Here is a 57,671-nt window from a genome sequence, read left to right as displayed (position 1 = left end):
GGTCGCGTGCTGCATCAGGAAGGTGAGCTGCTGGTCGCTGTAGGGGTAATCCAGTTTCACCGGCGCGGAGAACTGGCGCAGCAGCGACGGCACCGGCGGCAGGGTAATACCGTCAAACACAAAGGTCTGCTCGGCTTCTGTCACGTTCAGCACCGAATGCACCGGGTTGCCGTCACGTACCAGCGGGATGACATTGCCCTCCTGATCGTAGAGCTCAATATCCAGCGGAATGTGCAGCGGCAACTTCTCCTGCTTGTCCGCCGTCGGCGGTGTGGTCTGGCTGACATGCAGGCGATATTGCTGAAGCTCGGTGCTGAACTCATCACGCACCGTCAGCACCGGCGTGCCGGACTGGCTGTACCAGCGGCGGAACAGCGACAGGTCAACGTTAGAGGCATCTTCCATCGCCTGCACGAAATCATCGCAGGTGGCGGCGCTGCCGTCATGGCGTTCGAAGTAGAGCTGCATCCCGGCCTGGAACTGCGCCTCACCCAGCAGGGTGTGCATCATCCGGATCACTTCCGCGCCCTTCTCATACACCGTCAGGGTGTAGAAGTTGTTCATCTCGATCACCTTGTCCGGGCGGATCGGGTGCGCCATCGGGCTGGCGTCTTCTGCAAACTGCGCGCTGCGCATCAGGCGCACGTTGGCGATGCGGTTGACCGGGCGGGAGCCGAGATCGGCGCTGAACTCCTGGTCACGGAATACCGTCAGCCCCTCTTTAAGGCTGAGCTGGAACCAGTCACGGCAGGTGACGCGGTTGCCGGTCCAGTTATGGAAATATTCGTGGCCGATGACCCGCTCAATGTTCAGGTAGTCGGTGTCGGTAGCGGTTTCCGCCTTCGCCAGCACATATTTGGAGTTAAAGACGTTAAGGCCTTTGTTCTCCATCGCGCCCATGTTGAAGAAATCCACCGCCACAATCATATAGATGTCGAGGTCATACTCCAGGCCAAAGCGGGTTTCGTCCCATTTCATCGACTGCTTCAGCGAGGTCATCGCCCAGTCGGCGCGGTCCAGGTTGCCGCGGTCCACGTACAGCTCCAGCGCGACCTCGCGGCCGGAGCGGGTGGTGAAGGTGTCACGCAGCACATCAAATTCACCCGCCACCAGCGCAAACAGGTAGCAGGGTTTCGGGAAGGGATCTTCCCAGCGGACCCAGTGGCGGCCGTCACCGAGGTCACCCTGCTCCAGCCGGTTACCGTTGGAGAGCAGGAACGGGTAACGCGTTTTGTCGGCCACGATACGGGTGGTGAAACGTGCCAGCACGTCCGGGCGGTCAAGATAATAGGTGATATGGCGGAAACCTTCGGCCTCGCACTGTGTGCAGAGCGCCTCACCGGAGAGATATAACCCTTCCAGCGCGCTGTTTTTGGCCGGGTGGATCTGGTTGATGATGGTCAGGGTAAAGCTATCCGGCAGTTGATCCAGCACCAGCGTATGGGATTGCTGGTGATAATGCGGCCACGGCTGCCCGTCTACGGTGACGCTAAGGAGCGTCAGGTCTTCCCCATTCAGCACCAGCGGCGCACCTGCCGCGCCCAGGCGTTTTACCTGGCTGATGGCGGTCACGGTGGTGGTGTCGGCGTCGAGCTCAAAATTCAGGTCGATATCGGTAATGGTGTAGTCCGAGGCACGGTAGTCGTGCCGGTATTTAGCCTGCGGCTGTGTTGTGGTAGAGACCTGTGTCATAGAAGCCCTTTGACGTCCGGATGATGGAGGTTAACTAAGTGTATTAGGCTTGCGCGCCGCTGCCACCCTTCTTGCTTTTCCTGCAGGGCGGGTGGCCGGAAATGCCTTTTGTCCGACTTTATCACAGCCGATATAAAATCCTAGTTTGTAAGCGGCTTGTGAGCCTTTTGTGCGCAGTTCTTCTGCGCCTGTGTTTTTTCGGGAGCAAGCAGGTGCACAGGGTGAGAACCTGAGGCGCGGAAAGGGGCTGCATTCCCAATAAGTAAGCGGCTGTGACGGCAAAACCGGACGGGTTGCCGGTTTGTAATCACAATTTAATTTCATTGTCATCTCATTTTATTAACATTTAAAACACATTAACAGGGTTGACGGCACGTTTACCTCTCGACCTCCCCGCGCCTTTTATGGTGTGATGAGACTTCAATAACCGGATAATCAAGGTATACTTCACGCTCTTTGCTGATTATTCCGACTGTGGAAATGCTCCTAACGAGGATGCTGTAACGCGCTATGACTCACTACGCTTCCCCGATTTTGACGTCAATACTGGACACTGATGCCTATAAATTGCATATGCAGCAGGCTGTCTACCACCGGTATCATGACATTACCGTCGCAGCGGAATTCCGCTGCCGCGGCGATGAGCTGCTCGGTGAATACCGTGACGAGATCCAGGCGCAAATCACCCTGATGAGCGAACTGGCCCTGACCGACGAGGAGTACCGTTTCCTCGCCGCGCTGCCGTTTTTCCGCAAGGATTATCTGGACTGGCTGAAAGCATTCCGCTTCAACCCGCAACAGGTGCAGGTCACCAACCGCCGGGGCATGCTGGAGATCCGCATCAGCGGGCCTTGGCGGGAAGTGGTGATGTGGGAAGTCCCGCTGCTGGCGGTGATAAGCGAAGTGGTGCACCGCCACCGCTCGCCGGATGCCACGCCGGAACAGGCTGTCAGCCAGTTGCGCGGCAAGCTGGAACGGTTCAGGGCGCTGGCCGGCGAAACAGACCTGTCCCGCTTCCGGCTGATGGATTTCGGCACCCGCCGCCGTTTCTCGCAGGCGGTGCAGCAAGCGATTGTCACCACCCTGAAAAGCGATTTTCCTTATCTGGTCGGTACCAGTAACTACGATCTGGCGCGCCGGCTCGATCTGGCTCCGGTCGGCACCCAGGCCCATGAGTGGTTCCAGGCACACCAGCAGATCTCACCGGTGCTGGCCAACAGCCAGCGTGCCGCTTTGCAGGCGTGGCTGGATGAGTACCCGGCTCAGTTGGGCATCGCCCTGACGGATTGCATCACCATGGATGCCTTCCTGCGTGACTTTGGGCCGGGCTTTGCCGGGCGTTATCAGGGGCTGCGCCATGACTCCGGCGATCCGCTGGAATGGGGTGAGAAAGCCATTGCCCATTATGAAAAGCTCGATATTGACCCAATGAGCAAAACGCTGGTCTTCTCCGATAACCTGGACCTGGATAAAGCGCTGGCGCTCTACCGCCATTTTGACCGCCGCATCAATCTGGTGTTCGGCATCGGCACCCGGCTGACCTGTGATATTCCCGGCGTCAAGCCGCTGAATATTGTGATCAAACTGGTGGAATGTAACGGCAAGCCGGTCGCGAAACTCTCTGACAGCCCCGGTAAAACCATTTGTGAAGACCCGGCGTTTGTTAAAGCGCTGCGTAAAGCATTCGATTTACCCCTGGTGAAAAAAGCCAGTTAACGGCGGCCTTATTGCACCGGCTTTGCGGCCGGTGCAAATTCCCCTCCTTTATATACCTTCCCTGCCCTATTCATTGTCTCTATGAATTCCCCTGACACCGTTGAGAAATGTTGCCCTGCGCCCGTGATTTCTGCTTGTGTCCTGCGACGCGGTAAGTAACATAGCAAAACCCGCCTGTGGGTGGGTTCCGCAATTCTGAATTAACCCTTATTAAAGAGAGAAATCTATGAGCGTTGTGCCTGTAGTCGACGTACTGCAAGGCCGTGCTGCGGTTGACAGTGAAGTCACCGTACGCGGTTGGGTGCGTACCCGGAGAGATTCTAAAGCCGGCATCTCCTTCCTCGCCGTTTATGACGGCTCCTGCTTTAATCCATTACAGGCCGTCGTAAATAATTCTCTGTCCAATTACCAGACTGATGTGCTGCGCCTGACGACCGGTTGCTCGGTGGAGATTACCGGCACCGTGGTGGCCTCACCAGGTGAAGGGCAGAGCTTTGAATTGCAGGCTACGGCAGTAAACGTGGTGGGCTGGGTCGATGATCCGGATACCTATCCGATGGCGGCCAAACGCCACAGCATCGAATACCTGCGTGAAGTGGCACACCTGCGCCCGCGTACCAACCTGATTGGCGCGGTGGCCCGCGTACGCCACACTCTGGCACAGGCGATTCACCGTTTCTTCCATGAAAATGGCTATTTCTGGGTCTCTACGCCGTTGATCACTGCGTCTGATACGGAAGGTGCCGGGGAGATGTTCCGCGTCTCCACGCTGGACCTGGAAAACTTGCCGCGTGACGATCAGGGCCAGGTTGATTTCAGTGAAGATTTCTTTGGGAAAGAGGCCTTTTTGACCGTTTCGGGCCAGTTGAACGGTGAAACCTACGCATGCGCCCTGTCCAAAGTCTATACCTTTGGCCCGACCTTCCGGGCAGAGAACTCCAACACCAGCCGCCACCTGGCAGAATTCTGGATGATTGAACCTGAAGTGGCGTTTGCCACCCTGGACGACGTAGCAGGTCTGGCTGAAAAAATGCTGAAATATGTGTTTCAGGCCGTGTTGGATGAACGCGCAGATGATCTGGCGTTTTTCGCCGAGCGTGTGGATAAAGATGCCATTGCCCGGCTTGAACGTTTTGTCAGCTCTGATTTTGCCCAGGTAGATTACACTGATGCGATTGAGATTCTGATCAAATCGGGTCAGACGTTTGAGAATGCCGTGAGTTGGGGTATCGATCTCTCTTCAGAACATGAGCGCTATCTGGCAGAAAAACACTTTAAAGCGCCGGTGGTCGTGAAAAACTACCCGAAAGACATCAAAGCTTTCTATATGCGCATGAATGAAGACGGAAAAACTGTGGCGGCGATGGACGTCCTCGCGCCGGGTATTGGTGAGATCATTGGCGGCTCCCAGCGTGAAGAGCGCCTGGACGTGCTGGATCAGCGTCTGGAAGAGATGGGCCTGAACAAAGAAGATTATTGGTGGTACCGCGATCTGCGCCGTTACGGCACCGTGCCGCACTCTGGTTTTGGTCTCGGATTCGAACGGTTAATCGCCTATGTGACTGGCGTACAGAACGTCCGTGACGTCATCCCCTTCCCGCGTACCCCTCGCAATGCCAGCTTCTGACTATCAGAATCTGTACAATTAAGACAATTTTGTTACAAATCAGAGGCCAGCAATGCTGGCCTTTTACATTTTTACAAACTTAGATCCCGGTCACAAAGTTCCCTAATTTTTACATTTTGTAATAATTAGTTTCCTTCTGAAACCTCATTAGGCCTTTGGTAGCATTTTCGCGGTAGATTAACCGCATCGCCAATGGAACACTGCGTGCAGACACAGGAAGACACCATACTCTCAACAATAGTTCCCTGAATTATTGGCGGCAGTGGCAAGGTGTCCGAATAACACCAATGAGGGTAATATAATGATGAAGCGCAACATTCTTGCAGTGGTTATCCCGGCTCTGTTGGCTGCTGGTGCAGCAAACGCCGCCGAAATCTACAACAAAGATGGCAACAAGCTGGATCTGTACGGCAAAGCAGTTGGCCTGCATTACTTCTCTGATGACGACGGTTCTGATGGCGATCAGACTTATGTTCGTTTCGGCTTCAAAGGTGAAACTCAGATTACTGACCAACTGACCGGTTTCGGCCAGTGGGAATACAACGTTCAGGCGAACAACTCTGAAGGTTCTGACGCACAAGACGGCAACAAAACCCGCCTGGGCTTTGCCGGTCTGAAATTTGGTGACTACGGCTCCTTCGACTACGGCCGTAACTATGGCCTGATTTACGATGCACTGGCCTGGACCGACATGCTGCCGGAATTCGGCGGTGACTCTGGTTATTCCGATGGCTTCCTGAGCGGCCGTTCTACCGGCGTGGCTACCTACCGTAACCATAACTTCTTCGGCCTGGTTGATGGCTGGGACTTCGCTGTGCAGTACCAGGGCAAAAACGACCGTGATGACATCCGTCGTGCCAACGGTGACGGCTGGGCCGTTTCTACCTCTTACACCAGCGAAATCGGTGTAGGCATTGTAGGAACTTACGGTGAATCAGACCGTACTAACGCACAAAACTCAGCAACTTATGATAACCCAGATCCGACCCATACCGTTCCGGACACTGTTATTGGTAGTGGTGACAAAGCACAGAGCTGGGCGACCGCGCTGAAATATGATGCTAATAACGTTTACCTGGCAGCAATGTATGGTGAAACTCGTAACGCAACCCCAGTTAGTGGCGCTATTGATGGCATCAACGTTTATGGCTTCGCTAACAAAGCGCAAAACTTTGAACTGGTTGCACAATACCAGTTCGACTTCGGTCTGCGTCCGTCCCTGGCGTACGTACAGTCCAAAGGTAAAGACATCGAAGGCATCGGCGACGTTGACCTGATCAAATACTTCGATGTGGGCGCGACCTACTACTTCAACAAAAATATGTCCACCTACGTTGATTACAAAATCAACCAGCTGGATGACGATAACGCACTGGGCATCAACAACGACGACACCGTGGCTGTTGGTCTGGTTTACCAGTTCTAATCGTACTGTCGCCTGACTTGCGTCAGGTGTGCTGAAGGCAGGGCTCCGGCCCTGCCTTTTCTTTTTCCATTCCCCGTTATCCCTGCTGTTTTTCCGCCCTTCCCGGCACTTGTCTCACCGCCTTCACAAATCGCGTTCTTTTTGCCGCAAACGGTTGGCAAAGCGGAAACATGGCGTTAACCTGAAGCTTCTGCCCGCTTATCACCAAGCCATGGATATTTCTGACATGTTTGAGAAAATCACCGCTGCCCCGGCCGACCCGATTTTGGGACTGGGCGATCTGTTTCGTGCTGATGACCGTCTGACCAAAATTAACCTGGGGATCGGCGTCTATAAAGATGAAACCGGCCAAACCCCGGTGCTGACCAGTGTGAAAAAGGCCGAGCACTATCTGCTGGAAAATGAGACCACCAAAAATTACCTGAGCATTGAGGGCATCCCGGCGTTTGCCAGTTGCACTCAGGCCCTGCTGTTCGGCAGCGACAGCGCGATTATCACCGATCGCCGCGCCCGTACGGCGCAGACGCCGGGCGGCACCGGTGCCCTGCGCGTGGCGGCTGATTTTCTGGCAACCCAGACCACGGCGAAACGGGTCTGGATCAGTAACCCGACCTGGCCAAATCACAACAATGTGTTTGGTTCTGCCGGGCTGGAGGTGGTGAATTACGATTACTACGACGCAGAAAACCATACGCTGAACTTTGACGGCATGCTGGCCAGCCTTGAGGCAGCGCAAGCCGGTGATGTGGTGTTGTTCCACGGCTGCTGCCACAACCCGACCGGGATTGACCCCACGACGGAACAGTGGCAACAACTGGCTGACCTTTCCCGTGAAAAAGGCTGGCTGCCGCTGTTTGACTTTGCCTATCAGGGCTTTGCCAACGGGCTGGAAGAAGATGCCCAGGGCCTGCGGATTTTTGCGGCTCAACACGCTGAACTGATTGTTGCCAGCTCCTACTCGAAAAACTTTGGCCTGTACAATGAGCGCGTCGGTGCCTTTACGCTGGTGGCGGCAGATGCAGAGAATGCCGACCGGGCGTTCAGCCAGATCAAAGCCACGGTGCGTGCCAACTACTCCAACCCGCCGGCCCATGGCGCAGCCGTGGTTGCGACGATTCTCGGCAACGATGCCCTGCGTGCACTTTGGGAGCAGGAGTTGACTGATATGCGTCAGCGCATTCAGCGTATGCGCCAGCTGTTTGTGAATACGTTGCAGGAAAAAGGTGCCCAACAGGATTTCAGCTTTATCATCAAGCAGAACGGTATGTTCTCCTTCAGCGGCCTGACCAAAGATCAGGTGCTGCGCCTGCGTGATGAATTTGGTGTTTATGCGGTGAACTCCGGCCGGGTCAACGTTGCCGGCATGACGCCGGACAACATGGCGCCGCTGTGTGAGGCGATTGTCGCGGTACTCTGAGCCACAAACCCTCTGAACCCCAGGCACAAAAAAGCCAGCTGCAATGCTGGCTTTTTTTATGGCCGGGGTTTTACCACTCTTACCACACGGGCGGCTCATCCTGCAGGAAAGGGTTGGTCAGGCGCTCATGGCCCAGCGTTGAGCGTGGCCCATGCCCCGGCAGGAAGGTGACGTCATCCCCTAACGGCAGCAATTTGCTGCGGATGGCGTGGATCAACGCCTGATGATCGCCGCGTGGGAAGTCAGTACGCCCCACGCCGCCTTTGAAGATCACATCCCCGGATACCAGCATCTTCGCAGCCTGGTTCACAAACACAATGTGCCCCGGTGTATGGCCCGGGCAGTGCAGTACATCCAGCTGCATATTGCCCACGATCACGCTTTCCCCTTCCTCCAGCCAGCGATCCGGCGTCAGCGGCGCGCACTCAGCCAACCCGAACATCTGACTCTGTGCCGGCAGCGCCTCCAGCCAGAAACGGTCATCAGGGTGCGGCCCCACTACCGGCACACCATAATGCTGCGCCAGTTCCGCTGCCGCCCCGACATGATCAAGATGGCCGTGTGTCAGCAGGATCTGGGTGACATGGACATTTTTCGCCGCCACCTGGGCCATGATCGTTTCAGCGTCACCACCCGGATCAACAATAGCCGCCTCAAGGGTGGCATCACACCAAATCAGGGAACAGTTTTGCGCAAAGGCAGTGACAGGAATCGTGAGAGTATTCATAAGGCTCCATGGCCGGTGCAGGACGCCTCCCGCACCGGTTAAAAGGCACAGTAATACTTAAGACCAGTTACGTACCGGCCCGGTATCAATATGCACAAAGTTGCTTCGTGGGTAATATCCTACACCACCGGCGCGCATTTTTAATGCCGCCTTACGGATATTACTCAGTTGCACGCCTTCAATATGGAAATCCATGGCACGTCCCAGCGTATGGTAGCTATGTTTGGCCACCCCGCTGCTGTGTTTGCGTAAATCATCATTGGTGGCAACAGAACGATAACCAGAAATTAACTGAACCGGTTTGTTATTTCCCAACAATACCTGCAGGCGGTAAAGCTGATCAAACAACGCGGTATCAATGGTTTTCATTTTATTAGCGCGAAAATCGCGGAACAAATGATTCAGCCTGGACAACTCATCCGTGTTGTAAGCCTTTCCATCAAAGAACTCGGCTTTGAGAGATTCCCCGGTATGCAGATTATTCAGCGTTAATACACGAGGACGAGGAGTTGAGAGCGTTGCGAACGCCTGCCCTGGAAGCAGTGCGATCCCCATAGCGGCGCCACCGAGCGCCAGCCACTTTCGGCGTTGTTTATCGATTTGATCCATGAACTGTCTGATTACCCGGCAAGAGAGTCAAAAAATAAGCACATTATTTGTGCTGTCCCGAACCATAACTGCCATTAAAGAGCGAGTCAACCCACTCTCTATCAGGCTGATTGTCCGCCCCGGCAGGGGCGAACAAAAATCAACCCGTTAATCAGACCGTTAATTCAGTGGAATTACTGCAGTTATTGCAGCAGGCGTTCAGCCTGAGGCAAGATTTGTGCGCCCGATCGCACCGTATTATCGTAATTGTAAATATCTGTGCGGAATTGTGGTTTGCCGTCATCCGCTACCCAGGCGGTCAGGTAATAAAGCTGCACGGGAATATGGTGGCGAATCGGCACATAAGTCGTATTTCCGGCTTCCAGCGTCGAATTAACCCGCGCATCGTTCCAGCCGGCATCCTGCAATAACATACCGGCCAGCACAGACGCCTTATTAACCCGCACACAACCGGAGCTCAGCGCGCGAATATCTTTCTGGAACAGCGCGTGGTTCGGCGTGTCATGCAGGTAAATCGCATCGGAACTCGGCATATTGAACTTATAACGCCCCAGCGAGTTCGTCGCCCCCGGTGCCTGACGCAGGCGATACGGGAAGTTCTGCGGTGACACCATGCTCCAGTCAATCATCGACGGGTCGATCACTTCCGCATCATTGCTCCATCCGCTCAGCACGGTATAGCCGTGGGCTTGCAGATAACTGGCGTCATGCATCGCTTTGGGAATAATGTCCTGCCGGATAAGCGTGGTCGGCACATTCCAGGGCGGGTTGACCACCACGTTATTCAGCGCGCTGCTCATCAGCGGCGTTTTGCGGCTGGGGCGCCCGACAATCACGCGTGACGACAGCACTTCGTTACCATCGCGGTAGTAAACCAGCGAATAGTTAGGAATGTTTACCATAATGCCGGTATTAACGTTCCCCGGCAGGATGCGCAGCCGCTGGATGTTCAGCGCCAGCAGGGTCGCCCGGGTATGGGGCGAGACATTCAGCCATTCGCGGGTGCGTTTACCAATCACCCCGTCTTCCGCCAGCCCTTGCCATTTCTGGAAGCGCTTAACGCCCTCCACCAGATCCGGCGTGTACTGGTTATCTTTGACTTCGGTGGCGGTATCCGGTGTGGCGGCCGGCGGGCTTTGCGGCGTTGGCGGCACATCATTCACCGGTGCTGCCGCCGGGCTGACCGCTACCGGCGGGCTGTCTTCGTGCGAGGCGGTCTCATCGACATACAGATCATCTTCGGCAGACGGCTTGCTGGCAGCAATCTGCTCAGCCGGGATCGGATCGGGGTCTGCCGTGGACTGGGCGTCGGCGCTCAGCATGCCGGAACGGGCCAGAATTTCACGCAGCGCCGGAATATCGTCGCTCAGTTGCCCTGGGCGCAGGCTGGGGCCGTTGACCAACTGAGGCCATGGGCGGCTGTCAGCCAGCATATCTTTCAGCGCCTGGTGCATGCGGGCATATTGCGGATGCTGCGGTGCCAGGGAAGCCAGATAGTGTTGCAGGCTGGCCGGGCTATGGGCCTGATGGGCAATCGCCATCTGCCATTGGTTGATCACCGTGGCTGCCGGTAATGTCATTTTGTAAGGCGCGCTGCTGTAGAGCCAGTTACTGCCGTTGGCATTCACCCCCGAGACAAACTGCAAATAACCGAGCATGGCATCAGACAGCACAATGTCCCGTGCCATTCCGGTCAAATCAGGGTTACTCAGCTGGCGTACCCATTGGGTAAATTGCGGTTGCACGCCGGAGATAGCCAGCTCCGCCAGTTGCTGCTGGAACAGCTGCACCGCTTGCGCATCCTGCCACATCGGCTGCATATGGCGTGCCGCGTAGAGCGAAGAGAGCGTAGTCAGATAAAAAGGCGTTATCTTTTGCGGCAGCGCAGCCCGGATTTGATTCCCGGCCTCATGCGCGCTCATGCTGCCCGACGCATGGGGTAATGCCGGCATCGCGGCATCAGCAAGCTGCAGGGACGTAGTGCCCCAGGCCAGTGCACAGGCAATGGCCAGACTCTTCAATGTAGTAGGACGTATAAGCATCATCCCTTGCCCCCTGATTAAATACAAATAGATATCAATCATCTACTTGTGCTGAAACGTTCTATAAGTATAAGACAGAACTGGTTTTTTGCGCTTCTCCTGCCGCAATCAGCGAAAGCGGTGAAGCGCAACCGGCCAGCTGCCGTGATAAACAGCGTGGCAGAAAGGCACCCAAATGAAAAGCCGCCCGGAGGCGGCTGGAAAGATTTATTTTACTCAACTATCAGGCGACGATCAGGCCTCTTCCGCCAGGCTGCGGTCTGCTTCCGGTTCAATCGCGGCAAAACCACGCAGCCCCACCACATGCACGTGCTCATGGTTCTGCACCACTTTACGCACCAGCTTGTAGGTGGTGCCCTTTTCAGGGCTGATATTTTCCGGCGCAGCGATAATCAGCTGCATCTCAAGGCGATCGCACAATTCAAACAGCGTGGCGATCGATTTGGCATCCAGGCGTGCGGCCTCATCCAGGAACAGCAGGCGGCATGGGGAGATATCTTTGCCGCGCAAGCGACGTGACTCCTCCTCCCAACTCTGCACCACCATCACCAGAATCGACATCCCGGTACCGATCGCCTCGCCGGTAGAGAGCGCCCCGCTCTCTGCCCGCAGCCAGCCATCCGATCCGCGATAAACTTCCACTTCCATTTCCAGGTAGTTACGGTAGTCGAGCAGCTCTTCACCGATGGTCTGCGGGGTACGCTGGCCCATGTCGATCTGCGGATTCAGGCGCTGATAGAGTTTCGCCAGTGCTTCCGAGAAAGTCAGGCGATTGCTGTTGAACAGATCCTGATGCTGCTCCTGCTGTTCGGAGAGCACATCCAGCAGCGTGGCGTGGGCTTCACGCACATTGACGTTGAGGCGCACACTTTTCACCTGGCCGAAGGCCACCGCCTGCAAGCCCTGGTTCAGCATACGGATGCGGTTCTGCTCGCGCTGGATGGTTTTGCGGATGATGTTCGCCACACTTTTCGAACTGATAGCCAGCTTCTGCTCGCGCGCGGTCAGCTCTTCCGTCAGCCGGCCCAGCTCAATCTCCATCTGTTCAATCGCTTCTACCGGGTCATCGGTGCGGATAATATCCTGACGGATACGTTCGCGCAGATGCTGGTAGACCGCGATATAGAACTGGATTTTGCGTTCCGGGCGTTTTGGGTCTTCAGAGAGGCGCAGTATATCCCGCAGGTGTTCATTGTCAGACACCGCCAGACGCAGGGCACCCAGCGCTTTATCCGACATGGAGCGCAGTTCGTCAGCATTCATGTAAGCCAGTTCGCGGCGGTGCAGGCGGCGTTCGACGCCGTTATCTTTCACCAGACGCATCACGGCGCACCAGCCGGCTTTCGCGGAGACCACCTGCTCACGCAGCTGATGGTAGTCACGTTCCACCTTACGCAGGCGTTTTTGCAGCCCGTCCATCTCGGCTTCACAGAACGTGAGCTGTTTCTCAAGCTGATTGCGGCGCGCGCGGTTGTGGCTGAGGGCTGCATGCAGCTCATCCCGGCGCGTCCGCGCACGGGCCTCTGCGTCGGGATCGGCCTGTACGCCGATGTCCAGCAACTCCTGGCCCAGCTCTTTCAGCATGTCGCGCTTGGCGTCATAAGAACTTTTCAGCGAGGCCAGCACCTGGCTGTACTGGGTCAGCTGCGCCTGATGCTGGCGCAGCAGGTCACGCGCCCGGCTGCGTTCCGCTTCGGCATGTTCCAGCTGCTGGCGCAATTTGTCATTCAGGTCAGCATTGTCGTTCAGCATCCCGGCCGATTGGGTGTAGCTGAAATGCGCCCGGCGCTGGACCACTTCCGTCAGGGCGAACGCCTGCTGCTTGGCCAGACGCTGGGTATGCTGCGCATCGGCGTAGTCCGCTTTCAGTTGCTCGTGCTGTTCCGGGTCGCTTTGCAGCACCGGCACCAGCGGCTCCAGGCGGGCCAGCGCGGCACCGTGCTGTTGCAGGAAACGGGCGGCTTCCTGCGCCTCTTCCAGCTCCTCGCGGATTTCGTCTGCCCGGTCGGCCAGGGTTTCATCACACAGCAAGGCCACCCGCGGCAATAAACGGTTCAACAGGGCAATGCCCTCTTTCGCCTGATCAAACTGCTGGCGCTGTTGCTGATGCTGGCCCTCAAAGGCGGCCAGCGCCCGCTCCAGCTCACCACGGCGGGTGGTTAGCGCACGGATTTCCGCTTCCGGGTCGTCCTCAAAGGCCACGGCCAGGTGGGTACCGATAAAGCGGCTGAAGGCCTGATGGGCGCGCTGGATTTTCTGCACGTCAAACGAGAGCGTGGCGTAACGTTCCGCCAGCTTTTCGCGTTCCTGATTCAGGGTTTCCAGGCGGCTTTCACGGGCGGCACGGCCAAACAGCGGCACCGACGGGAAGCGGGAGTAACGCCACTGGCGATCGGCGACTTTGACCAGCACGGCGCGTTCCATCTCTTCCACGCCAAAGACGCTGTCATCAAAGGATTGCGGATCCCCTTCGATCAGGTAGAGATCTTCCGGGCAATCCTCCAGACCATTAATCTGATCGCGGATCAGGGCGAGATCCGGCACCACGATGGCGTGGCGCGACGGGCCATACAGCGCGGAGAAGTACGGCGCGTCGTCCAGCGTGACGTCATCATAAATTTCAGAGAGCAGCACGCCGCCAAACCGCTCGGCCAGCGCCACCAGGCGCGGATCTTCCGCCCCGCCCGGCTGGCTGAGGCGCTCAATCTGCCCCTCAATCCGGCGTTTGCGCGTGGCGACCTCATCACGTTCAACCGTGGTTTCGCGCTCGCTCTCCAGCAACTGCTGCATGTACTCGGTGACCTGGGTGCTGCTCTCCAGTGATTCACCGCTCTGCGTGGCGAGCTGGTCGAGCGCTTCCTGCGCGGCCAGCCAGACCGGGGCGCGCGCCGTCAGCGCTTTGATGCGCTGTTGCAGCTGCTCAGACTCCTGACGCATCTCCATGCGGTGCTCGCCGGCTTCCGCCACCGTGGCGGAGAGCGTTTCAATGCGCTCTTCCAGCTCGTCCTGCACGCCTTCCAGCTCTTCCGGCTGATAGTCGCGCCCGGTACGTTTGCAGAACTCCTGCAACTGGCGCTCTGCATCCTGCTGTTCACGCAGGCGCTGCTCCAGTTCACTCAGGCGCATACGCAGGGGCTGAACCCGTTCCGCCTGGTGCTGCTGGTTGCCCCAGTCACGTAACAGTTCGCGCGCCGTCTGCCAGGCATCGCCACGGCTGACCTCGCCGGCAATTTTCACCACCAGCTGGTAGGCGGTTTCGAACTGGCTGTGGGCCGCCTCGGCCACGCTCATTTTCTGCTCAAGCTGCAACAGGGTTTCGGTACTTTCCTGTTCTTTTGCGCGGAACGTTTCCAGCCAGGATTCTGCGTTACTGATGTCCAGATCCGGCAGCTCACAGAGTTCGCGCGCGCGGGTCAGCGCATGCAAAGCCTGCTGGTACTGGATGGCACGGGTCTGCTGCACATCCAGCGCCTGCTGGTAATCGGCCAGCTGGCTTTTCAGCTCATCCACTTCCGCTTCGGCCGCCTCGGCGCGCGCCTCATGCTCTGCATGCAGCTCACCCGCTTCAGCCACGACCTCATTTTGCTCTTCCAGCCGGTAGGTCAGTTCGTCGAGATCGCCCTGATAGCGCTCGATTTTTTCCTGCTGGCGCATGGCGGTCTGCACCAGATTAAGGTGATCGCTCGCGGCCTGATAATCGGTTTCGAGATCGGACTCGGCGCCGCTGTGCTCGCTCAGCTCGCGGGCCATCTCCACATGGCGGTACTGCTCGTGCGCCAGTTGTTTGCGGCCCGACAGCAGCTCCTGCCGCAGCGCCAGCGCGCCGTCCAGATGCACCCGGCGCTCATTGGCGTGACGCATATAGTCAGCGGCCACATACGAGGTCGCTTCGGTAATCAGGTGCTTGAAGAGATCGCGGTCCGACTGGGTCACGCGGATCGCTTCCAGCGTCATGCGGTTTTCACGCAGCGCCGCTTCCATGTCTTGGAACGCCTTACGTACCCCGCTGTTCTCCGGCAACAGGTAGTCGCGCAGGGAACGGGTAATGGTGCTGGAGATGCCGCCATACAGCGACGCCTCAATCAGGCGGTAGAATTTGCTGCGATCGGACGAGGAGCGCAGGCGGCGCGGAATAATCCCCAGATCAAACATCAGGGAGTGATAATCGGTAATGGAGTTGAACTGCTTGAACTGCACCCCTTCAATCGACTCAACCCGATCTTTCAGCTCTTGCAGGGAGAGCACCCGCGCCTGGCGTTCACCCACGGTTTCCGTGAGGATTTGCGTGGGTTGCAGGGCGGTCGGCAGCCCCTGAATCGTAAAGGGTTTGATGTCCACTTTACGATCGCGGCCGGCGACCTGTTGCAGCCGCACGCCGACAATCACCCGCTGGTGGCGGGAGTTCACCGTGTCCAGCGCCGAGTAGCAGACCCCGGCGCGCAACTTGCCGTGCAAGCCCTTGTCACGCGAACCGCTGGTGGCCCCGGCCTCGGTGGTGTTACGGAAGTGCAGCAGCGTCAGGTCCGGGATCAGGGCGGTGACAAACGCCGCCATGGTGGTGGATTTACCGGCCCCGTTACCGCCAGACAGCGTGGTGACCAGCTCATCAAGATCAAAGGTTCTGGCAAAAAAACCGTTCCAGTTAACCAGTGTCAGTGAGCGAAATTTACCGCGTTCAATCATTCCTGTTCATCCTCTGCACGCACCGGCGCACTGTTGCCGGTCAGTTCGCCTTCGCTGTCGTCAGTATCATCCTGCAGTGACAGGCTGCTCTCCACCGGCATTGCTTCGCCGTCCCGGATCATACGCAGTTGTGCCTCGCGCGGGTCATCGCCGCTGCGCACATCGGCACCAAAGCGGAACACCGCCTCTGTGATGCGGAATTTACTGTTGTCGCCGCCCATGAAATAGACCATGCCGAGGCGGCGCAGGCGGTTCAGCGACGTCCGCACCTTATCCTGCAACTTCTGGCGGTCGAGATCGGAGCCGGTTGAGCGCTGGTTAACAAATTTCAGCAGCTTGTTCTCGTCCGCCAGGCTTAGCAGTTCGTCATACAGCTCCTGCTGGCTGAAAATGCCCTCATGCGCCAGCCGCTCAGGGCTGAGGTAGAGGTAACAGAGAATTTTGCCGACCATCATATCCAGCTCAGAGAGTACCGAACGCGGGATCAGGGTGGTCGAGCGCGGGCGCAGGTAGAAGAACCCTTCCGGCGCGCGAATCAGTTCGACGTTATAACGCAGGTAAAACTGCTCAATCTCTTCCTGATAGTCCATCAGGAAGGCATGGTTATCCAGCTCTTCAATGCCGATATGGCGGCCGCTGCGCAACTGGCTGTCGAGCGACGGAAACAGGGGATTTGCCAATGCCTGTGCCAGCTTAACCGGCATAACTGCTTCAATATTTATCGATGACATGGGCCTGCACCTTGGCTCCGTAATCATTGATTGCCTGCCATTCGGCCGGCAATCCGGTGAAATCTGCTTCGGCCACACCAAGGCGTACTGCCTGGTCGACCACGATGCGTGCCACATCAAAATGACGCGCACGCGGGTACTGTGCCAGGTAGTCACGCATGACACTACCCAGGTTAAGCGGGGTGTTCTCGTCACGGTAGACCGCCAGCGCCTGCTCAATCATGGCGGCCAGCTGCTCCCGGATTTCATTAAATTCTTCAAACTCCAGGTCCGGCGGCAGTTCACCGGTGACCTCTTCATTACGTAGCGCCAGCTCCTCGTCACGCATGTCGAGCAGCCGCTCCGCGTTGGCGTAGGTGAGCGTCCAGGGCGCTTCAAAATAGTTCTGCACCGACTGGCGCAGGCGCTGCGCGAAGACCCGGTTCTTATCCATATCGATGGCGGTACGGATGAACTTATGGACATGCCGGTCGTAACCGATCCAGAGGTCAATCGCCTGCTGGCCCCAGCTGATGATGCGGTCCAGCTTGTTTTGCAGGTCAAACACCTGTTTGTCGATAAAGCTCAGGTCCCTCTCCATCGGCATCGCCGCCTGGATGCGCAGCAGGTTGGCCTGCAGTTTGTCACCGGCCGCCTCAAGCGTATCCTGCAATTCCCGCAGTGTGCCGGAGGTTTCCGACAGCAGCAGCTCACAGCTGGAGATGGCCGCACGCCAGTCTTTGTTCAGCAGGGCGGCGATATCCTCTTTCACCCCCTGCTGCTGCTCATCCATCACCCGCTGGCTGAGATCGATGCTGTCAAAAATTTCTGCGACCGAATACTTCAGCGGCGCAAACACGTCGCGGTGCCAGTGAAGTTCATCCCCACCCTCTTCCGCGGCATCGGCAGCGCGCTTCAGCTCCTGGGCGACCATCGACAGCTGCATCGAGAGCCGCAGGGTGGAAAACTCACGCTGACGGATGTAGTAATCGGTGATGCCGATGCCAAGCGGCGTCAGGCGGTAAATGGCGTGGCCATCCGCCTGCTCACTGGTGAAACGGTTAATTAACCGCTGTTTGACCATGTCGTTGATGGCGTTGTTGGCACGTACACTGATGGTTTCACTGGTCTGCTCAAAACCATCACTGACATGGCGAAAGGCATCGATCAATTCGCCTTCACTCATTTCACCGTCAAGGCGTTCACCGTTGAGGGTGGCGATGGCCAGTAAAAAGGCCAGCCGCTCCGTGGGAAGCGAAATAGCGAAGTCATTTTTCCGTGCCCAGGCGACCAGTTCGGGTACAGTCTGGGAAAATTCACTCATGATTCGTCCTTCACATTCGGTTTGTGCGCCATCACATGGATGTAGCGCCCCAAACTCACAAAAGGTTCCTGCCGGCAGTAACGCTGCTCCAGCGCCAGCAGGTCAGCGAACGCTTCTGTCTGCTGCTGTTTATTTTTCAGGTAGTCATGGAATACCCGGACCCCGGTTTTGCCGCGGATCGTCATGCCCATCTCTTCCAGCCAGCGGTAAACCTCAGCCGGGATTAACGGGTAGTCCGGTGCCAGTGAACGCTTGTTCTTGACCGGCATCCCTTCATTCACATACTCAAAATTGCCGACCACCATATGGCGCATCAGCAGGCCGTGATGGTTAAAAAACATCAGTGACAGCGCGCCGCCCGGGGCAAGGCAGGCATTGAGCGCGGCCAGGGCCTGCTGTGGTTTTGCGACCCACTCCAGCACCGCATGAAACAGGATCAGATCCACCGGCTGCGTAAGGTGTTGCGCGATATCCTGAACGGCGCTTTGCACAAACTGCATGTTGTGGCTGACCCCTTTGGCCTGCGCCGCCTCTCTGGCGCGCTGGATCATCTCACCGGAGAGATCGCACAACAAGACCTGATGTCCTAAAGCGGCCAGTTCGCAGGCCATTTTTCCCTCACCGCCGCCCGCATCCAGAATGCGCAGGGGCCGCTGCGGTAACGCAGCCAGCAGCCCGGTCAGATCCTGCCACAGGACTGCTTCGCGGATTTTGCCTTTGGTTGTGCCGTAGATATTGCGTGCAAACTTTTCAGCAATATCATCAAAATTGCGGCCGGGTATCGACATTGAGGTGGCTGGCTCCATAACGGCTGGGGTAATTCGAACCTGCTATTTTGGCACAGGCTGACGTAGAATAAATCTTATTGCCGCGCAAACTTGCCTGGATGTCGTTTTTTCACCCAAAAGGATCGGTTTTTCATGCTTTTTGACCTGAAAAAGTTGCTGGGCGGCCTGATGATGCCGCTCTCTTTTTTGTTGCTGATGATGGGCGTGGCGCTGATTCTGCTGTGGTTTACCCGCTGGCAGCGAAGTGGGAAAGTGCTGTTTTCAGTAGCCTGGCTGGTTTTACTGCTGTTAAGCCTGCAACCGGTGGCTGACCGCCTGCTGCAGCCGCTGGAGAATGCCTACCCGACCTATCAGGGTCAGCAGCCGGTTTCCTATATCGTGGTGCTGGGCGGCGGCTATACGTTCAACCCGGCCTGGGCGCCCAGTTCCAATCTGATTGGCAACAGTTTGCCGCGCGTCAATGAAGGGGTGCGCCAGTACCGGCGGCACCCGGGCGCGAAGCTGGTATTTACCGGGGCGGCGGCCCCCACCAACCCGGTGAGCAGCGCCAGAACAGCCGCGCAAGTGGCCGAAAGCCTGGGGGTGCCGGCAGCGGATATTGTGCTGCTGGACACCCCACGGGATACCGAACAGGAAGCGGAACAGGTCGCCGGGTTGGTAGGCCAACAGCCTTTCCTGCTGGTGACCTCCGCCAACCATCTGCCGCGGGCGCTGGTTTTTTTCCGCGCCAGGGGGTTGCAGCCGATTCCGGTTCCGGCCAACCAGCTTGCAATTACGTCACCGCTTAACTGGTGGGAGCAGGCAATTCCGCAGGCGATGTACCTGTCCCACAGTGAGCGGGTCTGGTATGAGGGGCTGGGCCGCCTGTGGCAGTGGCTGAAAGGCTGAAGGCGCTTCGCCTGTCAGCTCAGCCAGGGCAATAACTGGCGGGCAGCGTGGGAAAAATGGGCGTGATCCAGCCGGCCGGTATGCAGCAGGCGCGCCACCGCTTCCCACAACACATAAAGCCAGCGGCGCGCGACAAAGGCCTCTGAGACCGGCGCCCGTTGCAGGTAGGCAAACAGCAGTTCGCCGGACATGCCCTCTTCACAAAGACGAAACAGGTCATATTCCCGTGGTGCCCAGAGCATGATGCCGGGGTTCACCATTGCCAGCAGCTGATCGCTGCGCGGGTCTTTCATCATGCTGCGCAAGGTCAGGTTGCCGTGTACCAGCACCGCATTATCATCAAAACCGTGGAACAGATGCGGCAGGCTGGCGCGCGACCGGTAGAGCAATTCACGATCCTCATGCCCTAACACCGGTGCCTGCAGGTGGCTGAGGGTCGACCACAAGACTTCAACCCGTTGCTGATACCAGTTACGCCAGCTGTTTTCCTGAGTGCTGTCCACCGTCCCGACGCAACGGTGGCTGTCCACCCGGTGCCAGGCCAGTATTCCCTCCACAATCTGCTCTTTCAGCGTTTCCCAGCGTTGGGGATTACGCGCCGGGACTTCAACCGGTACGCCACGCAGGCGCTCTATCAGCAAGACTTCTTTATAAGGCGGCATCTGGGTAGGCATCAGCCCATAGACCGTCGGCATCCTGACGTCTCCTTCGTGGGTCAGGATCGAGAGTTTATACGCTTCCTGCCGGGCAATGCCGGCGGTCAGAAACCCCTTCGCCAGCAACGGCACGGCGTGGCCCTGCGCATCGTAAAGGCTGAACAGGTGGGCGTAAGGCTGCTCACTGATACGCTCAATGCGTGATAACGGCTCACCCAGCACCAGGCTGAGTTCGGTTTTAAGCTGATCCATGGGACAGTGACCTCCATTGGTTGAATCAATCCATGATGGAAGTATCACCAGGCTAATGCTTCAATGTAGATCAATATTGGCGGGATTAACCACCATGCAGCAGGAAGCGGCAAAAAGAGAGCAGAGACAAAGGGAAAAGCAGCAAGGTGTGACAGGCCGGGCAAGATACCCGGCCGCATAGGGTTCAGCCGGTAAAGGCTGCGCGTACCCGCGCCAAATCTTCGGCAGTATCCACGCCCACGGTCGGCACCGCATGGGCCACGTCGACATGGATTTTCTCGCCATACCACAACACCCGCAGTTGCTCGAGCAGTTCGATACTCTCCAGCGTGCTGGGAGCCCAGGTCACGTAACGACGGATAAAACCGGCACGGTAGGCGTAGATGCCGATATGGCGCAGATAGTGCTCGCCAATCTGCTCACGCGATTGGGCAAACTTATCGCGATCCCAGGGGATCGTTGCCCGTGAGAAATAGAGCGCAAAACCTTGAGCGTCGCGCACGACTTTCACCGCATTAGGGTTAAACGCCTCTTCTGCCGATTCAATCGGCACTGCCAGGGTGGCCATACCCGCTGCGCACCCGGCCAGGTTATCCGCAACCTGGCGGATAATCACCGGTGGGATCATCGGCTCATCACCCTGAACATTCACAATGATATCGTCGTCAGCAAAGCCATAACGATCAATCACCTCTGCCAGGCGCTCAGTGCCTGACTGGTGGTCGGCCCGGGTCAGGCAGACTTCGCCGCCTGCGGCTTCCACCGCAGCGACAACATCCGGGTGATCGGTCGCGACAATGACCCGGTCAGCACCGGACTCACGCGCACGCTCCATAACACGGACGACCATCGGTTTACCGTGAATATCCGCCAGCGGTTTGCCGGGCAACCGGCTGGAGCCGAAACGCGCGGGAATGATGGCAATAAAACTCATGGATGTGTCTCGTCAGCTGACAGCGCACGCGCTTCATTTTCCAGCAATACCGGAATGCCGTCCCGCACCGGGTAGGCCAGCCTATCCGCTTTGCACACCAGTTCTTGTTTTTCTTTGTTGAAATAGAGTTTGCCGTTGCAGACCGGGCACGCCACGATTTCCAATAAACGATGATCCATAATCCCTCCACGCTGGAGATGTGGTTAAAAGCTCAGGGGGCAGAGAATAGCATAACCGGCACAGAGGGTTAATGCTCGTCCTGTAAGAATGCGTGCGGCGTTCCACATCCCCACCCCTGCTGCCAATGTGGCTGCAACGCATCCGGAATGACGCCAATACGCACCTGTTCTGCACCATGCCATTGCGCACAGCGGGTAATAGCCTGGGTCAGATCGCGGATTCGCTGCGGCCCCGGCCGCACACCCGGTTCCAGATAGAAGCGTTTAATCTCGAACACTTTCTCTTTACGGTGCATTTTGGCGTCGGTGCGGCCAATCAGCTCACCCCGTTGCAAAACCGGCAAGACAAAGTAGCCGTACTGTCGCTTTTCCTGCGGTGTATAGCACTCGAGACGGTAATCAAACCCAAACAGTTCCAGGGCGCGCTTACGATGCCAGACCACCGGATCAAACGGCGAAAGCAATGTGGTCACCGTGGATCGCAAATGCGTATCGCCCAGGCAAAGCGGTTGCAGGCTATGATGAAGATAGAATGGCTCACTGAACCCCGCCACGCTGACCGGCACAATTTCCCCCTCATCCAGCAGCGACGTGATGGTCTCTTTAAGCGGCACGCGCTTTAGACGGTAATAATCCGGCAGCCAGTCCGGCTTAAAAATCCCCAGGCTGCGGGCACTGCGGCGCAACATCTCCCGGCGGGCATCCGCTTCACTCAGGGTGCTGGTTTCATCACACCAGCCGGGCTTAACCCGTGAGGTCAGATCATAAACCCGATGAAAATTTCGCCGCTCTGCCACCATCACCTGCCCCAGGGTAAAAAGGGTCTCCAGATGGCGCTTTTCCGGCTTCCAGTCCCACCAGCCGCTGCCGCTGCCCTGTAGCCGGGTGAAATCTGCCGAACGAACCGGGCCATGCTGTTCAATATGCTGCAGCAGTTGCGTCATGGCTGCCTGGTGCTGCTGATGCCAGGCCGCATTATACTTCCACCCCATCTTATCGGGGGCCAGCATCCGGTGTCGCAATAGGCTGAAATCTTCGGCAGGAATAAAACAGGCTTCATGCGCCCAGTATTCAAACAGCTCACGCCGGGCCAGCGCATCATCCAGCCAGGTGCTGGGATAAGCGCCTAAGCGGCTGAAAAGCACCAGATAGGGGCTGCGGGCCACCACACTGATGGTGTCGATTTGCAGAAGCCCCATGGACCGGATAGTGTCCAGCAGATGATGCCGCTGTGGCGGTGAAGCAAGGGGGTGTAATAATTGCTGGGCAGCGAGGTGCAGCGTGCGGGCGGCGGACAGAGAGAGTGTAAGACCTGGCATAACGATATCCATTCTTCGTGTAATGACACGGTATTAAGGATATCGATAGCACATTTTACGCAGCAGGTAAAATCAGGGGCAGAAGCCTTAATTAATGGAAGGCAATAACATCCGCGGCGGATAAACCATGATACACGCTGTGGTAACAGGTAAATTCAACCTGCTGCCCTTCCAGAAGGGATTTATTTTTTGTATTGGCAATGGACATACGGCTTACATAAAGATCGCTGCCGCCGTCATTCGGAGAAATAAAGCCATAACCTTTTGCCTGGTTGTACCATTTCACACGGCCTGTTTTTAACATCATATTTTATTTTCCTTAATTTTTTGAGCATCCTCAGCACGCCTTAGTGGCACCGGATGCTGTTGCTCAAGCGTGTCTTCAATAAACAAAACCTTTTTTGAGCTTTTAAAAACCCGCAGTAGTGCGGGTCTAGAATTGATCAGTTTATGATGAAGGGGAATCAGCACTAATCTGAATTTTTCCTGTTATTCATCATAACTGGGTGTTGCACGCTTAAAGCGCGACAACGTTGGCAGCGGCCGGACCACGCGGGCTGTCCTGAATGGTGTATTCAACGCGCTGGCCTTCAGCCAGAGTTTTGAAACCTTCAGAAGCAATAGCAGAAAAGTGAACAAACACATCTTTGCCGCCATCCTGCTGCTCAATAAAACCAAAACCTTTGCTTTCATTGAACCACTTAACTTGACCCATTTTCTTAGACATCAGTATTACCTTTTAATTTTAAATAATTTGCCATACGGCATAGATTGACTGTTTGACAGAAATATTACTGATGGGGGACAACAAGAGGGTTCATCTTTGAAAGCGGAATCGGATGACAACGTTTTGGGAGGAACTGCTTAACTTAGCTTAACTCTATAGTAGGTCACACATACTCATAAATAGGTCTGCATCACAGGCAGGCGGCTATTTACTCATAAAGCCCGACTGATAGCAAGCTTTTCCACACTAACAATCGGGGATTTCTGTAAAGATATGTCTTTTACTGCTTAAGTGGCTATTATCAATCGATAAATTACCTTGTTTATTTTTCTTCTTACGATTTTCTGGCTAATTTCACTAACATGTTTAAAAGCTTCTCAGCCTCAATCACGTTGATTTGGGCATTAACCGGCAGATACCACCAGTTGGCCTGAGCAAAAGCCCGGCATTTAACAGCATCTTTTTCGGTCATTAATAAAAGGTCATTACCCGTTGTCAGGGCGGCCAGTTGATCAGGCTGATAGCTTTGATGGTCGGCAAACGCCACACACTGATAAGGCCGGACGCCCAACGCCTCAAGCGTAGCAAAAAAGCGCGGCGGATGGCCGATGCCCGCCATGGCGATCACGTTCTTTAACTGCTCAGGCGAACGGCGCTCCCCCGTCAGCAAATTGACAGCCTGCCCGGCCTGCAACGTCATGGCAATTTCGCCTGGCGCAGGCTGGCCACCATTGGTTATGACGGCGTCCACCTGCTTCAGACGACCGGCACGTTCACGCATAGGCCCGGCCGGCAGCCACCAGCCATTGCCGAAGCGGCGCACGCCATCTACCACGACAATTTCCGCATCACGCTGCAAGGCATAGTGTTGCAGACCATCGTCAGTGACAATAATATCCACCTGTTCAGAAAGCAGTGCCTGAACCGCATCACGGCGTACCGGTGCCACGGCGACCGGCGCGCCGGTACGCTGGAAAATTAATACCGGTTCATCACCTGCTTGCCGGGGATGCGTGTCGGCCGTGACCCGCAGAGGATACTGTTCCGCTTTGCCGCCATACCCACGCGAAACTACCCCCACCCGCAAGCCGCGCTGCTGGAGTTGCTCCACCAGCCAGATCACCACCGGCGTTTTACCATTGCCTCCGGCGGTGAGGTTCCCCACCACCACCACGGGCACCGGCGCTCGCCAACTTTTCTGCCAGCCCCATTGATAACTCAGGCGAATCAGCGACGACACTGCCCCGTAAAGCCAGGACAGCGGCAATAACAGCAGATATAGCGGTGACCGCCCGGCCCAGATCTTTTCAATCATTGGCCAAACTGCATCCGGTAGAGTTGTGCATAGGCCCCACCCTGCGACAACAAAGTCGGGTGATCGCCACGCTCAACGATACGCCCATCTTCAACCACCAGGATTTCGTCTGCACTCTCAATGGTGGAGAGGCGGTGGGCAATAACCAGCGACGTCCGGTTTTTTTGCAACTCATCCAGGGCTTTCTGAATGGCCCGCTCAGACTCGGTGTCCAGCGCCGATGTCGCTTCATCCAGAATCAGTACCGGGGAATCACGCAGCAGGGCACGTGCAATGGCAATACGCTGGCGTTGCCCGCCAGACAGCAGGACACCATTCTCACCAATGACGGTATCCAGGCCATTATCCATTTTGCTGATGAAATCCATGGCATACGCCATATTCGCAGCCCGCTCAATCTGCTCACGGGAATAAAGATCCTGGCTTGCATACGCAATGTTATTAGCAATGGTGTCATTAAACAGGTGCACGTTCTGCGAGACCAGCGCGACCTGCCGGCGTAGTGATGATAGCGTGTACTCACGCAGATCGTGACCATCCATCAGAATTTCGCCCTGTTGGATATCATAGAAACGGGTCAGTAAATTGGCGATGGTCGATTTCCCCGAGCCTGAACGCCCAACCAGCGCGACCGTTTTGCCTGCCGGAATATGCAGATTGATATCACGGAGTGCCGGCGTGTCTTTCCCCGGGTAACTGAACGTCACATGGCGGAATTCAATCTCACCGACAGCCCGGGTAACTTCACGGGTTCCCTCATCTTTTTCCTGCTCCATATCCAGAATGGAGAACAGCGTCTGGCAAGCGGCCATACCGCGCTGGAACTGAGCATTCACGTTAGTCAGAGATTTCAGCGGACGCATCAGGGCGATCATGGAGGAGAAGACCACGGTAATCGTCCCGGCGGTCAGGGTCTCCATCACACTCGGGAAGCTGGCCGCATAGAGGACAAATGCCAGGGCCAGTGAGGCGATCAGCTGAATAATCGGATCAGAAATAGAAGAAGCAGAGACCATTTTCATGCCCTGCTGGCGCATACGGTTACTGACCTGGTTGAAGCGTTCCGTTTCAACGTGCTGGCCACCAAAAATCAGTACCTCTTTGTGCCCTTTCAGCATTTGCTCGGCGCTGGTAGTGACCTGCCCCATCGTATTCTGCATATTTTTGCTGATATTGCGGAAACGTTTGGAGACCAGGCGGATAGCGATGGAGACAACCGGTGCGATGACAATCAGGATGAGCGACAGCTGCCAGCTGTAATAGAACATCATGATAAACAGACCAATGATCGACGCCCCTTCACGCACGACGGTAATCAACGCGCTGGACGAAGATGAAGCCACCTGCTCAGAGTCATAGGTAATGCGTGACAGCAGGGTGCCGGTGGATTGCTGATCAAAAAATGAGACCGGCATCCCCATCATATGGCTGAAAAGGCGACGACGCATCTGCATGACCACCTTTCCGGAAACCCATGAAATACAGTAGCTTGAGATAAAACTGGTAATGCCCCGGATCAGCATTAATCCAATAACGGCCAGCGGCATCCACAAGAGAATTGAATTATTTGCTTTGCCGAAACCGTCATCCAGCAAGGGCTTCAGCAATGACAGCATAAACGTATCACTGGCAGCATTAAGAATCAGTGCGATGGCCGCCGCTATCAGGCCTGTTTTAAACGGTGTGATCATCGGCCAGAGGCGACGAAAGGTCTGCCAGGTGGAGAGATCTTTATCATTCATCATGCAATTAACCAGCTTCGTAAGTAATAGCGGCTCATTCTACTCATTATCCCCCTGTACGCCAAACCGCTGGTGATACCAACGGGGCATAATTTGTTCACGGAAGCCCTTTATTTGCCAACGATCGTGTGAAAAAAACACGCTTATCTGCCCTGTTCGGGAAGTCTCCCACCATCTGATCCTGTTTTCCTGATAGCGTGATCTGACCTTTTTAGCAGGCAGGTGCCAGGCATTAAACCGGGAGGCGGAGACAATCGCTGCATGGGGCTTAACCGCCCGCAAAAACGGCGCAATCGATGAAGTATTACTGCCGTGATGAGGCACCTGAAGCACGGTAGATGCCAGCGCCGACCGTTGCTCTTTGAGCAGGGCCTGCTCCGCTTCCCGTTCAATATCACCGGTCAACAGGATCTGATGATGTCCATCGTTGATGGACACCACGCAGGACTGGTTATTGCCCGCCTGCTCTACTAATGTTTTAGGCCACAAGGCGCGGAACATTAAACCTCGCCATTGCCAGGTTTCACCCCGCCGGCAGGGTAAACCGGCGAGCCCTTGTTGGGAGGAGCGGATTCTGGCCTGGGGGAAAGCGGCCTGTAAGGTGGCCAGCCCGCCCTGATGATCTAAATGGCTATGGCTGATAATGATCTCTTCCAGTTCAATATTGCGCCAACGCAAAAAGGGCAGAATTGCCCGTTGTGCGCTGTCACCGCCCTCCCAGCGATTGCCGGTATCAAAAAGTACGCCCTTTCCCTGCTTTTCAATCAGTACCGCCAGGCCATGCCCGACATCAATCATATCCAGCCTCCATGTTTCAGATGGCCGCTTTGTCATGTAGACCAGAATTAACAGGGCAATCGTCAGGCTTATCGTCGCATGCTTTCGCACACTTCCCAGCCGCCAGGCGATGACTGCCAACCACCCCACGCCACTCCAGAACAGGGCACGCCTGTCCAGAAAAAACCATCCAGCTTGCAGGAAAGATAATGGCGTAAGTGCCCAACCAAGCAGGGTGCCCGCCAGGGTCCAGAGGTGCCCGGCCAGCCAGGGCCAGAATGAAAACGATAATGACAGCAATACCAGAGGAACAACCAAACAGGAAACCCAAGGTACCGCCCATAAGTTGGCGGCCAGCGATGCGGCATTAAACCCAGCAAATATTCCTGCCTGAAGTGGGATCAGTAAGATAAACATACTAAATTGCAGATGAAGCCATCGCACCCCTACCCAGCGCCAGCCTGTTCTATAGCGAAAAGGCAGCGGGCACCAGTGATACCAGAATAATAAGGCGCTTACTGCAAAACAGGAGAGCCAGAAACTATCGGAAAGTATCATCAACGGGTCAAACAGCAGCATCAGTGCCATACACCATAAACCGACCTGCCAGCTACTGCACCTGACAGAAAACAACCGTAGGGTCAGCCATACCCCCAGCGCCAGCCCACTTCTCACTGCCGGTGGGTTTGCCCCTGATAACCCAACATACATCAGGGCGACTATGCCGCTCACTATGAGTGGGAAGACATGCCCTATCCATGTCGCCGGCAGGAAATACTGTATTACCCGCGCCAGCCACCAGCCGAACAACGCTGCAATGGCAATATGCAATCCGGAGATGGCCATTAAATGTGCGACGCCCGTTTGTTGCAGCAATTGCCGGGTATCAGTATCAAGAAAACGGCTCTCCCCAAAGGCCAGCGCCATCAAGATCGCCTGATGATGTGTTTCCGGCATGATGCGCTGGATATAGTTGATAAATTGCTGCCGATAACTGCATTGGGTTAACAGTGGGAATGCTTTCAGCACCTTCCCTTCTAAAGGCCGATGATTCGCGATAGCCCAGCGCTGGCTATCGAATCCGCCTTCATTTAGCTGGCTGTGTACAGGCCTTATAGCCATGTGTAATTGCCAACGCTGCCCCGCACACCGGACTGTTTCCCCCTGGGGCCAGTACGCCGTGATCGTTATTGGAGGGAATACCCATTGTCCCCCAGCTTTTTGTATCTTTAGTGTCGTACGGTCATTCTGCTGGCCTGGAAGGGCTAGCGATGTCACGAGACCTTCAATATCTATATGAGGGCGGGAAAACGTCTCTATGTGCGTTAATACAACGTGTGCATGTATAAGCGCCCACAGCATGGCCAGCTGTAACATCGCCAGCCAAGCTGTAGCTACCCTCTGGCTAATACGCCATATGCCTGCCGCTATTACCACTAAGAGCCCCCCTACCCCCGGCGGTGGCAACTCCGGCAGAAACAGTAACGGTAAAGTGCCGATCACCAGCGCAGAGGCAAGGTGAGTAATTGAAAGATTAATAGTGATGCCCGCCTGCGAAAAAGAGACTGTTCAGGCAGGCAGTGTGCAGCAGAGTGAAGCGGCGAGGTAAGCAGAGGAAAACAGGATTACGAGGCAGGTGCTAAAGAAAATGAGGCTTTGCAGAAAGTGAACAACAGGCTGGTATCCATCTCACAACATGCTTTTTTACCCATAAAAAAAACGGTGCCGTCAGGCACCGTTTTATGATCTCTAGGCAATAACACCATGCCTTTCTATATCAGGCATAAATGTTCGCGCGATCGCGTAGCTCTTTACCCGGTTTAAAGTGAGGAACGTATTTGCCGTCCAACTCAACTTTATCGCCGGTTTTTGGGTTACGCCCAACGCGCGGAGCACGGTAGTGAAGTGAAAAACTGCCGAATCCGCGAATTTCAATGCGTTCACCTTCAGCCAGCGTACCGGCCATATGTTCAAGCATTTCCTTCACCGCATCTTCAACGGCTTTCGCCGGAATATGAGATTGCTGGCCAGCAAGTCTTTCAATGAGTTCAGACTTGGTCATAGTTCCTCCAAGCTTTGCAGCTAAACTACCGTTTCGGGGCGGCAGAGCCGCCCCCCGTCATTACTCGCCTTTAGCCGCTTTGAAAGCTTCAGCCATAGCGTTAGAGAAATTACCTTCTTCTGGTTTGTTGTTAACAGAAGCGATGGCATCTTTCTCGTCAGCTTCGTCCTTAGCACGAACGGACAGGCTTACAACGCGGTTCTTACGGTCAACGCCGGTGAATTTAGCTTCAACGTCATCACCCACGTTCAGAACCAGAGTTGCATCTTCAACGCGGTCGCGAGAAGCTTCAGATGCACGCAGGTAGCCTTCTACGCCGCCCGCTAATTCAACTGTAGCACCTTTGGCGTCAACTGCAGTGACTTTACCGGTAACAATAGTACCTTTCTTGTTCATAGACAGGTAGTTATTGAACGGGTCTTCAGCCAGCTGTTTCACGCCCAGGGAGATACGCTCGCGCTCTGCGTCAACCTGCAGAACCACAGCAGCGATTTCGTCGCCTTTCTTGTATTCACGTACTGCTTCTTCGCCTGCAACGTTCCAGGAGATGTCAGACAGGTGAACCAGGCCGTCGATGCCGCCGTCCAGGCCGATGAAGATACCGAAGTCAGTGATAGACTTGATTTTACCTTCAACGCGGTCGCCCTTGTTGTGGGTCTCAGCGAACTGCTGCCACGGGTTGGATTTGCACTGCTTCAGGCCCAGGGAGATACGACGACGTTCTTCGTCGATGTCCAGAACCATAACTTCCACCACGTCGCCAACGTTAACAACTTTGGACGGGTGAATGTTTTTGTTGGTCCAATCCATTTCGGAAACGTGTACCAGACCTTCAACGCCTTCTTCGATTTCTACGAAGCAGCCGTAATCAGTCAGGTTGGTGACACGACCGGTCAGCTTGGTGCCTTCCGGGTAACGTTTAGCGATAGCAACCCACGGATCTTCGCCCAGTTGCTTCAGACCCAGAGAAACACGGGTACGCTCGCGGTCGAATTTCAGCACTTTAACAGTGATTTCGTCGCCAACGTTCACGATTTCGCTCGGATGCTTAACGCGTTTCCATGCCATATCAGTGATATGCAGCAGGCCGTCAACGCCACCCAGATCAACGAATGCACCGTAGTCAGTGAGGTTCTTAACGATACCTTTAACTTCCATGCCTTCCTGCAGGTTTTCCAGCAGTTGATCGCGCTCAGCGCTGTTCTCGGATTCGATCACGGCACGACGGGAAACAACAACGTTGTTGCGTTTCTGATCCAGCTTGATGACTTTGAATTCGAGTTCTTTGCCTTCAAGGTGCAGGGTGTCGCGTACCGGACGCACGTCAACCAGGGAACCTGGCAGGAACGCACGGATGCCGTTCAGCTCAACAGTGAAGCCACCTTTAACTTTGCCGTTGATAACACCGGTAACAGTTTCAGCGTCTTCGTAAGCTTTTTCCAGCGTGATCCAAGCTTCATGACGTTTAGCTTTCTCACGGGACAGCAGGGTTTCACCGAAGCCGTCTTCAACTGCATCCAGAGCAACGTCAACTTCGTCACCCACCTGGATTTCCAGTTCACCCTGGGCGTTCTTGAACTGTTCTGCCGGAATAGCAGACTCAGATTTCAGACCGGCATCAACCAGAACGATATCTTTGTCAATGGCAACAACAACACCACGAACGATGGAACCCGGGCGGGTTTCGATGGTTTTTAAGGATTCTTCAAATAGTTGAGCAAAAGATTCTGTCATATTGATAATCTTCAGGATTCTTCAATTTAACGTCCATCTAGCATCCCGCCGGATGGGGTTGTTTCACATGCCCCACCGCCGTACCTGGCAGCAAGGTAAAAAATTCGTCAGACTTGAGTCTGTTATTTTTGGATCAGTGCCAATACATCCCGTGCATGGGACAAGGCCTTTTCAATCACTTCATTGATGGACATGCTTGTTGAATCAAGCAACAGGGCATCAGAAGCAGGCACCAATGGCGCAATAGCCCGATTACGATCGCGATCATCGCGTTCTTTTATCTCGGCTAAAAGACGTTCAAAGTTAACACTAAAGCCCTTTTCCTGCAACTGTAGCATGCGTCTGCGTGCACGTTCTTCCGCGCTGGCATCCAAAAATATTTTTACTGGCGCATCAGGGAAAACGACTGTACCCATATCGCGACCATCAGCGATCAGGCCCGGCAGGTCACGAAATGCGCGCTGACGGCGCAGAAGCGCTTCACGTACCCGTGGGAAGGCGGCAGCCTGCGAGGCAGTATTGCCGACCGTCTCAGTACGGATCTCATGGCTGACATCTTCACCCTCCAGGATCACGTCGATCTGCCCATTACGGGAGATAAACCGGACGTCGAGATGTGCAGCCAGAGGAACCAGTGCTTCTTCGGACTGGATATCCACCTGATGGTGTAAAGCTGCCAGCGCCAGTACGCGATAGATTGCGCCGGAATCCAGCAGGTGCCAACCGAGTGACTCTGCCAGTGCCTTACACAGTGTGCCCTTACCGGCACCACTTGGGCCGTCAACGGTAATAACCGGGGCTGTGACCGTCATATCTCACTCCTTTAGATTGGGGAAACCCGCTTTATTATCCAGTAGGCTATTTTCAGGTGCAGCATTATACGCTGCCTTGCGCAGAACTGTTACCTTTGCGCAACACTATGAGCGAAATTAACCCCACAAACATTCAGAGAGTGTAGAAGATAGTCAAAATATAACAGGGATAAAAAAAACGGGCACTATTTGCCCGTTTTGGTCACCGTTATGCCGGCTGGCTCAGAGAGGCGAGCCGGTCAAAGTAATCCGGGAAGGTTTTGGCCGTGCACTTCGGATCCAGAATCGTTACCGGCGTGTCCGATAGCGCCACCAGGGAGAAGCACATCGCCATGCGGTGATCGTCATATGTGCCGATTTCTGCTTCCTGCAATGTGACTGGAGGGGTGACACGGATATAATCATGCCCCTCTTCCACGTCTGCCCCGACTTTGCGCAGTTCTGTCGCCATCGCTGCCAGGCGGTCCGTCTCTTTTACCCGCCAGTTATAGATATTGCGGATCGTGGTCGTTCCCTGTGCAAACAGGGCCGTGGTCGCTATGGTCATTGCTGCATCAGGGATCGCGTTCATGTCCATGTCGATGCCCTGCAACGTCCCCCGCGTGCACTCGATATAGCTGTCACCCCAGGCGATCCGGGCACCCATCTTTTCAAGCACATCGGCAAAGTGTATATCGCCCTGCATACTGTTACGGCCAATGCCGGTCACACGAACGGTGCCGCCTTTGATTGCAGCGGCTGCCAGGAAATAGGAGGCGGAAGAGGCATCCCCTTCAACCAGATAGTCACCCGGTGCCTGATACGTCTGGTTACCGGTAATATGGAATACCTGATAATTGTCATGACGTACCTGGACGCCAAAACTCGCCATCATGTTCAGGGTAATGTCGATGTAGGGTTTGGAAACCAGGTCACCCTTGATATGGATGGCGGTGTCCTGTGCTGCCAGCGGTGCAGTCATCAGCAGCGCCGTCAAAAATTGACTGGAGACAGAGCCGTCCACCGACACCTCGCCCCCGCTGAGCCCACCGCGTACACGCAATGGTGGGTAATTCTCCTGCTCAAGATAGTCAACCTGCGCACCGCCCTGCCGTAAGGCGTCCACCAGGTGCCCGATCGGGCGCTCCTTCATGCGTGGCTCCCCGGTCAGGGTAATATTTCCCACCGAGAGGCAAAGTGCGGCGGCCAACGGCCGCATGGCGGTACCGGCATTGCCCAGAAACAGCTCCAGGTTATCCGCACTGCGTAAGGGACCGGCGTTCCCTTCCACTTCACAGCAGGTACGGTCATCAGACAAACGGAACGTGACCCCCAGTTTTTCCAGAGCATTCAACATATGCCGCACATCGTCGCTATCGAGCAGATTAGTGAGCCTGGTGGTGCCTTTTGCCAGCGCAGCCAACAGCAGTGCCCGGTTAGAGACGCTTTTTGAGCCGGGAAGGTTAATGGTGCCACTGATTTTGGCGATGGGTTGTAGGGTTAACGAGTCCTGCATGTAAAACACTCTCTAAAGTCAATCATAAAAGAACCCCGGTTTTGGCCGGGGTTCCTGTAAAATCATCAGGTTAGCACTACTTTTAACCGGCGATAACGTGCCGGTGTCAGCTTAGCCGTGGCGGCGCTCAAACTCTGCCATAAAGTCGGTCAGTGCTTTAACCCCTTCAATCGGCATGGCGTTATAAATCGACGCCCGCATCCCCCCCACCACACGGTGCCCTTTCAACGCATGTAACCCAGCTTTAACAGACTCATCAAGGAAAACCTTGTCCAGCGCTGCATCCGCCAACTGGAAGGGGATATTCATCCAGGAGCGATTAGCTTCGGCTACTTCATTGCGATAGAAATCACTCTGATCAATCACACCATACAGCAATTCCGCCTTGGCTTTATTGCGTTTTTCCATCTCAAGCAGCCCGCCCTGCTCTTTCAGCCATTTAAAGACCATGCCGGAAAGATACCAGGCAAAGGTAGGCGGCGTGTTGAACATGGAGTCATTTTCAGCCAGTACCGTGTAATCCAGAATAGAAGGCAAGACCCCTTTTGCTTTGCCCAGCAGATCGTCACGTACAATCACCAGCGTCAGGCCGGCAGGGCCGATATTTTTTTGTGCACCAGCATAGATGACGCCAAATCGGCTGACGTCAATCGGACGGGAAAGAATGGATGAGGAGTAGTCAGCCACCACCACTTTGTCACCGAAATCCGGCATCTCATGAATGGCCACGCCATCAATGGTTTCATTGGGGCAGTAATGAACATAGGCGGCATCATCATGCAGGTCCCATTCATGCATCGGCGTGACAGCCCGGCGGCCATCCTGCGTGGTAGCAGCGGCATTAATCACATGAGGCGTGCAATATTTTTGCACTTCCTTGATGGCACTGTGAGCCCAGTAACCGCCATCCACATAATCAGCGGTGGTTTTCTCACCCAGCAGGTTCAGCGGCACGGCAGCAAATTGCGCGCGTGCACCGCCATGGCAAAACAGTACTTTATAATTGGCCGGGATTTTCAGCAGATCGCGCAGGTCACGTTCTGATTCTTCTGCCACCTGAATGAATTCTTTGCTGCGATGGCTGATTTCCATAACAGACGTGCCTAATCCATGCCAGTTGCAAAGCTCTTGCTCGGCACGACGCAAAACTTCTACCGGCAGCATAGCCGGACCCGCACTGAAATTGAAAACCTGAGTCATTTCCCTTCACCACTCGCTAAGATAACTGTTATGTATGACCAACCTGCTATCGGTTTTATCACTCGAACCCGCGCCCTGCAACGGTTATTCTGCTGTGGGAAACCCAGCGGAAGAAACAATAACAAGATCCTATGCTTATACTCTCCCGCTATTCCCGGAGCCCACCTTTATCTTCTCCCTTAACAGGGCGATAAATTGGCAGGATGTTCTGAGTTTACACGATACGGCGGTGCGTCAGGGCCGTGACCCATTTATCGCTGCCGCATTGCGGGCAGCGATGGGTTTCCCCCTTTTTCAGGGCATGAATAAGGCTGCAGTGATGACAGGCGTACTCATCATCTTCCGGGACTTTTTTGAGAAACGTTACATAGTCGGCAGGCATAACCGGCAGGCCCGGCTTGACCTTTTCCGGTTCAAAAAAGAACACGCTGATCGCCCCGTTTACCTCCAGGATAGCCAGTCTTACCTGTCCCAGGTGCTCAACACCGGCCAGCCGGAACTCCATAAAGAACTCATCATGGGTGATATTGCGTTTCTTCATGGTATGCCATTCGAACTGCCCCTCCCGCACGATGACCACCGGTTTGCCTTCCAGCCAGTTCTGGAACATCCGGTGAGAAGACATCAGCCACGTCGCCAGCCGGTAAAAAATCATAATAGAAATGAAAACGGCGAATACCGGCAATAAAGGAACATCATCATAAAACGTCACGTCCCCGGCGGCAGATCCCAGGGTCAGAATGATCAGGACTTCAAATAGTGACATCTGTCTGACCCCACGCCGGCCGCTGACCTTAAGAAAGATAAACACCAGCACGAATGTAAATAAGCTGCGTAAAGCGACTTCCGCCAGAAATTCCACCGGGAACTTGTCTAGTAACATCCGTTGAATATCAAATGCTTTCATTATGGCTTCCCTTTCAGAGCAATTTTTTAGTAGGCGGGGCTGATAAAATAGAACGTCCTCCGGACGGACAACGACGCGCGTTCTTTTACGCAGCCCGCAGTATGATAAAAAATTAGGATTATCAATCCATAAGAATAATCAGTTTCTCCCGGCCGCCGGCGCCTCATCAACCCATGGAGCTTAGGAATAAAAGTCCGTATTATGGCGGTTTTCAGTACGATAAAAAGTGAACCCCATGACCCAAACCTTTATTCCCGGCAAAGATGCAGCGCTTGAAGACTCCATCGCCCGCTTCCAGCAAAAACTCACCGATCTGGGCTTCCATATTGAAGAAGCTTCCTGGCTCAACCCGGTACCCCATGTCTGGTCGGTGCATATCCGCGACCGCGATTGTCCGCTGTGCTTTACCAACGGCAAAGGTGCCAGTAAAAAAGCCGCGCTGGCGTCTGCATTGGGTGAATACTTTGAACGCCTGTCGACCAACTATTTCTTTGCCGATTTCTACCTGGGCAAAGAGATTGCCGAAGGCGATTTCGTGCATTATCCGAATGAAAAATGGTTCCCGCTGCCGGAAGACAACAGCCTGCCCCACGGTATTCTGGATGAGCGCCTGCACGCGTTTTATGATCCGGAACAGGAGCTGAGCGCCAGCGATCTTATCGATCTCCAGTCAGGCAATGCGGCTCGGGGTATCTGTGCTCTGCCGTTCACCCGCCAGTCCGATCTCAATACCGTCTATATTCCGATGAACATCATCGGCAACCTGTATGTTTCCAACGGTATGTCTGCCGGGAACACTGCGAATGAAGCACGTGTTCAGGGGTTGTCGGAAGTTTTCGAGCGGTACGTTAAAAACCGGATTATCGCTGAGTCCATCAGCCTGCCGGAGATCCCGCAGGATGTGCTGGCGCGCTATCCGGGGGTAGTGGAAGCCATCGCCAAACTGGAAGAGGAAGGTTTCCCGATTCTGTCGTATGACGCCTCCCTCGGCGGCCAGTACCCAGTTATTTGTGTGGTGCTGTTTAACCCGGCCAACGGCACCTGTTTTGCCTCCTTTGGCGCGCACCCGGATTTCGGCGTGGCACTGGAGCGTACCGTCACTGAGCTGTTACAGGGCCGTAGCCTGAAAGATCTCGATGTCTTTACCCCGCCTACGTTTGATGATGAAGAAGTAGCGGAACATGCCAACCTTGAGACCCACTTTATCGACTCAAGCGGCCTGATCTCCTGGGATATGTTTAAACAGGATGCCGATTATGCCTTTGCTGACTGGGATTTCAGCGGCACGACGGAAGAGGAATTCTCTACCCTGATGGCCATTTTCCAGCAGGCAGACGCGGAAGTGTATATTGCTGACTATGAGCACCTGGGTGTCTATGCCTGCCGTATTCTGGTGCCGGGCATGTCAGATATCTATCCGGCGGAAGATCTGTTGCTGGCTAACAACAGCATGGGCGCCCCCCTGCGGGATAAACTGCTGGCGCTGCCGGCCAGTGACTGGTCTCAGGAAGAGTATCTGGCGCTGATTCAGGAGCTGGATGACGAAGGGCTGGATGATTTCACCCGCGTGCGTGAACTGCTGGGGCTGGCGACCGGCAAAGATAACGGCTGGTATACCCTGCGCGTTGGCGAACTGAAGTCTATGTTGGCACTGGCCGGCGGCGACCTGGATCAGGCACTGATTTGGGCGGAGTGGACGCAGGAATTCAATGCCTCTGTCTTTACCCCTGAGCGCAGTAATTACTACCGCTGTCTGCAAACCCTGCTGCTGCTGGCACAGGAGCCTGAGCGCGAACCGGCACAATATTATACTGCATTCGTGAAAATGTACGGTCAGGATGCGGTGGATCAGGCATCTGCCGCCCTGAGTGGCGAAAGCCGTTTCCATGGGCTGTTTGCCATTGATGAGGAACTGAAAGCCCTGCCGGCCCACCAGGCCTTACTGGCTGCTTATGAAAAATTGCAGCAGGCTAAGCGCCGTTACTGGGCTAAGGCGTAACGGGCAGGGGTTATAAGGCAAGAGCTATAAGGCAAAGCCTATAACCCCGCACATCCGATGTGTTGACGTATAATGACTCTCCAGCGCCGGTAATGAATATTTTTACCGGCGCTGTTTTTTCTTGAGATGATTTCTAAGCGTTACCACCTTTTCACCCAATTTATAGAGGAAAAATCCTACCAATGTTATTTTAGTTAAAAGAAAGTAAATGAAATGATAAAAATATAGTCAATATTAATTTATGAATTAAACAATAAAGTATAAATATCAACTTTTTTAAGCAGGCTTTCCAACTGAAATCAAAAATTAATATAAATATTAAAATATTTTTTTATTATATTAATCATAATGATAAGCTGAAAATAGCTTTCTTTTCATACATACCAGGCATAACTCCCCCGCGTATTATGATCTAAATCAACTTTTACACTATACTGCTTTGTTAGTATCTCTTTGCACTGTCTTAACCATCAGAGAGAGTTAGTGTGAAAGCTGAGAATCCCTTCGATCTTCTTCTTCCGCCCGCTGCAGCAAAAGTGGCTGAAGATGCAGGCGTATATAAAGCAACAAAACACCCGCTTACTACGTTTTATTTAGCGATTACTGCCGGTGTGTTTATTTCTATCGCCTTCGTTTTTTATATTACTGCAACCACTGGTACTGCTGCCGTGCCCTATGGGTTTGCCAAACTGATTGGTGGGCTCTGTTTCTCATTGGGGCTAATGCTGGTCGTCGTCGGGGGTGCTGACCTGTTTACGTCTACCGTATTGATTGTGGTGGCTAAAGCGAGCAAGCGTATTACCTGGGGCCAGTTAACCCGTAACTGGATTAACGTTTATCTGGGTAATCTGGTAGGTGCGCTCTTCTTTGTTGCCCTTATCTGGTTTGCTGGTGAACATAAAGTCGCAAATGGTCTGTGGGGGTTGAATGTGCTTCAGACTGCCGACCATAAAATGCACCACACCTTTATTGAAGCTGTCTGCCTCGGCACACTGGCAAACCTGATGGTCTGTCTGGCTGTATGGATGAGCTACTCCGGCCGCAGCCTGATGGACAAAATGTTTGCGATGTTGTTACCGGTCGGCATGTTTGTCGCCAGTGGTTTTGAGCACAGCATTGCCAACATGTTTTTAATTCCCCTCGGCATTGTCATTAAAGAATTTGCAACACCGGAGTTCTGGCAAGCGGTGGGGGCAACACCCGATCAATTCTCACATCTGACCGTCAGTAATTTTATTGTCGACAACCTGATCCCCGTCACCATCGGCAATATTATCGGGGGCGGCATTCTGGTTGGGTTGACGTACTGGGCTATTTATTTGCGTGGTGATGCCCATCACTAGATGCGCAGTGTCACTACACCGGGTTTACAAAGAAATTCACATTTTAAGGTAGGTGCACAATGTCCGAGCTTAATCAAAAATTAGCAACCGCATGGGAAAGCTTCCGCAACGGTGACTGGCAACATGAGGTCAATGTCCGTGACTTCATCCAGAAGAACTACACCCCGTATGAAGGCGACGAGTCTTTCCTGACGGGCGCAACGGATGCCACCACTACCCTGTGGGCCGATGTCATGGAAGGGGTCAAAATTGAAAACCGTACCCATGCACCGGTAGATTTTGATACCCATGTTGCCGCGACCATTACGTCTCACGATGCCGGCTATATCAACAAAGGGTTGGAGAAGATTGTTGGCCTGCAGACCGATGCTCCGTTAAAACGTGCGCTGATTCCGTTTGGCGGCATCAAAATGGTAGAAGGTTCCTGTAAGGTTTATGGCCGCGAACTGGATCCGCAACTGAAAAAAGTGTTTACAGACTACCGTAAAACCCACAACCAGGGCGTGTTTGACGTCTATACCCCAGATATTCTGCGCTGCCGCAAATCCGGCGTGCTGACCGGTCTGCCGGATGCCTATGGCCGTGGCCGTATTATCGGTGACTACCGTCGTGTCGCGCTGTATGGCATCGATTTCCTGATGGCAGACAAATTTGCTCAGTTCAAATCCCTGCAAGAAAGACTGGAAAACGGCGAAGATCTGGAAATGACTATCCAGTTGCGCGAAGAGATTGCTGAACAGCACCGCGCGCTGGGTCAGATTAAAGAGATGGCAGCCAAATATGGTTATGATATCTCCGGCCCGGCTCAAACCGCGCAGGAAGCAGTACAATGGACCTACTTCGGCTATCTGGCCGCAGTAAAATCCCAGAATGGCGCTGCGATGTCCTTTGGCCGTGTCTCGACCTTCCTGGATATCTATATCGAGCGTGATATCAAAGCCGGCAAACTCACTGAACAGCAAGCCCAGGAGTTGATCGACCACCTGGTCATGAAGCTGCGTATGGTGCGTTTCCTGCGAACTCCGGAATATGATGAGCTCTTCTCCGGCGACCCAATCTGGGCCACTGAATCCCTGGCAGGGATGGGTGTGGACGGCCGTACGTTGGTCACCAAAAACAGCTTCCGTTTCCTGAACACGCTTTACACCATGGGCCCGTCCCCTGAGCCAAACATGACCATTCTGTGGTCTGAAAAACTGCCTCTGAACTTTAAGAAATTCGCCGCAAAAGTCTCTATCGATACCTCATCCGTTCAGTATGAGAACGATGACCTGATGCGTCCGGACTTCAATAATGATGACTATGCGATCGCCTGCTGCGTCAGCCCGATGATTGTCGGGAAACAGATGCAGTTCTTCGGCGCACGCGCCAACCTGGCGAAAACCATGCTCTATGCCATTAATGGCGGCATGGATGAAAAAATGAAAATGCAGGTCGGCCCGAAAGAAGCACCGATGATGGATGAAGTGCTGGACTACGATAAAGTGATGGACCGGATGGATCACTTTATGGATTGGCTGGCAAAACAGTATGTGACTGCCCTGAACATCATCCATTACATGCATGATAAATATAGCTATGAAGCGGCATTGATGGCCCTGCATGATCGGGACGTTTACCGCACCATGGCCTGCGGTATCGCCGGGTTATCTGTTGCTGCTGACTCCCTGTCTGCGATTAAATACGCCAAAGTCTCAACTATTCGTGATGAAGATGGCCTGGCTGTAGACTTCAAAATCGAAGGTGAATACCCGCAATTTGGTAACAATGACTCACGGGTGGATGACATTGCCTGCGATCTGGTTGAGCGCTTTATGAAGAAAATTCAGAAGCTGCGTACCTATCGTCATGCTGTGCCTACTCAGTCTGTACTGACGATCACGTCCAACGTTGTGTATGGTAAAAAAACCGGTAACACCCCGGATGGCCGTCGCGCCGGTGCACCATTTGGCCCGGGTGCCAACCCAATGCATGGCCGCGATCAGAAAGGTGCTGTCGCCTCGCTGACCTCTGTCGCCAAACTGCCGTTTGCCTATGCGAAAGATGGTATTTCTTACACCTTCTCCATCGTACCGAACGCACTGGGCAAAGATGATGATGTCCGTAAGGCGAATCTGGCAGGGTTGATGGACGGTTATTTCCACCATGAAGCGTCAATTGAGGGTGGTCAGCACCTGAATGTGAACGTCATGAACCGTGAGATGTTACTGGACGCCATGGAGCATCCGGAAAAATATCCGCAACTGACGATTCGTGTTTCAGGTTATGCGGTACGTTTTAACTCGCTGACTAAAGAACAGCAGCAAGACGTGATTACCCGCACCTTTACCAAATCGCTGTAATTACCCCGGTGATATCAAGGCCCCTGCTCAGGGGCCTTTCACCTCTTCCCAACCCTCTGCGCATCGACTTTCCACGCTGAGTGTCGGTTTTGCCGGGCATCTCTATACTGAAGGTGGCAGGCAAAACCGTTATTCAACGCCGGGCCGGCATTCACACCATGCCAGGTACATCGCTGTACTTCCCGCCGTTTATTGAAAAAGACTGCTCGTGAACAGTCACTACTGGAGAGCCCGCAATGTCAGTAAAAGGTCGTATCCACTCTTTTGAGTCCTGTGGCACCGTTGATGGCCCAGGCATTCGCTTTATCGTTTTTTTCCAGGGTTGTTTGATGCGTTGCCTCTATTGCCACAACCGCGATACCTGGGACACCCACGGCGGTAAAGAGGTCACGGTTGAGGAGCTGGTAAATGAAGCCGTGACTTACCGGCACTTTATGAATGCATCGGGAGGCGGTGTTACAGCGTCCGGCGGTGAAGCCATTCTGCAGGCAGAATTTGTGCGTGATTGGTTCCGGGCATGCCATAAAGAGGGCATCAATACCTGTCTTGATACCAATGGCTTTGTACGCCGTTATGATCCGGTAATCGATGAACTGCTGGATGTGACAGATTTAGTTATGCTCGATCTCAAGCAGCTGAATGACAGTATCCACCAAAATCTGGTGGGGGTATCAAACCACCGTACGTTGGATTTTGCCCGTTATCTGGCTAAACGTAATCAGCGTACCTGGATCCGGTATGTGGTCGTGCCTGGATGGTCAGATGATGACAAGTCAGCACATATGCTGGGTGAATTTACTAAAGACATGACTAATATTGAGAAAATTGAATTGCTGCCTTATCACGAACTGGGCAAGCATAAATGGATTGCGATGGGCGAAGAGTACAAGCTTGATGGCGTGAAACCACCCAGCAAAGAGATCATGGATCGGGTTAAGCATATCCTTGAAGGCTATGGCCACAAGGTCATGTATTAATATAAAGGCGCGGATAGTGACTATCCGCGCCTTTATCTCAGGCTGTAGCCACCGGCGTCGAGGAATGGCCGGCTTTTTTGAAAAGCATGACCATATAGATTAATGCCACTGCAGCAATCATCACAAACAGCAACTGATCCGAATAATGCTGCATTAATATTGCTGTCATGGTCGGGCCGGTCAAGCTGCCAATGGTATAACTCATCAACAATGCCTGATTCATCGCCACCAGCTCATGCGCCGGGACGCGTTCACATGCCCAGGCCATGGCGACCGGGTACAATGTAAAGCCTGCGCAGCCAAGAATAAACAGTGTGGGTGCCATGGCATAACCGCTTAACATTGCTACGCTGCCCAACATCACCACAAACACCTGAATACGCAGCACCAGCAAACGTCCGTAACGATCGGCCAGCCGCCCTACCGGCCACTGCCCGACAATACCTGCACTCACCAGCAACGCCATCCAATAGCCGACATTGCCGTCGCTCATTCCCTGATGAGAAAGGTAAAGCGGCATCAGCCCATAAAGAGAGCCCAAAACAATCCCGGAAATGATGCAGCCATTAATTCCCAGGCGGGCATCACGACGTTTCAGCATCGGCCATACCGAAGTATGTGGCTGGGTCACATCCTGATAACCGAATGCCGCAAAGAACAGCGGTAACATGGCGAAGAGAACCAGGGCCGTTACCCAGGGCAGCACGCTCAGCAGCCCGGTAGGCATTATCCCCAGCAACAACTGCCCGCTTACGGTGGCCAGGTAATAGGTCATCATATACGCGGCCAGTAATTGGCCGCGATTCTGCACCGTGCCGCTGCGCAACAATGCACTTTCCACTACAACCCAAATCAGCGCGCACCCTACCCCAGCAAAGTAACGGCAACCCAGCCAGGCCCAGAAATTGACCGAGTACGCCAGCCCGGCAGTGGCCAACGCAAACACCAGACAGGAGAAATAATAACTGCGATTAAAGCCATAGCGTTTAATCACCGCGCCGGCAATCAATGTACCGACAAGGTTACCGCAAAAATAAGCGGAGCTGACCAGCCCGATCTGCCAGGTCGGTAACGATTCGTGGGTCAGCCATAAAGGCACCAGTGTGTTCAGAACCGCAATTGAAACGGTCAGCAATAAAAGCCCACAGAGCAGTAACAGCACCGGGCGGGAGTAGGCAGACATAGTCGTGGATGATAATCAGGAGGCGAAGAGTGCGCGCATCATGCCACCCGCCATTAAAAAGTCAATCCAGTAAAAAAACCCGGCAGCACAAAGTGTTACTCCTTGATTGAAATCATTTATCAACCCTTGTCGGGTGGGTGTCATGCCTAAAGGGAATCAAATTAATATGCCCATGATAACAAGCAAGTTTACAGGCGCCGCAGCCCCAACATTGGGCCTCAATAATGGATGGAACATTTTCTTGATTAAAAAATATTGCCGACGCAGAACAGGCGTTTGCGCACAAGCGGCACACGATATCCAGGTGGCCTAGACACCCGGCGGTAATAGCCGGACGTAAGCCCATGTTTTTTTCTGTGTCGGCAGAAAGTGCCCCAGTCTGACACACCAGTGTACAGGCCAGACAACCGTCACATGCTGCGGTATCGACAACAATTTCCGCCCTCCCTTGAATCAGACGGATCATGCCTACCCGGCAGGCTTCGGCACAGGCTCCGCATCCGTTGCAACGGGCCAGAAACCCCTTTCCCTGCAAGGCTTGCGGTGGCCGCACAGCCACCGGGCCTTCTGGGAAAGGGGAGACCGGCCGCGCTGCATTGAACAGGCTACGTAGCAAGCCGCGCCGGCTGACTCGCTGTGAGAAATCCAGGCCTGACTCATCGTGTTTTTTAGCAGCACACATCAGCGATACAGTATTTTTATAGGTACCTCTATCTCTCGCACCATGCGCCAGCCAGAGAGTGTGACGTGAGTCAGGGATGCCGCGGCCTGATAGAAAGGATGCCTGGCGGCAGCTTCCAATAAGGTGAGATAGTGCGGTGCCCAGGGCAGCAGGTGTTCAGAAAGAAACTCATCCACGTCTGCCGGGCGCTCCTCTGCCAGCCAGGCGGCCATCAGCAATAATAAGCCAATATGATCTTCCGGCTCCTGCGGCGGGTGATAAGACGTAATCCCCCGTGCTGATAACCAATGACGCAATGCCAGGGTAGAGTCACCAAACACCACACTCTCCCGATCCAGATAAACCGATCCCCATGGGGGCGCTGCAAGGGCATCAGGCCCAATAAACAGGCGCTGATAAGCCTCGCTTAGTGGCTCATGGGAAGGTTGGGAAAACCCTTCGGAAAGCGAGGCGAGTATGGCATCCGAACCATAAGGCCAGGCCTTAACCCACGCGGCTGACATAAACAGGGGCTTTACCGTCTCAAATTCGGGTACACCCGGCGGATGATAGAGCAGCGCACCGCATAGGCGGCCGGTCAGGGCAAGGTTTTGCAGCATGATAATAACCTTTGAAGTAAGAAACCGGCTTACCCAGATGATAAGCCGACAATATTGAAGCACTAGCCGCCGTAGGTCAGGCCAACCGTCATATGCAGTCCGTAGAAGATCCCGCGCCCGATTAGCTCACCGGCAACCACCAGCGTAAATCCGCTTGCCAGGGTTAAAATACCGGGCGTTTTTTGTTTTAACAGCGGAGCAATCCAGCAGCCCAGCCCGATGGCAATCAACGCCAGCCGCCAGGCCAGCAAGTCGCCCAGTGCCGGTACTAAAGAAGAGGCCGTCTGTACCGAACTATGGATGCTGTTCAACCCCGCCACCTGACTGAACCAGGCAATACAGCTGATGATCAATGCCAGCAGGCTCACCAACGGTAATAAACGCACACTGCCGCGGGTAACCACGCCAGCCGACCGCAGAAGTAAATAACCCAGCAGCGGGCCACCGATCAGGGCCGTCAGGGCAAAACTGAGCGAGGTGTACACCGGGCTCCAGGTCGGGACAGTAGTGATGTGGTAAACGCGCCCCATTGCATAGATAAAGCCGATGCCGGCCAGGCTGGTCACCAGAAGCCAGGGTTTGCTGAGTGCCGGCGGCAGTTTATTGAATACCGCCAGCAGCCAATACAAACCGCCCAGCGCAAAAAATAGTGAGCCACTGGCAATCTCATTACTAAGGGGCGAAGCACCCATGCGGTTAAGCGCATTAAACATCCGTGCAGGTGAACCCAAGTGCATTACGGACGCAACAAAAGCCATGCCCATCAGTACCCACAGGAAAAACATCCGTAGCCGGGCAGTATGCACCACCCGGCTCACCTGTTTGCCTTCCGCCAGCACCAGCGCCATCACAATAAACGCCCCTACCACACACTGCCCCAGCACCGTAAAAACGATCAGCGGCCATTCATGCCATCCCGTTCCCATCTCACACCTCCTTTGGATTTGCCAGATGGCCGGTAGTGTCTCCTACCGGCCGGTAGTTGGCGTTCGGCTTAATAACGATATTCGGCCGGGTAAAGTGCGCGGCAGGCAGGGGAGCAACCTCAGCCAGCTCCCCATATTTGGCTCGGAGTTCATCTATCGGCGCCATGTCCAGTGCCCGCAGCGGACAAGACTCCACGCAAATGGGCTTTTTACCCTCAGCGACACGCGTGTAACACCCATCGCATTTGGTCATATGACCTTTGGCTGCGTTGTACTGCGGTGCCCCATAAGGGCAAGCCATGTGGCAATAACGGCAGCCAATGCATACCTCTTCATTCACCACCACGAACCCATCAGCCCGTTTATGCATTGCGCCGCTGGGGCAAACTTTGGTGCAGGCCGGGTCTGCACAGTGGTTGCAAGACAGCGAAAGATAGTAAGCAAAAACATTCTGCTGCCACCCGGCCCCCTCTTTTTGCCAGCTGCCGCCCGCATATTCATAGACACGGCGGAAACTGACATCAGGCGTCAGGTTTTTAAAATCCTTGCACGCCAGCTCACAGGTCTTACAACCGGTACAACGGCTGGAATCAATATAAAAGCCATATTGGGTTGTCATTCTTTGCTCCTTAAGCTTTTACCTTTTCGACCTGCACCAGATTGCTGTGCGAAGGGTTCCCTTTCGCCAGCGGTGAAGGGCGCTGCGATGTCAGCACGTTAATCGAGCCGGCATGATCAATTTTCTGTGCGTCAGGGCTGTACCAGGCCCCTTCGCCCAGGGCAACCACACCCGGCAAAATACGTGGCGTTACCCTGGCGGTAATACGGACTTCACCGCGATCGTTGAAAATGCGGATCAGATCGCCATTGGCAATCTGCCGTTTTGCGGCGTCATGGGGGTTAATCCACATCTCCTGGCGACAGGACGCTTTCAAGACATCCACATTGCCGTAGGTAGAGTGAGTGCGGGCTTTATAATGAAAACCGGTCAGTTGCAGGGGGTAGCGCAGGCTAAGCGAATCGTCATGACTTTCAAAACCAGCGGCATAGATCGGTAAAGGATCGATGACATCGCCCTCGGCCAACTGCCAGATCGCAGCGATCTCCGCCAGTTGTGCCGAATAGATTTCAATTTTGCCGGACGGTGTCGCCAGGGGATTGGCGGCCGGATCCTGCCGGAATTCGCGGTAGGCAACGTGATGCCCCTGGGGGTCGCGCTGTTTGAATATCCCCTGACGGCGGAACTGGTCGAAGTCAGGCAAGTCAGGGATAGCCTCTCGGGATTGCTGATAAAGGTAACGCAGCCACTGTTCCTGACTGCGGCCCTCGGTAAATCGCTCTTGCACTCCCAGCCGTTTCGCCAGTGCGGTGGTCATCTCATAGAGGGTTTTACACTCGAAAGGCGGCGCGATGACTCGATCGGCAAAAATCGCGTAGTCCATGTTGCCGCAGGAGGCATCCAGGCAGAAATCCATCTGCTCAGCGGCGGTGCAATCGGGCAGGAGAATATCGGCATACCTGGCCGAGGAGGTCATGTGGTTATCAATCACCACAATCATTTCACACAGGGAGTCATCCTGAAGAATTTCATGCGTCCGGTTAATATCAGAATGCTGATTGATCAGGCAATTGCCGGCGTAATTCCAGATAAATTTAATAGGCACATCCAGCTTATCCTTACCGCGCACTCCATCACGTCGGGCGGTCATTTCCGGGCCGCGGAGGATAGCGTCTGTCCACATAAACATAGAAATGCTGGCCTTCACCGGATTTTCCAGCGTCGGCATCCGTACGAAAGGCAGGCTGTAGGCTCCCTCACGGGCACCTGAATTCCCGCCGGAAATGCCGACGTTACCGGTCATGATCGCCAGCATTGCAATGGCACGGGTGGTGGTTTCACCATTGGCATGACGCTGCGGCCCCCATCCCTGGGAGATAAAGGCCGGTTTACTCTGGCCGATTTCCCGCGCCAGCTGGATAATTTTGCTTTCCGGGACGCCGGTAATTGCGGCTGCCCAGGCAGGGGTTTTCGCTGTGGTGTCTTTTCCCTGCCCAAGAATATAGGCTTTATAGCTCGCTTCCGGCGGGACGCCGGGCGGCAGGGTTTTCTCATCGTAGCCTACGCAGTAAGCATCAAGAAACGCCTGATCTATCAGGTTTTCCGTAATCATAACGTACGCCAGGGCTGAGGCCAGTGCGGCGTCGGTTCCTGGGCGCAGCGGAATCCATTCATCTTCCCGGCCTGCGCCGGTATCGGTATAGCGCGGATCAATGATGATCAGACGGGCGTTGGATTTCTGGCGTGCCTGCTCCAGATAGTAAGTGACCCCGCCGCCACTCATTCGCGTTTCACCCGGATTATTGCCGAACAGCACCACCAGCTTGCTGTTTTCAATATCGGACGGGCTGTTACCGTCTGCCCAGCCGCCGTAGGTATAATTCAGGCCGGCGGCAATCTGGGCCGAGCTGTAATCTCCATAGTGGTTGAGATAGCCGCCGCAACAGTTCATCAACCGGGCAATTAAAGTTTTTCCCGGCGGCCAGGAACGGGTCATGGTACCGCCCAGCGTGCCGGTACCGTAGTTCAGATAAATGGCTTCATTACCATAATCCCGGATAATGTGTTTCAGCGTTCCGGCCAGCATATCCAAGGCTTCATCCCAACTGATACGCTTAAATTTTCCTTCACCGCGCTTGCCTACCCGCTTCATCGGGTATTTCAGGCGGTCTGGATGCGCGATCCGCCGCCGCATCGAACGCCCGCGCAGGCAGGCGCGCACCTGATGTAGCCCTTCATAATCATCATCGCCGGTGTTATCTGTTTCCACATAAAGGATCTCGTTACCCACAACATGCATCCGTAGCGGGCAGCGGCTGCCGCAGTTGACTGTGCAAGCGCTCCAGACCACTTTCTCCTGCTGCTGGGCAGACTTTCCCGGGGTTTCCGCCATACCCTGCGCGAAGGGCAAGGTGACACCCCCAGCAGCCAGGGCCAGACTGCCGGTGCCGCCTTTGATCAAAACACGGCGGCTAACAGGAATTTCAAGTAAGGGGGTTATTTCAGAATCGTTCATGTATTTCCCTTTTAGTGGATCACAAACGTGCCATCGCAGACACCCTGTGCGGCAGCTTCTGAGAAGTTCTCAGTAATATGGGGTTGTCATCCTATGAACCCTTGACTGCACGACTTGCCGGAAAATACGCCCCCTGCCGGGTAAGTACTTTGTTTATTATCAAGTAAGTGACAATGTCGGTGCCTGAAAACCAGGAAGAAGTTAAAAATGGGAAGTGGCGCGAAGAAATTGAAGAAAGGAGCGTTGAACTAAAAAATGGGCGTAAAAAAAGCGCCCGGAGGCGCTTTTTTCAGTCAAAAGCCGGCATCAGCCGATGTGGGTCGCCCCACGCATATAAGGACGCAATACTTCTGGGATCTCAATGCGGCCATCAGCCTGCTGATAGTTTTCCAGCACGGCCACCAGCGTACGGCCAACTGCCAGTCCGGAACCGTTCAGGGTGTGCACCAGGCGCGGTTTCTTCTCGGTTTTGCTGCGGCAACGGGCCTGCATACGGCGCGCCTGGAAATCCCCCATATTGGAGCAGGAAGAGATTTCACGGTAGGTGTTCTGCGCCGGCAGCCACACTTCCAGATCGTAGGTTTTTGTGGAGCCAAAGCCCATGTCACCGGTGCAAAGCAGCACTTTGCGGTACGGCAGGTTCAGCAGCTGCAAGACCTTCTCTGCATGGCCGGTCAACTCTTCCAGGGCCTGCATCGACTCTTCCGGACGCACGATCTGCACCATCTCTACTTTATCAAACTGGTGCATGCGGATCAGACCACGGGTATCACGCCCATAAGAACCGGCTTCAGAGCGGAAGCACGGGGTATGCGCCGTGAGTTTCAGCGGCAAAGACTCCTCTTCCAGGATCTCGTCACGCACCAGGTTAGTCAGCGGGACTTCCGCCGTCGGGATCAGCGCATAGTTGCTGCTGGTGGACTCTTCTTCCAACGGTTTGGTATGGAACAGGTCTTCACCGAATTTCGGCAACTGGCCGGTGCCGTACAGCGTGTCATGGTTGACCAGATAAGGCACATACGCCTCCTGATAACCATGCTGCTCGGTGTGCAGATCGATCATGAACTGCGCCAGCGCGCGGTGCAGGCGGGCGATTTCACCCTTCATGACCACAAAACGGGAGCCGGTCAGCTTAACGGCGGCAGCAAAATCCAGCCCGCCGGCCATTTCACCCAGCTCAACATGGTCGCGTACCGGGAAATCATACTGGCGTGGCTCACCCCAGCGGCTGATCTCCTGGTTTTCGCTGTCATCTTTGCCGTTAGGAACAGCATCATCCGGCAGGTTGGGAATCGACAGGGCAATATCACGGATGTCACTTTGCAGGGCATCCAGTTGCACCTTCGCGTTATCCAGTTTCTCACCCAGTACGTTTACTTCCTGACGCAGCGGCTCGATATCTTCGCCACGGCCCTTCGCAGCACCGATCGATTTCGATCGCGCATTACGCTCAGCCTGAAGATTTTCGGTTTCGACCTGCAATACTTTACGGCGTTCTTCCAGCGCACGTAATTTTTCCACGTCGAGAGTAAAGCCCCTGCGAGCCAGTTTTTCAGCGACTGCGTCCAGCTCAGTACGCAGTAAATTGGGATCGAGCATGCTAATCCTGTGCTTGTAGTTATTGAATGATATGTAACGAAAGATACCGCGAATGATCGCGGTATCCTGACGGTAATAATGAGGTAACCTTACCGCAAGCCACCCATCAGCGGTAGCGTTTTATGGGGCTATTTTGATCCTGTTCAGACAACCATGTCAGCTTTTCACCAATTTTACCTTCCAGTCCGCGGCTGGTCGGAAAATAGTACTGTGTGGCGGCCATTTCAGGCGGGAAATAGTTCTCACCGGCGGCATATGCATTGGGTTCATCATGCGCGTAACGGTACTCTGCCCCAAGCCCCATCTCTTTCATCAATTTGGTTGGCGCATTGCGCAAATGTTCCGGTACATCAAAATCGTTCTGTTCACGCGCATCACGCATTGCGGCTTTAAACGCGGTATACACGGCATTGCTCTTCGGCGCGCAAGCCAGATAAACAATGGCCTGCGCAATCGCCCGCTCACCCTCGGCCGGGCCGACGCGGGTAAAACAGTCCCAGGCAGCAATAGCGACCTGCATAGCGCGCGGGTCAGCATTGCCGACATCTTCGGACGCGATGGCCAGCAACCGGCGCGCGACATACAGCGGATCGCCGCCGGCAGTGATAATCCGTGCATACCAGTACAGGGCAGCGTCTGGTGCAGAGCCGCGCACGGACTTATGCAACGCAGAGATCAGGTCATAATAGCGGTCGCCCTTGTTATCAAAGCGGGCGCTGCGCTCACCGGACACTTCTTTCAGCAGCGCCGGCGTCAGGGTGCGTACCCCCTTCTTATCCGCCTCCGCCATATCGGCCATCATTTCCAGGCTGTTCAGCGCCCGCCGGGCATCCCCATTGACCAATTCAGCCAGCATACGGCGTGTTTCATCCGGCACCACTATCTGCCGTCCGGCCAGCCCGCGCTTGCTGTCATTCATGGCCTGATCGATCACTTTTTCGATATCGTCAGGCGTCAGTGCCTTCAGCAGGTAAACCCGCGCGCGGGACAGCAACGCTGAGTTGAGTTCAAATGAAGGGTTTTCCGTGGTCGCGCCAATGAACGTGATAGTGCCGTCTTCAATATGCGGCAGGAATGCATCCTGCTGGCTTTTATTGAAACGGTGCACCTCATCCACAAACAAAATTGTGCGTCGCCCGGCATTACGGTTCTGCCGCGCGCGCTCAATGGCTTCACGAATCTCTTTAATGCCGGAGGTCACCGCAGAAATACGCTCGACATCGGCCTGACCATAGCGGCCAATCAGTTCAGCCAGGGTCGTTTTGCCGGTGCCGGGCGGCCCCCAGAGGATCATGGAGTGCAGGTGACCAGCCTCAATGGCACGCGGTAACGGTTTACCAGGGGCCAGTAAATGCTGCTGGCCGATATACTCGGCCAGCGTTTCAGGCCGCATCCGTGCAGCCAGGGGTTGGAACTCATTCTGGGAAAAATCGAGTGACAAATTACTCACGCGCACCTCACTGGCGCTGGTCGTCCAGCGTCACCCCCTTCGGCGGGGTAAATTTGAATTTACCGGCATCAACAGCGCCGTTCTGCTGAGTTTTCAGGTTATACGCACTGCGTTGCCCATCCTGCTCCACGGCAGTAAAACTTTTGATCGTCCCGTCGTTGGTCACGGTAATAGCAAACTGCTTCAGGTTGCCGTTGGCGGATTTTGGCGTCAGCTCAAAATTATCGCCCTGCTGTTTAACGTCATAGTTGGCCCAGTCACTGCTGTTATTACGGGTAATCAGCATAAACGGGGTATTGCCGGTAGCGTTTTTCAGCCAGGTCGCCGTGACCTGCTCAACAAAAGGATTATAGAACCACAGCGTTTCGCCGTCAGAAACCAGCACGCTTTCATCCGGGGACGTCATATGCCAGTTAAACAAATTCGGACGTTTAACCCACAACTCCCCTTCCCCCTGCTGGACGTCAGATCCATCATCGGCGGTGACTTTCTGGGTAAAACTGGCATGGAAACTGTTTACTTTGCCCAGGCGGCTTTTCAGGTCACTGCTGGCATCCGCCAACACGGAGGCTGAGGTAAATGCCGTTAACAGACAGCCTACTGCTAATAATTTTTTCATTCTGACCATGACCTCATACATTCCATGATTACCGGGACACACTAATGATTTCATTAGCGAAGTGATGTAACTGTATCGGATTGTGGTTTGTCGCCGGTAGGTTATTTATCTCAAAACACCTGCTTTTACGCTTCTTTGCATAAGGGCCGCAACGCGGCCCTTATGAGTGGAGAGAGTTTATTCGTGCGGTGGTGGGGCCAGGACATCGCGGTTGCCGTTATGCCCCGGCTCACTGACAATGCCCTGCGCTTCCATCTGTTCAATGATACGTGCCGCCCGGTTGTACCCGATGCGGAACTGGCGCTGCACACCGGAAATCGAGGCACGGCGCTTATCGATCACAAAGGCGACCGCCTGATCGAACAGCGGGTCAAGCTCCTCATCACTGTCAAGGCCCCCACCGCCCTCGCCCTCTTCAGCCCCGGTCGTGATGCTGTCGATGTAACGTGGGCGCCCGCGGGCTTTCCAGTCCTGTACCACGGCGTGCACTTCCTGATCGCGCACAAAAGCACCGTGTACTCGCACCGGAATCGAGGAGTTAGGTGCCATGTAGAGCATGTCCCCCATCCCCAGCAGGGACTCTGCGCCACCCTGATCGAGGATGGTACGTGAGTCAATTTTACTGGAGACGGTAAAGGCAATACGCGTCGGGATGTTGGCTTTAATCAGGCCGGTGATCACATCTACCGATGGCCGCTGGGTAGCCAGCACCAGGTGGATACCGGCAGCACGCGCTTTCTGCGCCAGCCGGGCGATCAATTCCTCAACCTTTTTACCCACGGTCATGATCAGGTCGGCAAACTCGTCAACCATCACCACAATATAAGGCTCACGCTCCAGCACCGGCGGCGTGATGTCCATGCTGTCTGTGGGTTTCCAGAACGGATCGGGGATCGGGCGACCCATCGCTTCCGCCTGATCTACCCGTTCGTTATACCCGGCCAGGTTACGCACCCCCAACGCAGACATCAGCTTGTAGCGGCGTTCCATCTCGCCCACGCACCAGTTCAGCGCATTGGCGGCCTTCTTCATATCGGTAACCACTTCGGTTAACAGGTGCGGAATACCTTCATAGACCGACAGCTCCAGCATTTTCGGGTCGATCATGATAAAGCGTACATCTTCTGGTTTCGCTTTATACAACATGCTGAGGATCATGGCGTTAACGCCCACAGACTTACCGGAACCGGTGGTACCGGCCACCAGCAGGTGCGGCATTTTTGCCAGATCGGCCACCACCGGCTGGCCGGAGATATCTTTACCGAGCACCACACAAAGCGGGGAAGGATTATCACGGAAGGCCGGGCAGTCCAGCACTTCGCGCAGATAGACCGTCTGCCGTTTGGTGTTCGGTAACTCCAGCCCGACGTAGGGCTTGCCGGGGATCACTTCAACCACGCGCACGGCAGAGGTCGAGAGCGATCGTGCCAAATCGCGTGAGAGGTTGGAAATACGTGCTGCTTTCACCCCCGGTGCCAGATCCAGCTCAAACCGTGTAATAACTGGCCCCGGCAGAATATCAACGACATCTGCCTTCACGCGGTAATCCGCCAGGCTGGCTTCCACCAGCCGCGCTTTCTGCTCCAGCGCAAACATGTCTACCGGTGCCACTTCTGTCGGCGCAGCCGTCAGCAGATCCAGCGTCGGCAATGGCGTGGTCGGCTTCTCAAGCGGCTGATCGTGACGCACCAGGAACGGGTGGAACAGGCTGTCCATGGCCGGTTTTGGCGCATCATCGGCAGGGGGTGAATAGACCTCTTGCGGGGCAGAGGCTACGGGCTCAGGCCGGTAAACGGGCTGCTCTGCCGGGCTCACCGGTTGCGATGCTTCCGTACGGTACGCAGGCTGTTCTGCCGGACGCGCCGGTTGCGGTGCTTCCGTGCGGTAAGCCGGCGTTGCAGGCTCAGGCTGGTACGCAGGCTGCTCTGCCGGGCGCACCGGTTGCGGCGCTTCCGTACGATAAGCCGGGGCCGCAGGCTCAGGCCGGTACGCAGGTGCGGTGGGTTCCACATGGTAGGCAGGTGCCTGCTGCGGAGCCTGATAAGCCGTTGCCGGGGCAGCCGGCGGCTGCTGAACCGGCGCATAAGCAGGGGGCTGCGTGACGGCCTCCGGCTCTGACGGCAGGGTAAACATCGGCTCTGACGACGTATCGCCGGCTACATCATCTACCGGCGAGAAGGAGAATGCATTGGCGGTGCGGGTCACCCTGCTGGCCGCTGCCGTAACGGCAGCTGTTGCCGCAGACGCAGCAGCCAGACTGCCGCCTTGCCCTGCCACAGTGCCTGAAGACGCTGTCGCCGGCGTGCTGCCGTAACGCGCCTGTTCCCGTGCCGCAAAGGCCGAGCGCAAACTCTCCTCATCCTCATGCAGCGGTTCCGCTTCAGCCGGTTGCGGCGCGGCATCGGATGCTGCGCTGAAAGGCGTACGGTAACGTTGTTGCTGTTGATCGGCGAAGGCACGGCTGAGGGCAGCTTCATCATCCGTGTCTGCCTGCGCTACATGGCTTTCGCCGGCTGGAGCAGGTGCATCGTCTGATTGATAGTCCGTGCCATAACGTTGCTGCTGTTGTTCGGCAAACGCAGCGCCCAGCGCTTCTTCATGGGCAGTATCCTCGCCTTCACCCGGTGTTGCCGGGGAAGCGTTGCGGGCTGCCTGTTCTGCCTGGCGTTGTGACGGCAGTTTAATTCCGTAGGAGGCCAGCTCACGCCGGGTCGGAATACGTACCGGGTTCGGTCGTGGCAGTTCGGGGCCGATGCCCTGCTTCACTTGCGGGTTACTGTCACTGACGGCACTGAATGCCGGCATAAAGGTCGCACCCGCCGCAGCCTCTGCGTCTCCCTCAGCCAGACGGGTTGCCCCGCCCAACAAACGGCCATTATCCGGCACATCGTCACTTTCCTGTTGAGCCGCAGAGAAATCAAACGGTGAATGGGTCGCGTCAGCCTCATGCCAGTTACCGAGGCGCGGCCCCTCCTCCTCGTCAGCCGGTAACGAAATATGCCCCCCGGTAAGCTGAGTCGGTGCCGGCGTAGCCTGAGGGGCAGCCCCCTGCTCTTCCGGCAATGCAAAGTGCGCGGCCGGCATCACCGGCTGTTCTGCGGCCGTAACTGCCGCCGCAGGCGCGGTGTCGTTGACCGCCAGAGCAGGTTCAGAGATCGGCATCTCAGCGACAGAAGCAGCCGGAGCAGCCGGAGCAGCCGGAGCAGCCGGAGCAGCCGGAGCAGCCGGAGCAGCCGGAGCAGCCGGAGCAGCCGGAGCAGCCGGAGCAGCCGGAGCAGCCGGAGCAGCCGGAGCAGCCGGAGCAGCCGGAGCAGCCGCAATCCTGGCCGCAGACGGCGCAGAGAGCAACACATCTTCGTCGTCAGCAGTCAGGTGAGGAACCGGTTCTTCCGCCTCATGGCGCACCGGCGGGAGGTCATCGTCCTCATCGTCGTACTCGTACGCGTCATCACGGCGCGAACGGTTACTCATCAGGGTTGCGGCACCCAGCACCACGCTGCCGATGCGTTCAGCAATGGTCAGCCAGGACCAGCCGGTAAACAGCGTAAACGCAACTGCCCATACGCCAAGCAGCGCCAGCGTCGCGCCCATACTGTTCACCCAGGGCGTCAGGGCATTGCTCAGCAGGCTACCGATCACGCCGCCGGAGGCGAAGTAATAGAGATCGTCAATGTTCAGCGCCGCCAGGCCACATGAGGTCAGCACCAGCGCCAGCACACCGATAAGCCGCAGCGAGAGGGTAAAGTAATCGATGTATTCACTGCTGCCGCGCTGGCGATAGGAAACCCAGCACATCATCAGCATCAGGGGAGGAATGGCATAGGCAAACACACCAAAGGTGAAGAACAGCGTATCGGCCATCCAGGCACCGACGCCGCCGCCCAAATTATGAATCGGCTCATGCCACGCTGTCTGTGACCAACTGGGGTCAGAAGGATTAAAACTGAGCAGCGCTGCCATGAGATAAATCCCGAAAAGCGCAATCAGCACCAGCAAGGCTTCAAGTAACCGCCGGCTGCTGCTGACTTTTTTCAGGCCAAACTCTTTATCTTCTGTGTATTCCTGGCTCAAGAAAGGCTCTCCAGGTTCCTGTGAACTGAAATAGCAACAGCGCCGGGAACCCTTCCCGGCGCGTGGGCTGTATGGATAAACAGGAGTGTAGCGAATATATTCAGGTTTTGCACCTGCAGGTTTTACCGGGTCTTGATGACCAGACGGTTACTCTGTTTCACTTCTTCCATTACCACATATGTGCGGGTGTCATTAACGCCCGGCAGGCGCAACAATGTTTCACCCAACAGCTTGCGGTAAGCGGACATATCCGGCACACGGGTTTTCAACAGATAGTCGAAGTCCCCGGAAACCAGATGACACTCCTGGATATCTTCCAGCTTCTGAACTGCGGCATTAAATTGCTCAAATACATCCGGCGCGCCACGGTTGAGGGTGATCTCAACGAACACCAGCAGCGAGGCATCCAGATAATGAGGATTGAGCAATGCGGTATAGCCATGAATGAAATTCTGTCGCTCAAGGCGACGGACACGCTCCAAACACGGCGTAGGGGATAACCCTACCCGTTTAGAAAGCTCGACGTTGGAGATGCGGCCATCCTTTTGTAACTCATTCAGGATGTTGCGATCTATGCGGTCGAGATCTTTTCCCGGTCGTTTTTTGTTGTCTGCCATTATTATTGTCTCTCTTCTGTTCTTCCCTGTCTTTACACACCCTGCCAACTTCATGTGTTAAGGGCTTGTCCCAAGCGAATACCCAATGCCTGTGTTTGCGGCCAGACACGACACTTCACCCCCGCGCGGCGCTTGCCTGTCAACCGGCACCGTTCAGTGATGAAATCTGGCTAACAGAAGAATTAATCGCTGAATATTCTGCCGGTGAGGCATGACAGAACGCTTTGCGCGTGTTTAATTTCTTCTTGCAGAGATGTTTTCGCAAATGCGCAGCCGATTGTCAAAGTAAAAGAACCAAAATCAGAAGAACGTGCCAGATTAAAAAATAACCACGACGGGATTTACAGTGAATTCGGCTGCGAGGGAGATCATTACCCAGCCAGAATTCACCCCGGCAATGCTTGAAATCACAGCATTTATCGCTGTCCAC

General features: G+C 55.0%; 42 protein-coding genes and 2 pseudogenes (1 of these 44 only partly in view). 9 read left to right on the top strand and 35 right to left on the bottom strand.

Annotated features, from left to right (window positions below; all coding sequences use genetic code 11):
* Nucleotides 1–1,692, bottom strand: the 5' portion of a protein-coding gene (gene pepN, locus CYR55_RS00440; protein WP_101814213.1) for an aminopeptidase N. The gene continues 939 nt to the left of window position 1, outside the view; 1,692 of the gene's 2,631 nt are visible here — the first part of the coding sequence; its start codon is at nt 1,690–1,692; the stop codon falls past the left edge of the window.
* Nucleotides 1,693–2,202: 510 nt separating this feature from the next.
* Between pepN and pncB the strand changes: the two genes are divergently transcribed.
* The 4 genes from pncB to CYR55_RS00420 all read left to right on the top strand — a co-directional run bounded on the left by pncB (nt 2,203) and on the right by CYR55_RS00420 (nt 7,878).
* Entirely contained in the window at nt 2,203–3,408 is a 1,206-nt protein-coding gene (gene pncB, locus CYR55_RS00435) for a nicotinate phosphoribosyltransferase (RefSeq protein ID WP_101814212.1), read from the top strand.
* Between the two features lie 226 nt (nt 3,409–3,634).
* Complete coding sequence (asnS, locus tag CYR55_RS00430; protein WP_101814211.1) at nt 3,635–5,035, top strand: asparagine--tRNA ligase; 1,401 nt, start codon at nt 3,635–3,637, stop codon at nt 5,033–5,035.
* A gap of 301 nt (nt 5,036–5,336) precedes the next feature.
* Nucleotides 5,337–6,461 (top strand): porin OmpF, encoded by a 1,125-nt coding sequence (ompF, locus tag CYR55_RS00425; protein WP_101814210.1) that lies wholly within the window; start codon nt 5,337–5,339, stop codon nt 6,459–6,461.
* Between the two features lie 226 nt (nt 6,462–6,687).
* On the top strand, nt 6,688–7,878 hold the full coding sequence (locus CYR55_RS00420; protein ID WP_101814655.1) for an amino acid aminotransferase: 1,191 nt from the start codon (nt 6,688–6,690) through the stop codon (nt 7,876–7,878).
* 79 nt (nt 7,879–7,957) lie between these two features.
* Here the strand turns inward: CYR55_RS00420 and CYR55_RS00415 are convergent, their stop codons facing one another.
* The 7 genes from CYR55_RS00415 to cmoM all read right to left on the bottom strand — a co-directional run bounded on the left by CYR55_RS00415 (nt 7,958) and on the right by cmoM (nt 18,761).
* Nucleotides 7,958–8,605, bottom strand: coding sequence for an MBL fold metallo-hydrolase (locus tag CYR55_RS00415; RefSeq protein ID WP_101814209.1), 648 nt, complete (start codon nt 8,603–8,605; stop codon nt 7,958–7,960).
* Nucleotides 8,606–8,662: 57 nt separating this feature from the next.
* Nucleotides 8,663–9,214, bottom strand: coding sequence for a peptidoglycan L,D-endopeptidase MepK (gene mepK, locus CYR55_RS00410; RefSeq protein ID WP_101814208.1), 552 nt, complete (start codon nt 9,212–9,214; stop codon nt 8,663–8,665).
* Between the two features lie 182 nt (nt 9,215–9,396).
* Complete coding sequence (ldtD, locus tag CYR55_RS00405; protein ID WP_101814207.1) at nt 9,397–11,259, bottom strand: L,D-transpeptidase; 1,863 nt, start codon at nt 11,257–11,259, stop codon at nt 9,397–9,399.
* Between the two features lie 231 nt (nt 11,260–11,490).
* Nucleotides 11,491–15,939, bottom strand: a complete 4,449-nt coding sequence (gene mukB, locus CYR55_RS00400; protein WP_101814206.1) for a chromosome partition protein MukB — start codon at nt 15,937–15,939, stop codon at nt 11,491–11,493.
* The gene (mukE, locus tag CYR55_RS00395) at nt 15,936–16,670 is read right to left on the bottom strand and encodes a chromosome partition protein MukE (RefSeq protein ID WP_101814205.1); all 735 of its coding nucleotides are present in this window, start codon (nt 16,668–16,670) and stop codon (nt 15,936–15,938) included. Before mukE ends, mukB begins: the two co-directional genes overlap by 4 nt.
* Nucleotides 16,651–17,973, bottom strand: coding sequence for a chromosome partition protein MukF (gene mukF / locus CYR55_RS00390; protein ID WP_101814204.1), 1,323 nt, complete (start codon nt 17,971–17,973; stop codon nt 16,651–16,653). Before mukF ends, mukE begins: the two co-directional genes overlap by 20 nt.
* Nucleotides 17,970–18,761, bottom strand: a complete 792-nt coding sequence (gene cmoM / locus CYR55_RS00385; RefSeq protein ID WP_420912709.1) for a tRNA uridine 5-oxyacetic acid(34) methyltransferase CmoM — start codon at nt 18,759–18,761, stop codon at nt 17,970–17,972. Before cmoM ends, mukF begins: the two co-directional genes overlap by 4 nt.
* Before the next feature lie 132 nt (nt 18,762–18,893).
* On the opposite strand from cmoM, the gene elyC reads away from it, so the two are divergent.
* Entirely contained in the window at nt 18,894–19,649 is a 756-nt protein-coding gene (elyC, locus tag CYR55_RS00380; RefSeq protein WP_101814203.1) for an envelope biogenesis factor ElyC, read from the top strand.
* A gap of 14 nt (nt 19,650–19,663) precedes the next feature.
* Here elyC and CYR55_RS00375 read toward each other — a convergent pair whose 3' ends face one another.
* The 15 genes from CYR55_RS00375 to CYR55_RS00305 all read right to left on the bottom strand — a co-directional run bounded on the left by CYR55_RS00375 (nt 19,664) and on the right by CYR55_RS00305 (nt 35,760).
* A complete protein-coding gene (locus CYR55_RS00375; RefSeq protein ID WP_101814202.1) occupies nt 19,664–20,557 on the bottom strand; it encodes a YcbJ family phosphotransferase in 894 nt (297 codons plus the stop codon).
* A gap of 184 nt (nt 20,558–20,741) precedes the next feature.
* The gene (gene kdsB / locus CYR55_RS00370; RefSeq protein WP_101814201.1) at nt 20,742–21,491 is read right to left on the bottom strand and encodes a 3-deoxy-manno-octulosonate cytidylyltransferase; all 750 of its coding nucleotides are present in this window, start codon (nt 21,489–21,491) and stop codon (nt 20,742–20,744) included.
* Nucleotides 21,488–21,670 carry a Trm112 family protein gene (locus CYR55_RS00365; RefSeq protein WP_101814200.1) on the bottom strand — a complete coding sequence of 61 codons (183 nt, stop codon included), beginning with the start codon at nt 21,668–21,670 and terminating at the stop codon, nt 21,488–21,490. Before CYR55_RS00365 ends, kdsB begins: the two co-directional genes overlap by 4 nt.
* A 68-nt stretch (nt 21,671–21,738) precedes the next feature.
* The gene (locus tag CYR55_RS00360; RefSeq protein WP_101814199.1) at nt 21,739–22,989 is read right to left on the bottom strand and encodes a winged helix-turn-helix domain-containing protein; all 1,251 of its coding nucleotides are present in this window, start codon (nt 22,987–22,989) and stop codon (nt 21,739–21,741) included.
* A 91-nt stretch (nt 22,990–23,080) separates the two neighbouring features.
* Nucleotides 23,081–23,296 (bottom strand): cold-shock protein, encoded by a 216-nt coding sequence (locus CYR55_RS00355; RefSeq protein ID WP_101814198.1) that lies wholly within the window; start codon nt 23,294–23,296, stop codon nt 23,081–23,083.
* Between the two features lie 210 nt (nt 23,297–23,506).
* Entirely contained in the window at nt 23,507–23,716 is a 210-nt protein-coding gene (gene cspE / locus CYR55_RS00350; RefSeq protein WP_101814197.1) for a transcription antiterminator/RNA stability regulator CspE, read from the bottom strand.
* Nucleotides 23,717–24,050: 334 nt separating this feature from the next.
* The gene (gene lpxK / locus CYR55_RS00345) at nt 24,051–25,031 is read right to left on the bottom strand and encodes a tetraacyldisaccharide 4'-kinase (protein ID WP_101814196.1); all 981 of its coding nucleotides are present in this window, start codon (nt 25,029–25,031) and stop codon (nt 24,051–24,053) included.
* The gene (gene msbA, locus CYR55_RS00340; RefSeq protein ID WP_101814195.1) at nt 25,028–26,776 is read right to left on the bottom strand and encodes a lipid A ABC transporter ATP-binding protein/permease MsbA; all 1,749 of its coding nucleotides are present in this window, start codon (nt 26,774–26,776) and stop codon (nt 25,028–25,030) included. The genes lpxK and msbA overlap by 4 nt, the downstream gene beginning before the upstream one ends.
* 36 nt (nt 26,777–26,812) lie before the next feature.
* Nucleotides 26,813–29,095, bottom strand: coding sequence for a ComEC family protein (locus tag CYR55_RS00335; RefSeq protein WP_101814194.1), 2,283 nt, complete (start codon nt 29,093–29,095; stop codon nt 26,813–26,815).
* 232 nt (nt 29,096–29,327) lie between these two features.
* Nucleotides 29,328–29,612 (bottom strand): integration host factor subunit beta, encoded by a 285-nt coding sequence (gene ihfB / locus CYR55_RS00330; protein WP_072925795.1) that lies wholly within the window; start codon nt 29,610–29,612, stop codon nt 29,328–29,330.
* A gap of 60 nt (nt 29,613–29,672) precedes the next feature.
* Entirely contained in the window at nt 29,673–31,346 is a 1,674-nt protein-coding gene (gene rpsA / locus CYR55_RS00325; protein WP_072925799.1) for a 30S ribosomal protein S1, read from the bottom strand.
* Nucleotides 31,347–31,468: 122 nt separating this feature from the next.
* Nucleotides 31,469–32,158 carry a (d)CMP kinase gene (gene cmk, locus CYR55_RS00320; RefSeq protein WP_101814193.1) on the bottom strand — a complete coding sequence of 230 codons (690 nt, stop codon included), beginning with the start codon at nt 32,156–32,158 and terminating at the stop codon, nt 31,469–31,471.
* 208 nt (nt 32,159–32,366) lie between these two features.
* Nucleotides 32,367–33,653 (bottom strand): 3-phosphoshikimate 1-carboxyvinyltransferase, encoded by a 1,287-nt coding sequence (gene aroA, locus CYR55_RS00315; RefSeq protein ID WP_101814192.1) that lies wholly within the window; start codon nt 33,651–33,653, stop codon nt 32,367–32,369.
* A 111-nt stretch (nt 33,654–33,764) separates the two neighbouring features.
* A complete protein-coding gene (gene serC / locus CYR55_RS00310; RefSeq protein ID WP_101814191.1) occupies nt 33,765–34,853 on the bottom strand; it encodes a 3-phosphoserine/phosphohydroxythreonine transaminase in 1,089 nt (362 codons plus the stop codon).
* Between the two features lie 214 nt (nt 34,854–35,067).
* Nucleotides 35,068–35,760 (bottom strand): DUF421 domain-containing protein, encoded by a 693-nt coding sequence (locus CYR55_RS00305; protein WP_101814190.1) that lies wholly within the window; start codon nt 35,758–35,760, stop codon nt 35,068–35,070.
* A gap of 235 nt (nt 35,761–35,995) precedes the next feature.
* Here CYR55_RS00305 and ycaO point away from each other — a divergent pair, with 235 nt between their 5' ends.
* The 4 genes from ycaO (at nt 35,996) to pflA (ending at nt 42,421) form a co-directional block, all read left to right on the top strand.
* Nucleotides 35,996–37,759, top strand: coding sequence for a 30S ribosomal protein S12 methylthiotransferase accessory factor YcaO (gene ycaO, locus CYR55_RS00300; protein WP_101814189.1), 1,764 nt, complete (start codon nt 35,996–35,998; stop codon nt 37,757–37,759).
* A 485-nt stretch (nt 37,760–38,244) separates the two neighbouring features.
* Complete coding sequence (gene focA, locus CYR55_RS00295) at nt 38,245–39,102, top strand: formate transporter FocA (protein WP_101814188.1); 858 nt, start codon at nt 38,245–38,247, stop codon at nt 39,100–39,102.
* 59 nt (nt 39,103–39,161) lie between these two features.
* On the top strand, nt 39,162–41,444 hold the full coding sequence (pflB, locus tag CYR55_RS00290) for a formate C-acetyltransferase (RefSeq protein WP_101814187.1): 2,283 nt from the start codon (nt 39,162–39,164) through the stop codon (nt 41,442–41,444).
* A 236-nt stretch (nt 41,445–41,680) separates the two neighbouring features.
* Entirely contained in the window at nt 41,681–42,421 is a 741-nt protein-coding gene (gene pflA, locus CYR55_RS00285; RefSeq protein ID WP_101814186.1) for a pyruvate formate lyase 1-activating protein, read from the top strand.
* 37 nt (nt 42,422–42,458) lie between these two features.
* Here the strand turns inward: pflA and CYR55_RS00280 are convergent, their stop codons facing one another.
* From CYR55_RS00280 to lrp, 12 genes and pseudogenes are all read right to left on the bottom strand, one after another.
* On the bottom strand, nt 42,459–43,604 hold the full coding sequence (locus CYR55_RS00280; RefSeq protein WP_101814185.1) for an MFS transporter: 1,146 nt from the start codon (nt 43,602–43,604) through the stop codon (nt 42,459–42,461).
* A gap of 112 nt (nt 43,605–43,716) precedes the next feature.
* Nucleotides 43,717–44,286 (bottom strand): 4Fe-4S binding protein, encoded by a 570-nt coding sequence (locus CYR55_RS24175; protein ID WP_146000934.1) that lies wholly within the window; start codon nt 44,284–44,286, stop codon nt 43,717–43,719.
* Complete coding sequence (gene dmsD / locus CYR55_RS00275; protein WP_101814184.1) at nt 44,286–44,885, bottom strand: Tat proofreading chaperone DmsD; 600 nt, start codon at nt 44,883–44,885, stop codon at nt 44,286–44,288. Before dmsD ends, CYR55_RS24175 begins: the two co-directional genes overlap by 1 nt.
* Before the next feature lie 62 nt (nt 44,886–44,947).
* Complete coding sequence (locus CYR55_RS00270) at nt 44,948–45,811, bottom strand: DmsC/YnfH family molybdoenzyme membrane anchor subunit (RefSeq protein WP_101814183.1); 864 nt, start codon at nt 45,809–45,811, stop codon at nt 44,948–44,950.
* Nucleotide 45,812: 1 nt separating this feature from the next.
* Complete coding sequence (locus CYR55_RS00265) at nt 45,813–46,430, bottom strand: DMSO/selenate family reductase complex B subunit (protein WP_101814182.1); 618 nt, start codon at nt 46,428–46,430, stop codon at nt 45,813–45,815.
* A gap of 10 nt (nt 46,431–46,440) precedes the next feature.
* Complete coding sequence (dmsA, locus tag CYR55_RS00260; protein ID WP_101814181.1) at nt 46,441–48,885, bottom strand: dimethylsulfoxide reductase subunit A; 2,445 nt, start codon at nt 48,883–48,885, stop codon at nt 46,441–46,443.
* A gap of 306 nt (nt 48,886–49,191) precedes the next feature.
* Complete coding sequence (serS, locus tag CYR55_RS00255) at nt 49,192–50,484, bottom strand: serine--tRNA ligase (RefSeq protein ID WP_101814180.1); 1,293 nt, start codon at nt 50,482–50,484, stop codon at nt 49,192–49,194.
* Between the two features lie 106 nt (nt 50,485–50,590).
* Nucleotides 50,591–51,934, bottom strand: coding sequence for a replication-associated recombination protein A (locus tag CYR55_RS00250; RefSeq protein WP_101814652.1), 1,344 nt, complete (start codon nt 51,932–51,934; stop codon nt 50,591–50,593).
* 7 nt (nt 51,935–51,941) lie between these two features.
* The gene (lolA, locus tag CYR55_RS00245) at nt 51,942–52,553 is read right to left on the bottom strand and encodes an outer membrane lipoprotein periplasmic chaperone LolA (protein WP_101814653.1); all 612 of its coding nucleotides are present in this window, start codon (nt 52,551–52,553) and stop codon (nt 51,942–51,944) included.
* Nucleotides 52,554–52,730: 177 nt separating this feature from the next.
* Nucleotides 52,731–55,379, bottom strand: a pseudogene (locus tag CYR55_RS00240) (DNA translocase FtsK); the annotation flags it as partial.
* A gap of 732 nt (nt 55,380–56,111) precedes the next feature.
* Nucleotides 56,112–56,513: pseudogene (locus tag CYR55_RS24170) on the bottom strand (DNA translocase FtsK 4TM domain-containing protein); the annotation flags it as partial.
* 233 nt (nt 56,514–56,746) lie between these two features.
* On the bottom strand, nt 56,747–57,241 hold the full coding sequence (lrp, locus tag CYR55_RS00235) for a leucine-responsive transcriptional regulator Lrp (protein WP_072925842.1): 495 nt from the start codon (nt 57,239–57,241) through the stop codon (nt 56,747–56,749).
* Between the last annotated feature and the right edge of the window lie 430 nt (nt 57,242–57,671).

The sequence above is a fragment of the Chimaeribacter californicus genome (assembly GCF_002858675.1).
Classification (GTDB): Bacteria; Pseudomonadota; Gammaproteobacteria; order Enterobacterales; family Enterobacteriaceae; genus Chimaeribacter; species Chimaeribacter californicus.
The sequence above is the reverse complement of the archived record's forward strand: the minus strand, read 5'-3'. Positions and strand labels throughout refer to the sequence as shown.

Coding starts and splice junctions, on each gene's coding strand:
- pncB (WP_101814212.1), top strand. CDS start 2,203: ATGACTCACTACGCTTCCCCGATTTTGACGTCAATACTGGACACTGAT.
- asnS (WP_101814211.1), top strand. CDS start 3,635: ATGAGCGTTGTGCCTGTAGTCGACGTACTGCAAGGCCGTGCTGCGGTT.
- ompF (WP_101814210.1), top strand. CDS start 5,337: ATGATGAAGCGCAACATTCTTGCAGTGGTTATCCCGGCTCTGTTGGCT.
- CYR55_RS00420 (WP_101814655.1), top strand. CDS start 6,688: ATGTTTGAGAAAATCACCGCTGCCCCGGCCGACCCGATTTTGGGACTG.
- CYR55_RS00415 (WP_101814209.1), bottom strand. CDS start 8,605: ATGAATACTCTCACGATTCCTGTCACTGCCTTTGCGCAAAACTGTTCC.
- mepK (WP_101814208.1), bottom strand. CDS start 9,214: ATGGATCAAATCGATAAACAACGCCGAAAGTGGCTGGCGCTCGGTGGC.
- ldtD (WP_101814207.1), bottom strand. CDS start 11,259: ATGATGCTTATACGTCCTACTACATTGAAGAGTCTGGCCATTGCCTGT.
- mukB (WP_101814206.1), bottom strand. CDS start 15,939: ATGATTGAACGCGGTAAATTTCGCTCACTGACACTGGTTAACTGGAAC.
- mukE (WP_101814205.1), bottom strand. CDS start 16,670: ATGTCATCGATAAATATTGAAGCAGTTATGCCGGTTAAGCTGGCACAG.
- mukF (WP_101814204.1), bottom strand. CDS start 17,973: ATGAGTGAATTTTCCCAGACTGTACCCGAACTGGTCGCCTGGGCACGG.
- cmoM (WP_420912709.1), bottom strand. CDS start 18,761: ATGTCGATACCCGGCCGCAATTTTGATGATATTGCTGAAAAGTTTGCA.
- elyC (WP_101814203.1), top strand. CDS start 18,894: ATGCTTTTTGACCTGAAAAAGTTGCTGGGCGGCCTGATGATGCCGCTC.
- CYR55_RS00375 (WP_101814202.1), bottom strand. CDS start 20,557: ATGGATCAGCTTAAAACCGAACTCAGCCTGGTGCTGGGTGAGCCGTTA.
- kdsB (WP_101814201.1), bottom strand. CDS start 21,491: ATGAGTTTTATTGCCATCATTCCCGCGCGTTTCGGCTCCAGCCGGTTG.
- CYR55_RS00365 (WP_101814200.1), bottom strand. CDS start 21,670: ATGGATCATCGTTTATTGGAAATCGTGGCGTGCCCGGTCTGCAACGGC.
- CYR55_RS00360 (WP_101814199.1), bottom strand. CDS start 22,989: ATGCCAGGTCTTACACTCTCTCTGTCCGCCGCCCGCACGCTGCACCTC.
- CYR55_RS00355 (WP_101814198.1), bottom strand. CDS start 23,296: ATGATGTTAAAAACAGGCCGTGTGAAATGGTACAACCAGGCAAAAGGT.
- cspE (WP_101814197.1), bottom strand. CDS start 23,716: ATGTCTAAGAAAATGGGTCAAGTTAAGTGGTTCAATGAAAGCAAAGGT.
- lpxK (WP_101814196.1), bottom strand. CDS start 25,031: ATGATTGAAAAGATCTGGGCCGGGCGGTCACCGCTATATCTGCTGTTA.
- msbA (WP_101814195.1), bottom strand. CDS start 26,776: ATGATGAATGATAAAGATCTCTCCACCTGGCAGACCTTTCGTCGCCTC.
- ihfB (WP_072925795.1), bottom strand. CDS start 29,612: ATGACCAAGTCTGAACTCATTGAAAGACTTGCTGGCCAGCAATCTCAT.
- rpsA (WP_072925799.1), bottom strand. CDS start 31,346: ATGACAGAATCTTTTGCTCAACTATTTGAAGAATCCTTAAAAACCATC.
- cmk (WP_101814193.1), bottom strand. CDS start 32,158: ATGACGGTCACAGCCCCGGTTATTACCGTTGACGGCCCAAGTGGTGCC.
- aroA (WP_101814192.1), bottom strand. CDS start 33,653: ATGCAGGACTCGTTAACCCTACAACCCATCGCCAAAATCAGTGGCACC.
- serC (WP_101814191.1), bottom strand. CDS start 34,853: ATGACTCAGGTTTTCAATTTCAGTGCGGGTCCGGCTATGCTGCCGGTA.
- CYR55_RS00305 (WP_101814190.1), bottom strand. CDS start 35,760: ATGAAAGCATTTGATATTCAACGGATGTTACTAGACAAGTTCCCGGTG.
- ycaO (WP_101814189.1), top strand. CDS start 35,996: ATGACCCAAACCTTTATTCCCGGCAAAGATGCAGCGCTTGAAGACTCC.
- pflB (WP_101814187.1), top strand. CDS start 39,162: ATGTCCGAGCTTAATCAAAAATTAGCAACCGCATGGGAAAGCTTCCGC.
- pflA (WP_101814186.1), top strand. CDS start 41,681: ATGTCAGTAAAAGGTCGTATCCACTCTTTTGAGTCCTGTGGCACCGTT.
- CYR55_RS00280 (WP_101814185.1), bottom strand. CDS start 43,604: ATGTCTGCCTACTCCCGCCCGGTGCTGTTACTGCTCTGTGGGCTTTTA.
- CYR55_RS24175 (WP_146000934.1), bottom strand. CDS start 44,286: ATGTGTGCTGCTAAAAAACACGATGAGTCAGGCCTGGATTTCTCACAG.
- dmsD (WP_101814184.1), bottom strand. CDS start 44,885: ATGCTGCAAAACCTTGCCCTGACCGGCCGCCTATGCGGTGCGCTGCTC.
- CYR55_RS00270 (WP_101814183.1), bottom strand. CDS start 45,811: ATGGGAACGGGATGGCATGAATGGCCGCTGATCGTTTTTACGGTGCTG.
- CYR55_RS00265 (WP_101814182.1), bottom strand. CDS start 46,430: ATGACAACCCAATATGGCTTTTATATTGATTCCAGCCGTTGTACCGGT.
- dmsA (WP_101814181.1), bottom strand. CDS start 48,885: ATGAACGATTCTGAAATAACCCCCTTACTTGAAATTCCTGTTAGCCGC.
- serS (WP_101814180.1), bottom strand. CDS start 50,484: ATGCTCGATCCCAATTTACTGCGTACTGAGCTGGACGCAGTCGCTGAA.
- lolA (WP_101814653.1), bottom strand. CDS start 52,553: ATGAAAAAATTATTAGCAGTAGGCTGTCTGTTAACGGCATTTACCTCA.
- lrp (WP_072925842.1), bottom strand. CDS start 57,241: ATGGCAGACAACAAAAAACGACCGGGAAAAGATCTCGACCGCATAGAT.